This window comes from Micromonospora humi, assembly GCF_900090105.1.
Taxonomy (GTDB): Bacteria; Actinomycetota; Actinomycetes; order Mycobacteriales; family Micromonosporaceae; genus Micromonospora; species Micromonospora humi.
The window spans coordinates 115,344-173,014 of record NZ_FMDM01000004.1 but is presented as its reverse complement, the minus strand read 5'-3'; the positions used below and the strand labels follow the sequence as shown (position 1 = coordinate 173,014).

49 protein-coding genes (1 of these 49 only partly in view) are annotated in these 57,671 nt (G+C 73.9%); 24 read left to right on the top strand and 25 right to left on the bottom strand.

Going from position 1 to position 57,671, the window contains the following annotated elements:
* Together GA0070213_RS09080 and GA0070213_RS09075 are read left to right on the top strand one after the other, a co-directional pair.
* On the top strand, positions 1-54 hold the 3' portion of the coding sequence (locus GA0070213_RS09080) for a Bax inhibitor-1/YccA family protein (RefSeq protein ID WP_091060625.1). It extends 705 nt beyond the left edge of the window; only the last 54 of its 759 coding nucleotides appear in the window; the start codon falls outside the window, past its left edge; it ends in the stop codon at positions 52-54.
* Between the two features lie 20 nt (positions 55-74).
* The gene (locus tag GA0070213_RS09075; RefSeq protein ID WP_091060622.1) at positions 75-395 is read left to right on the top strand and encodes a hypothetical protein; all 321 of its coding nucleotides are present in this window, start codon (positions 75-77) and stop codon (positions 393-395) included.
* 70 nt (positions 396-465) lie between these two features.
* Here GA0070213_RS09075 and GA0070213_RS09070 read toward each other — a convergent pair whose 3' ends face one another.
* From GA0070213_RS09070 to GA0070213_RS09055, 4 genes are read right to left on the bottom strand one after another with little or no spacing between them, the layout of a single operon-like run.
* Positions 466-1,950, bottom strand: a complete 1,485-nt coding sequence (locus GA0070213_RS09070) for a CYTH and CHAD domain-containing protein (RefSeq protein WP_091060620.1) — start codon at positions 1,948-1,950, stop codon at positions 466-468.
* A gap of 40 nt (positions 1,951-1,990) precedes the next feature.
* Positions 1,991-3,253: an acetyl-CoA C-acetyltransferase gene (locus GA0070213_RS09065; RefSeq protein WP_091060617.1), complete on the bottom strand. Its 1,263-nt coding sequence runs from the start codon at positions 3,251-3,253 to the stop codon at positions 1,991-1,993.
* 58 nt (positions 3,254-3,311) lie between these two features.
* Positions 3,312-4,124 carry an SGNH/GDSL hydrolase family protein gene (locus GA0070213_RS09060; RefSeq protein WP_091060614.1) on the bottom strand — a complete coding sequence of 271 codons (813 nt, stop codon included), beginning with the start codon at positions 4,122-4,124 and terminating at the stop codon, positions 3,312-3,314.
* 34 nt (positions 4,125-4,158) lie between these two features.
* A complete protein-coding gene (locus tag GA0070213_RS09055; protein ID WP_139128648.1) occupies positions 4,159-5,205 on the bottom strand; it encodes an SGNH/GDSL hydrolase family protein in 1,047 nt (348 codons plus the stop codon).
* 131 nt (positions 5,206-5,336) lie between these two features.
* Between GA0070213_RS09055 and GA0070213_RS09050 the strand changes: the two genes are divergently transcribed.
* Positions 5,337-5,693 (top strand): YkvA family protein, encoded by a 357-nt coding sequence (locus GA0070213_RS09050; RefSeq protein WP_091060610.1) that lies wholly within the window; start codon positions 5,337-5,339, stop codon positions 5,691-5,693.
* 74 nt (positions 5,694-5,767) lie between these two features.
* The gene (locus tag GA0070213_RS09045) at positions 5,768-7,138 is read left to right on the top strand and encodes a cystathionine beta-synthase (protein WP_091060606.1); all 1,371 of its coding nucleotides are present in this window, start codon (positions 5,768-5,770) and stop codon (positions 7,136-7,138) included.
* 54 nt (positions 7,139-7,192) lie between these two features.
* Here GA0070213_RS09045 and GA0070213_RS09040 read toward each other — a convergent pair whose 3' ends face one another.
* The 6 genes from GA0070213_RS09040 to GA0070213_RS09015 all read right to left on the bottom strand — a co-directional run bounded on the left by GA0070213_RS09040 (position 7,193) and on the right by GA0070213_RS09015 (position 14,785).
* Positions 7,193-8,143 carry a S1C family serine protease gene (locus GA0070213_RS09040; RefSeq protein ID WP_091060604.1) on the bottom strand — a complete coding sequence of 317 codons (951 nt, stop codon included), beginning with the start codon at positions 8,141-8,143 and terminating at the stop codon, positions 7,193-7,195.
* Positions 8,144-8,258: 115 nt separating this feature from the next.
* Complete coding sequence (locus GA0070213_RS09035; RefSeq protein WP_091060600.1) at positions 8,259-8,768, bottom strand: GNAT family N-acetyltransferase; 510 nt, start codon at positions 8,766-8,768, stop codon at positions 8,259-8,261.
* Complete coding sequence (locus tag GA0070213_RS09030; protein ID WP_091060597.1) at positions 8,765-9,694, bottom strand: ribonuclease Z; 930 nt, start codon at positions 9,692-9,694, stop codon at positions 8,765-8,767. The genes GA0070213_RS09035 and GA0070213_RS09030 overlap by 4 nt, the downstream gene beginning before the upstream one ends.
* Before the next feature lie 278 nt (positions 9,695-9,972).
* Complete coding sequence (locus GA0070213_RS09025; protein ID WP_091060593.1) at positions 9,973-11,157, bottom strand: osmoprotectant NAGGN system M42 family peptidase; 1,185 nt, start codon at positions 11,155-11,157, stop codon at positions 9,973-9,975.
* On the bottom strand, positions 11,154-12,992 hold the full coding sequence (gene ngg, locus GA0070213_RS09020; RefSeq protein WP_091060588.1) for an N-acetylglutaminylglutamine synthetase: 1,839 nt from the start codon (positions 12,990-12,992) through the stop codon (positions 11,154-11,156). The genes GA0070213_RS09025 and ngg overlap by 4 nt, the downstream gene beginning before the upstream one ends.
* Positions 12,993-12,994: 2 nt before the next feature.
* Positions 12,995-14,785, bottom strand: a complete 1,791-nt coding sequence (locus GA0070213_RS09015) for an N-acetylglutaminylglutamine amidotransferase (RefSeq protein WP_091060584.1) — start codon at positions 14,783-14,785, stop codon at positions 12,995-12,997.
* 368 nt (positions 14,786-15,153) lie between these two features.
* Here GA0070213_RS09015 and GA0070213_RS09010 point away from each other — a divergent pair, with 368 nt between their 5' ends.
* Complete coding sequence (locus GA0070213_RS09010) at positions 15,154-17,283, top strand: HelD family protein (RefSeq protein WP_091060581.1); 2,130 nt, start codon at positions 15,154-15,156, stop codon at positions 17,281-17,283.
* Positions 17,284-17,346: 63 nt separating this feature from the next.
* Here GA0070213_RS09010 and GA0070213_RS09005 read toward each other — a convergent pair whose 3' ends face one another.
* From GA0070213_RS09005 to GA0070213_RS08985, 5 genes are all read right to left on the bottom strand, one after another.
* Entirely contained in the window at positions 17,347-17,946 is a 600-nt protein-coding gene (locus GA0070213_RS09005) for a hypothetical protein (RefSeq protein WP_091060576.1), read from the bottom strand.
* A 110-nt stretch (positions 17,947-18,056) separates the two neighbouring features.
* Positions 18,057-18,716 (bottom strand): peptide-methionine (S)-S-oxide reductase MsrA, encoded by a 660-nt coding sequence (gene msrA, locus GA0070213_RS09000; protein ID WP_091060572.1) that lies wholly within the window; start codon positions 18,714-18,716, stop codon positions 18,057-18,059.
* 76 nt (positions 18,717-18,792) lie between these two features.
* Entirely contained in the window at positions 18,793-19,206 is a 414-nt protein-coding gene (locus tag GA0070213_RS08995) for an HIT family protein (protein ID WP_091060569.1), read from the bottom strand.
* 70 nt (positions 19,207-19,276) lie between these two features.
* Positions 19,277-19,969 carry a nucleotidyl transferase AbiEii/AbiGii toxin family protein gene (locus GA0070213_RS08990; protein WP_175441272.1) on the bottom strand — a complete coding sequence of 231 codons (693 nt, stop codon included), beginning with the start codon at positions 19,967-19,969 and terminating at the stop codon, positions 19,277-19,279.
* Positions 19,970-19,971: 2 nt separating this feature from the next.
* Positions 19,972-20,298, bottom strand: a complete 327-nt coding sequence (locus tag GA0070213_RS08985; protein WP_091060561.1) for a hypothetical protein — start codon at positions 20,296-20,298, stop codon at positions 19,972-19,974.
* Positions 20,299-20,555: 257 nt separating this feature from the next.
* Here GA0070213_RS08985 and GA0070213_RS08980 point away from each other — a divergent pair, with 257 nt between their 5' ends.
* From GA0070213_RS08980 to ilvA, 5 genes are all read left to right on the top strand, one after another.
* Complete coding sequence (locus GA0070213_RS08980; protein ID WP_091060558.1) at positions 20,556-21,602, top strand: YncE family protein; 1,047 nt, start codon at positions 20,556-20,558, stop codon at positions 21,600-21,602.
* Between the two features lie 96 nt (positions 21,603-21,698).
* The gene (locus GA0070213_RS08975; RefSeq protein ID WP_091060556.1) at positions 21,699-22,841 is read left to right on the top strand and encodes a cystathionine gamma-synthase; all 1,143 of its coding nucleotides are present in this window, start codon (positions 21,699-21,701) and stop codon (positions 22,839-22,841) included.
* 17 nt (positions 22,842-22,858) lie between these two features.
* On the top strand, positions 22,859-24,271 hold the full coding sequence (locus GA0070213_RS08970) for an amidase (RefSeq protein WP_091060552.1): 1,413 nt from the start codon (positions 22,859-22,861) through the stop codon (positions 24,269-24,271).
* Positions 24,272-24,419: 148 nt separating this feature from the next.
* Positions 24,420-25,205 carry a DUF4328 domain-containing protein gene (locus GA0070213_RS08965; protein ID WP_245716320.1) on the top strand — a complete coding sequence of 262 codons (786 nt, stop codon included), beginning with the start codon at positions 24,420-24,422 and terminating at the stop codon, positions 25,203-25,205.
* Positions 25,202-26,422 (top strand): threonine ammonia-lyase, encoded by a 1,221-nt coding sequence (ilvA, locus tag GA0070213_RS08960; RefSeq protein ID WP_091060544.1) that lies wholly within the window; start codon positions 25,202-25,204, stop codon positions 26,420-26,422. Before GA0070213_RS08965 ends, ilvA begins: the two co-directional genes overlap by 4 nt.
* 130 nt (positions 26,423-26,552) lie before the next feature.
* On the opposite strand, the gene greA is transcribed toward ilvA, so the two are convergent.
* Positions 26,553-27,053 carry a transcription elongation factor GreA gene (greA, locus tag GA0070213_RS08955; protein ID WP_091060540.1) on the bottom strand — a complete coding sequence of 167 codons (501 nt, stop codon included), beginning with the start codon at positions 27,051-27,053 and terminating at the stop codon, positions 26,553-26,555.
* Positions 27,054-27,200: 147 nt separating this feature from the next.
* Positions 27,201-27,635: a DUF4307 domain-containing protein gene (locus tag GA0070213_RS08950; RefSeq protein ID WP_091060536.1), complete on the bottom strand. Its 435-nt coding sequence runs from the start codon at positions 27,633-27,635 to the stop codon at positions 27,201-27,203.
* A gap of 222 nt (positions 27,636-27,857) precedes the next feature.
* On the opposite strand from GA0070213_RS08950, the gene mca reads away from it, so the two are divergent.
* From mca to GA0070213_RS08935, 3 genes are all read left to right on the top strand, one after another.
* Positions 27,858-28,739, top strand: coding sequence for a mycothiol conjugate amidase Mca (mca, locus tag GA0070213_RS08945; RefSeq protein ID WP_091060533.1), 882 nt, complete (start codon positions 27,858-27,860; stop codon positions 28,737-28,739).
* 48 nt (positions 28,740-28,787) lie between these two features.
* Entirely contained in the window at positions 28,788-29,072 is a 285-nt protein-coding gene (locus GA0070213_RS08940; protein ID WP_091060531.1) for a hypothetical protein, read from the top strand.
* Between the two features lie 180 nt (positions 29,073-29,252).
* On the top strand, positions 29,253-31,784 hold the full coding sequence (locus GA0070213_RS08935) for a putative bifunctional diguanylate cyclase/phosphodiesterase (RefSeq protein WP_091060528.1): 2,532 nt from the start codon (positions 29,253-29,255) through the stop codon (positions 31,782-31,784).
* Positions 31,785-31,833: 49 nt separating this feature from the next.
* On the opposite strand, the gene GA0070213_RS08930 is transcribed toward GA0070213_RS08935, so the two are convergent.
* Positions 31,834-32,859, bottom strand: a complete 1,026-nt coding sequence (locus GA0070213_RS08930; RefSeq protein ID WP_091060525.1) for a phosphatidylinositol-specific phospholipase C domain-containing protein — start codon at positions 32,857-32,859, stop codon at positions 31,834-31,836.
* Between the two features lie 214 nt (positions 32,860-33,073).
* Between GA0070213_RS08930 and GA0070213_RS08925 the strand changes: the two genes are divergently transcribed.
* From GA0070213_RS08925 to purE, 4 genes are all read left to right on the top strand, one after another.
* Positions 33,074-33,967: a hypothetical protein gene (locus GA0070213_RS08925; RefSeq protein ID WP_091060521.1), complete on the top strand. Its 894-nt coding sequence runs from the start codon at positions 33,074-33,076 to the stop codon at positions 33,965-33,967.
* A 50-nt stretch (positions 33,968-34,017) separates the two neighbouring features.
* Entirely contained in the window at positions 34,018-36,054 is a 2,037-nt protein-coding gene (locus GA0070213_RS08920) for a thioredoxin domain-containing protein (protein ID WP_091061475.1), read from the top strand.
* A gap of 76 nt (positions 36,055-36,130) precedes the next feature.
* Positions 36,131-37,291 (top strand): 5-(carboxyamino)imidazole ribonucleotide synthase, encoded by a 1,161-nt coding sequence (locus GA0070213_RS08915; protein WP_091060518.1) that lies wholly within the window; start codon positions 36,131-36,133, stop codon positions 37,289-37,291.
* Complete coding sequence (gene purE, locus GA0070213_RS08910) at positions 37,288-37,779, top strand: 5-(carboxyamino)imidazole ribonucleotide mutase (RefSeq protein ID WP_091060515.1); 492 nt, start codon at positions 37,288-37,290, stop codon at positions 37,777-37,779. The genes GA0070213_RS08915 and purE overlap by 4 nt, the downstream gene beginning before the upstream one ends.
* A gap of 303 nt (positions 37,780-38,082) precedes the next feature.
* On the opposite strand, the gene GA0070213_RS08905 is transcribed toward purE, so the two are convergent.
* Both GA0070213_RS08905 and GA0070213_RS08900 read right to left on the bottom strand, forming a co-directional pair.
* The gene (locus tag GA0070213_RS08905; protein ID WP_091060511.1) at positions 38,083-42,993 is read right to left on the bottom strand and encodes an SCO7613 C-terminal domain-containing membrane protein; all 4,911 of its coding nucleotides are present in this window, start codon (positions 42,991-42,993) and stop codon (positions 38,083-38,085) included.
* 159 nt (positions 42,994-43,152) lie between these two features.
* Entirely contained in the window at positions 43,153-44,580 is a 1,428-nt protein-coding gene (locus GA0070213_RS08900; protein ID WP_091060509.1) for a UDP-glucose dehydrogenase family protein, read from the bottom strand.
* A gap of 242 nt (positions 44,581-44,822) precedes the next feature.
* Here GA0070213_RS08900 and GA0070213_RS08895 point away from each other — a divergent pair, with 242 nt between their 5' ends.
* Positions 44,823-45,986: an acyl-CoA dehydrogenase family protein gene (locus tag GA0070213_RS08895; protein ID WP_091060506.1), complete on the top strand. Its 1,164-nt coding sequence runs from the start codon at positions 44,823-44,825 to the stop codon at positions 45,984-45,986.
* Between the two features lie 58 nt (positions 45,987-46,044).
* Here the strand turns inward: GA0070213_RS08895 and GA0070213_RS08890 are convergent, their stop codons facing one another.
* A complete protein-coding gene (locus GA0070213_RS08890) occupies positions 46,045-46,704 on the bottom strand; it encodes a hypothetical protein (RefSeq protein WP_091060503.1) in 660 nt (219 codons plus the stop codon).
* A gap of 23 nt (positions 46,705-46,727) precedes the next feature.
* On the opposite strand from GA0070213_RS08890, the gene GA0070213_RS08885 reads away from it, so the two are divergent.
* Complete coding sequence (locus tag GA0070213_RS08885; protein ID WP_091060500.1) at positions 46,728-47,243, top strand: acyl-CoA thioesterase; 516 nt, start codon at positions 46,728-46,730, stop codon at positions 47,241-47,243.
* Between the two features lie 202 nt (positions 47,244-47,445).
* On the top strand, positions 47,446-49,416 hold the full coding sequence (locus tag GA0070213_RS08880; RefSeq protein WP_091060496.1) for an acetoacetate--CoA ligase: 1,971 nt from the start codon (positions 47,446-47,448) through the stop codon (positions 49,414-49,416).
* Between the two features lie 106 nt (positions 49,417-49,522).
* On the opposite strand, the gene GA0070213_RS08875 is transcribed toward GA0070213_RS08880, so the two are convergent.
* Complete coding sequence (locus GA0070213_RS08875; protein ID WP_091060493.1) at positions 49,523-50,212, bottom strand: TIGR03089 family protein; 690 nt, start codon at positions 50,210-50,212, stop codon at positions 49,523-49,525.
* Positions 50,213-50,362: 150 nt separating this feature from the next.
* Between GA0070213_RS08875 and GA0070213_RS08870 the strand changes: the two genes are divergently transcribed.
* Both GA0070213_RS08870 and GA0070213_RS08865 read left to right on the top strand, forming a co-directional pair.
* Positions 50,363-51,508, top strand: a complete 1,146-nt coding sequence (locus GA0070213_RS08870; RefSeq protein ID WP_091060489.1) for a glycosyltransferase family 4 protein — start codon at positions 50,363-50,365, stop codon at positions 51,506-51,508.
* Positions 51,509-51,572: 64 nt separating this feature from the next.
* Positions 51,573-52,664, top strand: a complete 1,092-nt coding sequence (locus tag GA0070213_RS08865; RefSeq protein WP_091061473.1) for a mannose-1-phosphate guanylyltransferase — start codon at positions 51,573-51,575, stop codon at positions 52,662-52,664.
* A gap of 30 nt (positions 52,665-52,694) precedes the next feature.
* Here GA0070213_RS08865 and GA0070213_RS08860 read toward each other — a convergent pair whose 3' ends face one another.
* On the bottom strand, positions 52,695-53,273 hold the full coding sequence (locus GA0070213_RS08860; protein ID WP_091060486.1) for an NUDIX hydrolase: 579 nt from the start codon (positions 53,271-53,273) through the stop codon (positions 52,695-52,697).
* Between the two features lie 39 nt (positions 53,274-53,312).
* Here GA0070213_RS08860 and GA0070213_RS08855 point away from each other — a divergent pair, with 39 nt between their 5' ends.
* Both GA0070213_RS08855 and GA0070213_RS08850 read left to right on the top strand, forming a co-directional pair.
* The gene (locus GA0070213_RS08855) at positions 53,313-54,356 is read left to right on the top strand and encodes a hypothetical protein (protein WP_091060481.1); all 1,044 of its coding nucleotides are present in this window, start codon (positions 53,313-53,315) and stop codon (positions 54,354-54,356) included.
* 242 nt (positions 54,357-54,598) lie between these two features.
* The gene (locus tag GA0070213_RS08850) at positions 54,599-55,597 is read left to right on the top strand and encodes an ArsR/SmtB family transcription factor (RefSeq protein ID WP_091060477.1); all 999 of its coding nucleotides are present in this window, start codon (positions 54,599-54,601) and stop codon (positions 55,595-55,597) included.
* Between the two features lie 28 nt (positions 55,598-55,625).
* On the opposite strand, the gene GA0070213_RS08845 is transcribed toward GA0070213_RS08850, so the two are convergent.
* Positions 55,626-56,711 carry a coenzyme F420-0:L-glutamate ligase gene (locus GA0070213_RS08845; RefSeq protein ID WP_091060474.1) on the bottom strand — a complete coding sequence of 362 codons (1,086 nt, stop codon included), beginning with the start codon at positions 56,709-56,711 and terminating at the stop codon, positions 55,626-55,628.
* On the bottom strand, positions 56,708-57,655 hold the full coding sequence (gene cofD, locus GA0070213_RS08840) for a 2-phospho-L-lactate transferase (RefSeq protein ID WP_091061471.1): 948 nt from the start codon (positions 57,653-57,655) through the stop codon (positions 56,708-56,710). Before cofD ends, GA0070213_RS08845 begins: the two co-directional genes overlap by 4 nt.
* Positions 57,656-57,671 lie beyond the last annotated feature (16 nt).

Genomic DNA, 57,671 nt, shown 5'->3' with positions numbered 1-57,671 from the left:
CTGATCTTCCTGTACTGGCAGATCCTGCGCCTGCTCAGCTATGTGCGGCGCTGACCGTCGTACACTCGGCGGCGATGAGCGCAGCGGAGCTGGACCGGGCGGTGACCCTGCTGGTCCGACAGGTCGGGCACTGGCAACAGCCGCGCTGGTCGGCGCCGGCCGGAAGCGGCAACGTGTCCCGGGCGGACCTGGTGCACAAGCTCGTCCAGGAACTCGCCAACCTGGCCGCCGACGCGGCCGGCGAGCCGCGTCGGGAGGTGCCCCGACTTCCCACTGACCTGGCCCTGCCCGACCAGCTCCGGGTGGTCGCCGCCGACCTGGCCCTGGCCACCCCGCCGGAGCCGGTGCTGGCCGGCGCCGTCGACGCGGTGACCCGCACCCGCTCCGCCCTCTGACCGCGAGCCCTCGGCCGCTGCCCCCGCCGTCCCCGTCCCGGGCGCCCCGGCCGGCAGGCTTCGAGGCGGGTCAGCGCCGCAGCCAGCGGCGTACCTTGCGGCGTCGGGCCCGGTCCCGGGCCCGCAGCACCGCCGGCCGGTCGTGCCCGGCGGCCTCGGCCTGCCGGGCGTGCAGCACGCCGTAGGTGAAGGTGTTCTCGCCCTCGGTGAACGCCCGCAGAGCGTGGCGACGCAGCACCTCCCGGGTCACGACCGAGTCCTGGTGGGTGCCGAGCAGGTCCTGGAGCGCCTTGAACCGCTTGACCAGCCGGGCGGCCGGCCCGCCCACTGCGGGTTCGCGGACCTCGACCGCGTAGCGGGCTGCCTTGTACTTTTTGCGCGCCTCGTGCAGTGCGACGTCCCCGGCCGCCCCGCCGACGGCGAGCGCCGCGTCCAGCCGGTCGTCGGCCCGGCGCACCACCCGCCGGATGCGCCGGTCCACCCAGCGGCGGTCGACCTCGCCGGTCGGGCCGTCGAGCAGCCGGTCCAGGCGGGTCAGCAGGTCGGGGTAGCGGTCAGCGTCCAGCGCCGCCCGCAGCGCGGTGGTCGACCGGGCCAGGTCGGCCGCGAACCGTTCGCCGATCCGCGCCGGGACCGGGCCGAGCACCAGCTCGCCCGGCAGGTCGTGCACCGCCGTGTCCAGCCGGGCGGCCATCACCTGAACGTCGCGGACCCGGCCCAGCTCACCGCCGAGCCACCGCAGCTCGGCACGGACCGCCTCGCTCTCCCGCCGGTCCCACAGCCCGCGGAACGTCCGCAGGGTCGCCCGCAGCCGGCGGACCGCGACGCGCATGTCGTGCACCGCGTCCTCGTCCCCCTGGTACGCCGCCGCGTGGTTGCCGACGATCGCGTCCCGCTGCGCGCGGGCGTATCCGATGACCGGCCCCGCCGGGCCGGTGGGTGGGCCGTCGTCGAACCGGGCCAGGCGCCCGGCGACCGCGCGGTGCGACTTGCTGACCGGCACCTCCCCGGCGCCGGCCCCGGTGAGCCGGGCGGCCACCGCGTCGAGCAGTTCCTCGTCGCCCTCGACCAGCTCGACCTCGACCTCGTGCCACGTCAGCGCGACGCCGTCGACCAGGTCCTCGGAGCGGACGTCGTCCTCGGCGACCTCGGCCAGTACCCGACCGTCCGCGTCCAGCAGCCGGTGTTCGCGGCGGTGGTTGACGATCCTCGCCGCCGGCGCGACCGGGCGGCCCCGGGACGCGCCGCGGATCAACGCGGCCAGCTCGGGCGGCGGGCCGGCGTCGGCGGCCCCGGCCGGGAACCGGTGCTCGACCCGGGCGCCGCCGACCGCGCCCACCTTCAGGTGCCAGCCCGCGTCGTGCCCACCGGTCCGCCGCCGCAACGCGTGCCCGCTGCGGAGCAGGCGCAGGTCGTCGGTGTCCCAGTAGACGGCGTCCAGATCCGAGGAGGTGGCGTCGGACACCGTCACGACGCCACCGCACCCGGTCAGGTCGGGCAGCCGGAACCCGTCGTCGCCGGAGAACTTGCGCTCGCGTTCCACGACGGTCGCCATGCGGGTTCCGGTACCCGCCGCGAGCCGTGGTGAACCGGCCTCAGCTGAGGCGTTCGAGCACCATGGCCATGCCCTGGCCGCCGCCGACGCACATGGTCTCCAGACCGATGGTCTTGTCGTGCCACTCCAGCGCGTTGAGCAGGGTGCCGGTGATCCGGGCGCCGGTCATGCCGAACGGGTGACCGACCGCGATCGCGCCGCCCATCACGTTCAGCTTCTCCTCCGGGATGCCGAGCTGCCGGTACGACGGGATCACCTGGGCGGCGAACGCCTCGTTGATCTCGACCAGGTCGACGTCGTCGATGGTCATGCCGGCCCGCTTCAGCGCCTGCTTCGACGCCTCGACCGGGCCGAGGCCCATGATCTCCGGGGAGAGCGCGGTGACGCCTGTGGAGACGATCCGGGCCAGCGGGGTGAGCCCCAGCTCGGACGCCCGCTCGGCGCTCATGATCACCACGGCGGCGGCGCCGTCGTTGAGCGGGCAGCAGTTGCCGGCGGTGATCCGGCCGTCCGGTCGGAACACCGGCTTCAGCCCGGACACCGCCTCCAGGGTCACCCCGGGACGCGGGCCGTCGTCGGCGCCGACCACCGTGCCGTCCGGCGTGGTGACCGGGGTGATCTCGCGGGCCCAGAAGCCGTCCGCGATCGCCTTCTCGGCCAGGTTCTGGCTACGAACGCCGAACGCGTCCATGTCCTCGCGGGTGACGTCGTGCACCTGGGCCAGGTTCTCCGCGGTCTGACCCATGGCGAGGTAGACGTCCGGCAGTTCGCCGGCCTCCCGCGGGTCGCTCCACACCTCGGCGCCGGCCTGCGCGCGGGTCTTCGACCGCTCCCGCGCCCCGGCGAAGCGCGGGTTCTCCCAGCCGCCGCCGACCAGCGCCTGCGCCTCCGGCGGCAGGGTGTCCGAGTTGCCCCGGGCGTACCGGGAGACCATCTCCACGCCGGCGGAGACGAACACGTCGCCCTCGCCGGCCCGGATCGCGTGCATCGCCATCCGGGTGGTCTGCAGCGAGGAGGCGCAGTAGCGGGTCAGCGTGGCGCCGGGCAGCCCGTCCAGGCCGAGCAGCGTGGCGACCACCCGGGCCATGTTGAAGCCCTGCTCGCCGCCGGGCAGGCCGCACCCGAGGTAGAGGTCGTCGATGGTGGTCGGATCGAGCGCCGGGACCTTGTCGAGCGCGGCCTGGACGATGGTGGCGGCCAGGTCGTCGGGGCGGACCTCGCGCAGGGAACCCTTGAACGCGCGACCGATGGGGGACCGGGCGGTGGCGACGATGACGGCGTCGCGGGGCGACTCAATCGGCATGAACCAACGTTAACCCGCGGGTAACTTTCCGTGGAAGCCGCGCGCCGGGCGGGAAATGTCACCCCGCGGGCGGGCGGCGGTGGTGCCGGAACGCGACCGCGGCCGCCGCCTCGACCGCCGGGAGCAGGGCGTGCGCCCAGACCCGGTAGCCGTCGGCGGACGGGTGGAAGCCGTCGCGGCAGAGCGTGCCGGCGTCGGCCCGGAACACCGGACCCGTCTCGGTGCCCAGGTCGACCACCGTCCCCCCGGCGTCGAGCACGGCCGTCGTCTGGGCCCGCGCCATCCGCCGCCCGGACCAGCCGAGCACCTGGCGCAGCGGGGCGGCCACCGCGCGCACCGCGCCCAGGTCGGGACAGGTGCCCACGACGACCTCGACGTGGGCCTCGCGCAGCCGGCGGACCGCCGAGCCGAGGTAGGCCGCCGCGTCGGCCGGGCGGCTCAACGCGGTGGCGTCGTTCGCCCCGATCAGCACCACCGCCACGTCCGGCCGCTCGCCGAGCAGCGCCCGGGCCACCTGGGTGGCCAGGTCGGTGGCGCGGGACCCGGACACGCCGACGCTGGACAGGTGCACCCGCCGGCCGGTCGGCCCCTCCGCGAGCAGATGGGCGAGCTGGCCGCCGATGGTCTCCTCGAACCGGTCGACGCCCACACCGAGCGCCGACGAGTCGCCGAGCAGCACCAGCCGCAGCGGTGGCGCGTCGGCCCTTCCGACCGTGGCCCGCAGCACGAGCCCCAGCTCGGGCTGCGCGTACTCCCGGGTGCGGGCGGCGATGGCCTGGCCGGCGAGGACCGCCGCCCCACCCACCGTGCCGGCCAGCAGCGACAGGGCCGCGGCCCGGCCCCACCGGGCCGCCTCACTCGATCCGCTCATGCCGTCACCTCCCGGTGTCCGACGCTGCGCTCGCTCATGCCGTTCCCTCCAGCGTGGCCGAGTCGGCGGCGGTGCCGGTCGGGGGCACCGCGCCGACGCCGAAGAAGGCCCGCCGGCGCAGCTGGGCCCACCGCCCGCCGGGCCCGCGGTCGCGGCCCCGGAGCTGGGCGCCGCTGACCTCCGTGCCGGCGTGCCGGGCCGCCGTGTGGGCGGCCTCCGGGAGCGACCGTACGCCTTCCAGGCCGGCGAGCGAAGGCCTGCGTTCGGGCACCGCCCCCAGCGCGGAGAGCACGGTGGGCAGCAGCGCCGCGGCGGCCATGGCGTAGCCCTCCGCGGAGGGATGGAAGCGGTCCCAGGCGAACATCCGGCCCGGCTCGGCGGCGAACCGGGGCCCCAGCAGGTCGCCCAGGGAGACCGTCCGGCCGCCGGCCTCCACCACGGCCACCGTCTGGGCGGCGGCCAACTGGCGGCTCCAGCGCCGGGCCAGCCACCGCAGCGGCGGCTGGATCGGCCGGATCGTGCCCAGGTCGGGGCAGGTGCCCACGACCACCTCGCAGCCGGCGGCGCGCAGCGTGCGGACCGCGTCGACCAGGTAGCGCACGGCCACCGCGGGCGGGGTGCGGTTGGTGACGTCGTTCCCGCCGACCAGCACCACGGCGACGTCCGGCGCGACCTCCAGCGCGGACTCGACCTGCGGCTTCAGGCCGGCCGACAGGGCGCCCACCACCGCGAACCGGTGCAGCCGCACCGGCCGGTGCAGGCGGCGGGACAGCCCGGTGGCCAGCAGCGACCCGGGCGTCTCACGGCGCCGGTGCACGCCGTAGCCGGCGGCGGAGGAGTCACCCAGGACGACCACGGTGACCGGCGCTCCGGGGAGGCGCGCGCCGTAGACGCCGTCGCAGCGCGGCGGCGGGGCCTCGGCCATCGGGATGGTGCGGCGGGCCTGCCGGGCCTGGCCGAGCAGCACCCCACCGGTGGCGGCCGTGGCCGCCACCGTGGCGCCCGTGCCGATCGCCGCGAGGCGGGCGATCCGCCAGGCGCGCTGCCGGTGGACCGGCGCGACGGAACCAGCGTCCCCCATGAGCCGACAGTATCGCGCCGGCACGACCGTTGCTGTCCTTGATCGGGTGGCTGGCGGACGGTCGTTCTGGGTACCTGAGGGGTGGGCTTGCCCCCGGGGCGCACCCTGGTCGGGCGGAGAAGGGCGGAATCATGGGGAAGACGTTGAAGCGCAGCGCCGCGTTCGCCGCGCTGGCCCGGGCGTTGGCGGCCGGAGCGCGCGGCGGGCCGTCGCTCGGCGTCCGGTTGGCGGCGCTGCCCCGGATGATCCGGGCCACCGGCCGCGGGGAGTACGACGGCGGGCTGCGGCTGGCGCTGATGGCCGGGGCGGCGGCGTACGTCGTCTCCCCGATCGACCTGCTGCCGGAGATCCCGCTGGCGATCTTCGGGCTGGCCGACGACGCGGTCATGGTCACCTGGCTGGCCGGCAGCGTGCTCGCCGAGACCGAACGGTTCCTGGAGTGGGAGGCACGTCGCAGCTCCGTCATCCCGGGGCATGTCACGCCCTGACGGCACGTACGCTGGGCGGCGAAACCGGCTGACCGGCCGCCCCACGACGGCGGCGCGACGAAGGGCACAACGAGGTGCAGTACTACGACAACGTCGTCGAGCTGATCGGCAACACCCCGCTGGTCCGCCTGCGCAACGTCACCGAGGGCATCCAGGCGACCGTGCTGGCGAAGGTGGAATACGTCAACCCCGGCGGCTCGGTCAAGGACCGGATCGCGCTGCGCATGGTGGAGGACGCCGAGAAGGCCGGCATCCTCGGCCCCGGCGGCACGATCGTGGAGCCGACCAGCGGCAACACCGGCGTCGGGCTGGCCCTGGTGGCCCAGCTCAAGGGCTACCGCTGCGTCTTCGTCTGCCCCGACAAGGTCAGCCAGGACAAGCAGGACGTGCTGCGGGCGTACGGCGCCGAGGTGGTGGTCTGCCCGACCGCCGTCGCGCCGGAGGACCCGCGCTCCTACTACAACGTCTCCGACCGGCTGGCCCGGGAGATCCCCGGCGCGTGGAAGCCCGACCAGTACAGCAACCCGGCCAACCCGCGCTCGCACTACGAGACCACCGGCCCGGAGCTGTGGCGGCAGACCGAGGGGAAGATCACCCACTTCGTCACCGGCGTCGGCACCGGCGGCACCATCTCCGGCATCGGCCGCTACCTGAAGGAGGCGTCCGAGGGCCGGGTCAAGGTCGTCGGCGCGGACCCGGAGGGCTCGGTCTACTCCGGCGGCACCGGCCGGCCCTACCTGGTCGAGGGCGTCGGTGAGGACTTCTGGCCGACGACGTACGACCGCTCGGTCGCCGACGAGATCGTCGAGGTGTCCGACAAGCAGTCCTTCGAGATGACCCGCCGGCTGGCCCGCGAGGAGGGGCTGCTGGTCGGCGGTTCCTGCGGCATGGCCGTGGTGGGCGCGCTGGAGGTGGCCCGCAAGGCCGGCCCGGACGACGTGGTCGTGGTGCTGCTGCCGGACGGCGGCCGGGGCTACCTGTCGAAGATCTTCAACGACAAGTGGATGGCCCGGTACGGCTTCCTGGACGACTCGGGCACCGAGCCGACCGTCGCCGACGCGCTCGCCGGCAAGCCGGGCGGCCTGCCCGAGCTGGTGCACGTGCACCCGACCGAGACGGTCCGCGACGCCATCGACTACATGCGCGAGTACGGCGTCTCCCAGCTCCCGGTGCTCAAGGCCGAGCCGCCGGTGGTGACCGGCGAGGTGGCCGGCTCGATCGCCGAGCGTGACCTGCTCGACGCGCTCTTCACCGGCCAGGCCCACCTGCACGACACGATCGAGCGGCACATGGGCGAACCGCTGCCGATGATCGGCGGTGGGCAGCCGGTCAGCGAGGCGGTCGGGCTGCTGGAGAAGGCCGACGCGGCTCTGGTGCTCGTCGACGGCAAGCCGAAGGGTGTGCTGACCCGCCAGGACCTGCTCGCCCACCTCGGCGCCCACTGAGCGGGATAAGGAAGGGCCCCTTCTTAACGCCTGGCGTAGAGAAGGGGCCCCCTCTCACCGACCCAGCTCGGTGGGGACCGCCACCACGTCGACGTACGCCCCCTTGCGCAGCAGGGTGACCGGCAGCCGGACGCCGATGGCCGGTCCGAGCATGAGCCGTTGCAGGCTCTGCCCGTCCCGCACCGGCCGACCGCCGGCCGAGACGATCACGTCGCCGAGGTAGATCCCGGCCACCCCGGCCGGGCTGCCCGGCACCACCTCCACCACCCGCAGCCCACGCCGCTGGCCGGTCCGCGCGGTCACCTCCGGCGGCAGCGGCACCGGCGCGCCCGCCACCCCGAGCCACGCCCGCCGCACCCGCCCCTGCCCGGTCAGGTCGGCGACGATCTGCCGGGTGGTCGGGTTGATCGGCACGGCGAGCCCCAGCCCGTACCCGGCGACCGCGGTGTTCACCCCCACGACGCGGCCGGCGGAGTCGGCGAGCGCCCCGCCCGAGTTGCCCGGGTTGAGCGCGGCGTCGGTCTGGATGACGTCCTCGATCAGCCGGACCAGCCGCCCGTCCCGCGCGGGCAGCGACCGGCCCAGCCCGGAGACCACGCCGGCGGTGACCGACCCGGCGAGCCCCATCGGGTTGCCGACCGCGACCACCAGTTGCCCGATTCGCAGCCGGTCGGCGTCGCCCAGCTCGACCGGCGGCACGCCGGCCTCGTCGGCGCGCAGCACGGCCAGGTCCGACAGCGGGTCCGCGCCGACCACCCGGAAGCCGGTCTCGGTGCCGTCGCCGAAGGCGGCCACGCCGCCGCTCGCGCCCTGCACGACGTGCGCGCTGGTCAGCAGCAGCCCGTCCGGGTCGATCACCACGGCCGACCCGGCGCCCGCGCCGCGCGGCGTCCGCACCGACAGGGCCGCGACCGCGGGCAGCACCTTCGCCGCCACGCCGGTCACCACCCGGGAGTACGCGTCGAGCGCGGCGTCGTCGGCCCGCCCGGTGTCCTCGGTGTCCATGTCGCCAGCAACGCGGCTCCCGTCCGCGCCCATGCCCACATCCGCTGAGAGCGAACGGCGGAGGTGTTAAGCGGGGGCCCCTCCTCTACCGGATGCGTTAAGAAGGGGCCCCTCCTTACACCGCACGGGCGTAGCGGAGTTGGGGGACGAGGGCGGTGCCGATGCGGTCGGTGCGCCGCTCGCCGGTGGCACGCCAGCCGCCGCGCTCGTAGAAGCGCCGCGCGGAGGTGTTGTCGTGCAGCACCCAGAGCACGGCCCGGGTCCAGCCACGGGCCCGCATCGCGTCCAGCGCGTCCACCATGAGCGCCCGCCCGGTGCCCCGGCCCCGCTCGTCCGGCTCCAGGTGGATGGCGTTGAGCAGGCCGGTCGCCGGGTCGCCCTCGTCGTCGGGGCCCAGGTAGCTGAAGCCCACCAGTCGCCCATCCCGCTCGACCACTGTCATCCGGTGGTCGGCGGCCTCCCAGGTGAGCCGCTCCACCCAGTAGCGGCCCATCGCCTCCTCGGTGGGGTCGGCCAGCGCCTCCGGCGGCAGGAACGACGAGTACGCCGCCACCCGGGATCGCTGGTGCAGGGCGCCGACCGCCATCAGGTCGGCCTCGGTCGCGGGGCGTAGGGAGACGGTCACTCCGGCGACGGTACCCGGCGGGGCGGCACCGGCACCGTCTCGAGGTCCTCGGCGATCACCAGTTCCCCGGCGAAGTGTTCCCGCGCCTCGTCGTGGAACCGGCGCGGGTCGGCGTACCGCTGGGAGAAGTGGGTGAGCACGAGCGTGCGTACCCCCGACTCGGCCGCGACCCGCGCGGCCTGGCCGGCGGTGAGGTGGCCGACCTCGGCGGCGAGTGCGGCCTCAGACGCCAGGAACGTCGATTCGATGACGAGCAGGTCGGCGTGCTCGGCCAGCGCGTACACCCCGTCGCAGAGCCCGGTGTCCATCACGAACGCGAACCGCTGCCCCGGTCGGGTGACGCTCACCTCGTCCCGGTCGACGCGACGCCCGCCGAGGTCCAGGTGACCCTCGCGCAGCAACTGCCCCACCGCCGGACCGGCGATGCCGTACGCGGACAGCCGCTCCGGCAGCAGCCGGCAGCCGTCCGGCTCGACCAGGCGGTAGCCGTACGTCTCGACGGGGTGCCGTAGCCGGCGGGCCTCCAGCGTGCCGATGCCCAGCGCGATGCGCTGCCCGTCGGCGTCGATCGGCTCGACGGCCAGCTCGGCGGTCTCGTGGAAGCTGGAGGCGTGGCGCAGCCGGGCGAAGTAGTCGGCGCCGCCGGCCGGGAAGTGCACCGCCACCGGGTGCGGCACCCGGTCCAGGGAGAGCCGCTGGATCATGCCGGGCAGGCCGAGGCAGTGGTCGCCGTGGAAGTGGGTGACGCAGATCCGGGTCAGGTCGGTGGCGGTGACGCCGGTGTGCAGCATCTGGCGCTGGCTGCCCTCACCCGGGTCGAAGAGGATCACCTCGTCGTCCCACCGCAGCAGGTAGCCGTTGTGGTTGCGCCGGCGGGTCGGGGCCTGGCTGGCCGTCCCGAGCACCACCAGCTCACGCATGGACAAGGTTTTCTCCCGGGCATGAAGCGACCCCCGGGGCTTCCGCGCTCGCGCGCGGGCCGGCTGGACTGGGCCGGCACCCCGGGGGTCGGGTGGCTGTCGTGGTTTCGCCGCACCGCTGCCACACGGTCTCGACGATCGTTCTTCACTGTCGAGGACAGCGGCTAGCGGACAGCCACCTCACGAGTCCGATTGCTATACAAGTCTGGACCACCTCCTTTCCCGTGTACCGCCACGCTATCCACTTCCCGGCGGCATCGGCAACGAATTTCGATCACAGACGTTCAGTCCAGCCCGATCGGGCCCTCGCGGGGACCGTCCTCGTGTGCGGGCTGCACCGCCAGCGACGGGAAGTCGGCCAGGTCGCCCTCCGGCTCGGCGTCCCACTCGGGGAACACCAGTGGGCTCTGCAGATAGAGGCAGAGCAGTTGGGTGAGCTGGTGCAGGCCGTCCAGGTGGGTGCGTTCGTGGCCGTGGGTGGCGTCCACGCCGAAGCCGAGCAGCGCCACCCGGGCGTGCGCGCCGGCCTCGACCGCCGACGCCGCGTCCGAGCGGTAGTAGTCGAAGACGTCGCGGACCAGGTCGACGCCGTGCTCCTTGGCGATCGAGGCCAGGTTGCGGGTGAGGTGGTAGTCGAACGGCCCGACGCCGTCGCCCATCGCCAGGGTGGCGGCGTTCTCCCGGGACTGCTGGCCGGGCGCGACCACCGCCGCGTCCACCGAGACGATCTCCGCCACGTCCGGGTCCAGCCCGTGGCTGGCGCCGTGGCCGATCTCCTCGGTGACGGTGACCAGCAGGTGCGCGGTGACCGCCGGGGTGACGCCGGCGTCGACCATCGCCTTGAACGCGGTCAGCACGGCGGCGACGCCGGCCTTGTCGTCCAGGTGCCGGGACTTGACATATCCGCTGGGGGTGATCGACGGGTTGGGCAGCAGCGCGACGAAGTCGCCGGCGTCGATGCCGAGCGCCCGCAGGCCCGCCTCGTCGGTCACCGGCTCGTCGACCCGGACCTCCACCAGCTCCCAGCCGACGCCCTGGAGGTCGACCGCCTCGTTGTAGCGGTGCCCGCTCGCCTTCAGCGGAAGGATCTGGCCGGTGACCACTCGGTCCAGGTCGTCGGTGAAGATCCGCACGTGGGCACCCTCGGCGAAGCGGGCGCTGTGCGTGCCGATCGGGTTGATCTCCAGCCGGCCGTTCTCCTTGAGCCGCTTCACCATGCCGCCGATGGTGTCGGTGTGCACCACGACCGCCCGGTCCGCGCCGGTGGCCCGGGGGCCGGGCAGGCTGGCGCTCAGCGCCCCGCGCCGGGTCAGCGTGGAGCTGATCCCGAGCGCGGAGAGCCGTTCGCCCACGTACTGCTGGATGTGGTCGGTACGCCCGGACGGGCTGGGGATCTCCAGCAGTTCCACCAGCACCTGGCGCAGGTATTCGAGGTCGAGCTTGAGCGGTTCGGGTTTCCGTGCGGTCATGCCCCAGAGCCTGCCGCACCGGCCGGCGACCAGAGTCGCTGCGGTGCCCGCGTGCCCGGGAAGAGCAGGTCGACGAACCGTTCGGCGGTCGGCTGCGGCTCGTGGTTGGCCAGGCCCGGCCGTTCGTTGGCCTCGATGAAGACGTGTTCCGGCGCGTCCGGGGCGGGGACCAGCAGGTCCAGCCCGGTGACCGGGATGTCCAGCGCCCGGCTGGCGGTCACGCACGCCTCGGCGATCGCCGGGTGCAGCTCGGCGGTCACGTCGTGGATGGTGCCGCCGGTGTGCAGGTTGGCCGTCCGGCGGACCGCCAGCACCTGCCCCTCCGGCAGCACGTCGTGCATCTGGTAGCCGGCCTCGGCCACCACCTCGCGGGTCATGTCGTCGACCGGGATCCGGGACTCGCCGCCGGTGGCGGCGGCCCGGCGGCGGCTCTGCCGGTCGATCAGCTCGGTGACGTCGTGCACCCCGTCGCCGGTGATCTGCGCCGGCCGGCGGACCGCGGCGGCCACCACCTCGTGGTCGATCACCACCACCCGCAGGTCCTCGCCCGCGCGCAGCTCCTCGATCAACACGTCCGGGCAGAACCGGCGGGCCAGCTCCACGGCGGCGGTCAGCGCCTCCGGCGTCCGCACCCCGACGGTGATCCCGTTGCCCTGCTCGCCGCGCGCCGGCTTGACCACCACCGGGCCCACGTCGGTCAGGAACGCCAGGTCGTCGGGCTCGCCGGTGGCGGTGCGCCCGCGCGGCACGGACAGCCCGGCCTCGGTGAGGATGCGCCGGGTGACCCGCTTGTCGTCGCAGCGGCTCATCGCCACCGCCGAGGTCAGCTCGGACAGCGACTCGCGGGTGTGGATGGTCCGGCCGCCGCTGGTCAGCTTCAGCTCACCCCAGTGCGGGTCGGTCACCTCCACCCGGATGCCGCGCCGCATCGCCTCGTCCGCGACGATCTTCGCGTACGGGTTCAGCTCGTCGTACCCGGCCGGCATGGCGGGCAGGAAGAGCCGCTCGTTGATCGGGTTCTTCCGCTTCACGCAGAGCGTGCCGGTGCGGTGGAAGCCGAGCCGCTCGTAGAGCCGGATCGCACCCGAGTTCTCGGCCAGCACGGACAGGTCCACGTACGCCCGGCCGCGCGCGTCGAGCCGGTCGGCGAGCGCGGTGAGCAGCGCCTGGCCGGTGCCGGGCGGCGCGGTGTTGAAGTCCACCGTGAGGCACCAGAGGCTGGCGCCGCGCTCCGGGTCGTCGAAGACCGCGACGTGGTCGACGCCGGTGATGGTGCCGACCACCTCGCCCGTCACGTCCTCGGCGACCAGGTGCAGGAACCGGTCGGTGCCGGCGTTGTCGACCAGCACGTCGACCGGGGCGGTGACCATGCCGTTGCGGGCGTAGATCCGGTTCACCGCGTCCGCGTCGTCGGCGTCGCGCAGCGCCCGGATGGTCAGCCCGGGGATCTCGCCGCCCTCGGTGGCGGCCGGCCGGTGCTCGCCCAGCGGCAACCGGTAGGTCAGCGACGGGTCGATGAACAGCTCGTCCGGCAGCCGGGAGACCAGCACGTGCGGGTCGCGCAGGTAGATGCAGATGTCCCGGGCGCCGTTCGCCTCGGAGCGCAGCACGTCGGCCACGTGCACCTGGTCGGCGAAGGTCTGGCCGAAGACCAGCCGGCCCCAACCGCAGTCCAGCACGACGCCGGAGGCGTCGGCCGGCTCGGCGTCCGGGCGGCGCGGCTCCGGCGTGCCCGGGGCGACCGGGTCGCCGCCCGGGCCGACGCGTTCCCGGCGCCGGCCCAGCACCCGTTCCCGGTCGGTGCGTGCCGTGCCGGTGGCGAGGGTGTCGGTCATGGTCAGTCGATTCCGTGGCTCTGGAGCCACATTTCCAGGAGTCCCAGTTGCCACAGCTTGTTTCCGTTCAACGGGGTCAGTTCGGCGTTCGGGTCGGCGAGCAGCGCGTCGACGTAGTCGGCGCGGAACAGGTCACGGCGGCGCGCCTCCGGGGCGCTGAGCGCGTCGCGTACCCGGTCGAGGAGCTTGCCCTCCAGGTGGGTGAGGCCGGGCACCGGGAAGTAGCCCTTGGGCCGGTCGATGACCTCGTGCGGCAGCACCCGCCGGCCGATCTCCTTGAGCACGCCCTTGCCGCCCTGGGCCAGCTTCAGCTCCGGCGGGCAGCTCGCGGCCAGCTCGACGAACTCGTGGTCGAGGAACGGCACCCGGGCCTCCAGCCCGTGCGCCATGGTCATGTTGTCGACCCGCTTCACCGGGTCGTCGGTCAGCATCACCTGGGTGTCGATCCGCAGGCCCGCGTCGACGGCGGTCTGCGCGCCGGCCCGGCCCAGGTGGGCGGCGACGAACTCGCGTGCCGGGTCGCCGTCGGCCAGCCAGTCGGGGTTGAGCACGCGGGCCAGTCCGGCCGCGTCGCGGTCGAAGAACGCCTTGGCGTACGTTTCGAGCGCCTGCTCGCGGTCCACCCCGGCCAGCGGCGGGTACCAGTGGTAGCCGCCCAGGATCTCGTCCGCGCCCTGGCCCGACTGGACCACCTTCACGTGCCGGGCGACCTCCTGGCTGAGCAGCCAGAACGCCACGCAGTCGTGGCTGACCATGGGTTCGCTCATGGCCGAGACGGCGGCCTCCAACGGCGGCAGCAGGTCGCCGGTGGGCACCCGGATCTGGTGGTGGTCGGTGCCGAACGTCTTCGCCACCAGGTCGGAGTAGACGAACTCGTCGCCCTCCCGGCCGCCCACCGCGTCGAAGCCGATGGAGAACGTGGCCAGGCCGGACCGGGCCTGCCCCTCGCCGGCCAGCAGCGCGACCACCAGGCTGGAGTCGAGGCCGCCGGAGAGCAGCACGCCCACCGGCACGTCGGCCACCATCCGGCGACGCACGGCGGTGGTGAGCGAGTCGAGCAGCGCGTCCTGCCAGTCGCGCTCGGACCAGCCGGCCCGCTCGTCGGCCCGGCCGAACGTCGGGTCCCAGTAGACCCGGTCGCGGGTGGTGCCGTCCGCCTCGTACACCCGGACCGTGGCCGGCGGCAGCTTGGTGACGCCGGCGAGGATGGTCCGCGGCGGCGGCACGATGCTGTGGAAGCTCAGGTAGTGGGCGAGCGCCACCCGGTCGATGGTGGTGTCGACGCCGCCGCCGGCGAGCAGCGCCGGCAGGGTCGAGGCGAAGCGCACCACGCCGGGGCTCTCGGCCAGGTAGAGCGGCTTGATGCCGAGGCGGTCGCGGGCCAGCACCAGGCGGCCGGTGTCGCGCTCGCTGATCGCCACCGCGAACATGCCGATCAGGTGGTCGACGAAGTCGAGCCCCCACTCGGCGTACGCCTTGACCACGACCTCGCTGTCCCCGGAGGAGAAGAAGCGGTGGCCCTTGGCCTGCAGTTCGGCGCGCAGTTCCCGGTAGTTGTAGATGCAGCCGTTGAAGACCCCGGTGAGGCCCGCGGCGGCATCGACGATCGGTTGGCCGCTCGCCGCGGACAAGTCGATGATCTTGAGGCGCCGGTGTCCCAGCGCGGTCGGGCCCTGCGACCAGACGCCGCTGTCGTCGGGCCCTCGGTCACTCATCGTGGCCGCCATCCGCTCCACGGCCGAGACGTCGGCGCGTGAACCGTCACGGCGGAACTCTCCCGCAAGTCCGCACATGCGAGACAATGCTGCCAGAGCTTGTTGCAGTTCGCCTGTTGAGACGATGACGAACGTGTGACAGCTTGCTACAGTGCGCCGTCACCGAGGGTGGTCGCCTGTCACGGTTTCGGTTCCTGCCCGGCTGCGGCGAATGCCGGAAACCCACCGCCCCTGGGGTGTGACGAACCCCGCAGACCCGGTTCGGGTCGCCGCGGGAGCGGCCGGCCGCCGAAGGCCACAAATGGCCCCGGGCGGCAAGACATTGAGACTCCTGTCTCCGCGGATTGGTTTCCTGGCCGATGCGGAGAAGCCGACTCTATGCTTGCCGCCGGAATGCGCTGCGGCTCGTCGGGGCCGACGGAAAGCGCCGATACGGGGATTCGCGAATGCGTCAGAAATCTTCTTCGACCGGCGGCGCCGCCGGTTCCGCCGACGGTGTCGCGCGTCGATCCGCGATCGCCGAGGAACAGGCGTTTCTCGACCTGGCCACGGCCCGGCGCGACACGCTCGCCGACCACCTGCGGACCGAGCTGTCGTCAGACCCCTCGGATGCGGTGGAACGGGCGCGGCAGCGCATGCTCCGCCGGCAGCACGAGGAACTGCGGCGAGCACGGGAAGGGCTGGTCTTCGGCCGTCTCGACGCCCGTGACGGCACCGTACGACACGTCGGCCGCGTCGGTCTCCGCGACGACGGCGAGGGCGGTGAGCCGCTGCTGCTGGATTGGCGGGCTCCCGCGGCTCGACCGTTCTACACCGCGACGGCCGTCGACCCCCAGGGTCAGACGCGGCGTCGGCACATCCGCACGACGGAATCGACCGTCGTCGGCGTGGACGACGAGCCACTGGACGGGACGACAACCGCGGAACTCGTCGGTGAGGGCGCGCTGCTGGCCGCCCTGGACGAGCGCCGTACGGGCCGCATGTCGACAGCGGTCTCCACGCTGCAGCGCGAACAGGACGACATCATCCGGGCCGAGGCGACCGGCCCGTTGATCGTTCAAGGGGGTCCCGGCACCGGCAAGACCGTGGTGGCCCTGCACCGCGTCGCCTATCTGCTGTTCGCCCACCCCACGATGGCCGAGCAGGCGGTCCTGGTTCTCGGCCCCTCGCCGCGGTTCCTCCGCTACATCGCCCAGGTGCTGCCGGCGCTCGGTGAGACCGCCGTCGTCTCGGCGACCTGCGACACCCTGCTGCCCGGGATCCGCGTGCAGCGCGACGAGAGCCGGCTCCTGGCCGAGATCAAGGGCCGCGTCCTCTGGCAGACCGCTCTGGAGACCTACGTCACGTCGCTGCTTCCCCCGCCCCGTGACCTGAAGCTGCGCTGGGAGGGGGAGTTCTACTTGATCCCCGCCGCGACCGTGGCACAGACGCTCGCCTCGGCGGTGCAGGGCCGCCCGTACCACCGCGCCCGTGCGGCGTTCGCCGAGCAGCTGCATCACATCCTCGCCGACGCCGTCGTCGAGCAGCGCGAGGCGCTGATGAACGAGATGGAGGAGGGCTTCGAGGACATCCTCGCCCGCGTCGACCGGAGCATGCGGTACGACCCCGTCGGCCGGAGACCCGCCGGCAGCGACGTGGACGGACTGCTCTCCGAGGAGGAAGTCGAAAGCCTGCCCGGTCGGATCGCCGCCAATGCCGCCATCGCCCGGTTCGTCGAGGCATGGTGGCCCAGCCTGGACGCGGAAACCCTCCTACGTGATCTCCTGGCCGACCGCACCCTGTTGGCCCGGTTCGCCCCCCGGCTGACCACGGAGGAGATCATCGCCGTCTCGACCGAGCCCGCACCGTGGGCATCGAGCGACGTCCCCCTGCTCGACGCGCTCGCCGACCTGCTGGGCGAGGTCGAGGCCCCGCGACCACAGGGCGAGTTCGTCGCCGACCAGGCCCGTCGGCGACGCGACTGGGTGTACGGCCACGTCGTCGTCGACGAGGCGCAGGAACTGTCCGAGATGCAGTGGCAGATGGTCCTGCGGCGCTGTCCCGGTCGTTCCATCACCGCGGTCGGCGACATCGACCAGGCGGAGGCCGCGCACCGGCACACCAGCTGGGCCCAGGCGGTGCGGGCGGCCTTCCGGGACCGCTGGACCGCCGCGGAACTGACCATCTGCTACCGGACCCCGCGTGAGGTCATGAGCCTCACCGAGCCCGTTCTGCGAGAAGCCGGCAGCCGCAACGCGCCGCCAAGGGCGGTGCGCTCCTCCGGCATCGACCCCTGGGTGCGCACGGTCACGCCCACCGAGCTGGCCGGCGTCGCCACCGAAGCGGTGCGGGAGCTGCGGCAACGGTGGCGGGGTGGGACGGTCGGCGTCATCGCCCCCGCCGCCCGCGTGGCCGAACTCCTGGCCGCGCTGAGCGGTGTGCCGGTGCTCACCGCGACCCAGTCCAAGGGACTGGAATGGGACGCGACGCTCCTCATCGACCCCCGGGGGATCGCCGCCGAGCCGCGCGGCTGGAACGGCCTCTACGTCGCGCTCACCCGGTGCACCCAGGAACTCGGACAGGTGGTGCTCGCGTAGCAGTCGCCCGTCGAGCCGTTCGGATTCTTCGATCCTGGCGAACGGTGTAGTGCTTCTACCGGCTCACCCGATGAATTCCGGGTCCGTGTAGCCCATCTGGCACATTCTCGAGGCCGTGAACACGACCACGATCTCGTCCCCCGGAATGAACACCCTTTCCGGGTTCGGGAACTGCGGCATACCGGCGACGAACCACACCGGGCCGCCGTCGAAGTCCAACCGCAGAGCCGTCGGGACGTCTACGTCATGCGGTCGGCCGAGGCCGATCACTTGACCGTCCGACCGCATGGCAGGTCCGACGGTGAACCGGTCCCACGACACCCGTGCATCGCGTACCGGCTGACCCAGCGCCGCTGTCCAGCGCGAATCGGCACTTGGCCCAACCCGTTGCGTCCCGGCCCGGTCGACGTGGTGGTCAATCGGTTGCAGGAAAACCTCGACGCCGTACGGGTAGAAGGTCGCAGTCCACGTCACCGTCACCGGACCCGCATCGGTTGCCAACTGGACGCCCATCACGGCGTGGTGCCAGTCGTCGAAGTCCCACTCGGCGTCCGGCCCCACGCTGCTCAGATCCCAATATCCGATGGAAAGCACGCGGCGGCCCCGCAGCGAGCCGACCCGACGGTCGAAGTCGGCGCGTACTTCGGATTCTTGGATGGTCATGGCTGCAGGATCTCCCCGCAGTGCCGGGCGCGACAACACCGTTTACGACCGGCGACGCGAGGGCCGCCGGTCGGGAATCCGGCGGCCCTGCGGCGGTGGGACCAAAGGGATCAGGCGGTCTTGGCTACACCAACCGGACAAGTCAAGCCATTGGGGCCATGGTTACAATAACCGCCCGGATTCTTCGTCGGGGCGAGGTACTGCTGGTGGTAGTCCTCGGCGAAGTAGTAGTCGCCCAGCGGGGCGATCTCGGTGGTGATCTCACCCTTGCCGGCGCGCGCCACGATCGGCGCGAACGCGTCCCGCGAGGCCACCGCCGCGGCGCGCTGCTCGTCGGTGGTGGTGTAGATCGCCGAGCGGTACTGGGTGCCCACGTCGTTGCCCTGGCGCATGCCCTGGGTCGGGTCGTGGTTCTCCCAGAAGACCTTGAGCAGGTCCTCGTAGGCGATCGTCGACGGGTCGTAGACCACCTGGACCACCTCGGCGTGCCCGGTCATGCCGGAGCACACCTCCTCGTACGTCGGGTTGGTGGTGAAACCGCCCGCGTAGCCGGCGGACGTGGTGAGCACGCCGGGCAGGGTCCAGAACAGCCGCTCGGCACCCCAGAAGCAGCCCATGCCGAACACGGCGACCTGCGCGCCCTCGGGGAACGGGCCCTTCAGCGACGACGGCAGCACCTCGTGCCGGTCGGCGATCGGCATGGCGAGCGGGCGGCCCGGCAGGGCCTGGTCAGGAGAGATCATCTCGGCCTTCATGCGGCGGAGGAACACGGTGGGACTCCTCTCGTGGCTTTCCCAGCGTGTGCAACAGCGCCGGTCCCCGGTTCCTTACCCGCCCACCCTGACCTCAGGCCAGCGCGGCCGAGATCCGCTCGGCGAAGCCGGCCGCCTCGGCGTCGTCGGCGTAGCGGGTGCGCGGCCAGAAGAAGCCACGCAGCCCGTCGCCCTTCGTCCGGGGCACCACGTGGGTGTGCAGGTGCGGAACGGACTGGGACACCTTGTTGTTCATCGCCACGAACGTCCCACCGGACCCCAGACCGGTCTCCACCGCCGCCGTGATCCGCTGCACCAGCCGGAAGTAGCCGGGCAGCGCGTCGGCCGGCAGGTCGGTCAGCGCCACCAGGTGGGTGCGGGGCACCACCAGCACGTGTCCCTTGAACACCGGTCGGGTGTCCAGGAACGCCACCCCGTCCGGCTCGTCGGTCACGGTGAAGGCGGGCACTTCGCCGGCCACGATGCCGCAGAACACGCACCCGCTCATCCGCCCAGGCTAGGCCCCACCCCACCGTTGCGCCCGGCGCGCACTGCTCGCCTCCCCCGGAGGGGATCGGTCAGAACTGGTCCAGGTAGGTGTCCCATTCGTCGTCCCGGATGCCGGGCGCCCCGCTTTCGCCATTGGCGAGTCGCGTCCGGATGTCCACCTCCCACCGTCGCGCCCAGCGGCGCAGTTCTACTATGTCGTTCTCACCCAGGCCGTAGGCCGCGAACGTCCCGACGTCGAGTTCGTCGATCCCGCCGAGTCGGTCCGCGAGGTCATGAAGCGAGAATCCAGCCGTGTGTCGGGCTGCCAAGGCCTCCATCTCGGTGCATTCCATCAACTTGTTGGCAGCCTGGACGTCGATGTAGTCGCGATGAGCAGCGCGGTCGTGCGGCGCCCGGACCTTGAGTCCTACAGCGTCCTGAAGCGCCAACACCGGACCCACGTGCAGTTCGGCGGGCGGACCGATCGCTTCCTTCAACAGATCGACCTCGCAGGCACCGGCTGAGCCGCTGACGACCAGCCGGGCCATGCGAGGCGTTGCTTCGACCACGTGGCAGCCAAAGCCTGCGGCCTGGTATGCCGCCGTCAACCGATCGGCTACGGAAGGCAGCGGTAAGGCGGTGGCGGTGGCGAAGTCGATGTCGCGGGACGGGCGACGGATAAGCTCGTGCGCGGCGAGGGCGTAGCCGCCGGCGAGTACCAGACCGAGATCGTCGCCGGCCCCGAATCCGATGCGCAGCAACTGCAGATGCAACTCGTCCACGACTATGCGGCGAGGCCGGACATTCGGCTCTCCCAGAGCGCGATGACCCGTCGCGCGGTCAACCTGCGGATGCGGGGCCAGTCAGTGCGGAGCAGCGCGGGATTGACGTACCGGACGATGTCCTCACGTTGGCCGCAGTCCATCAACGTGCGGTACAGCGTGAGCCGCTGCCCGGAGTCGTTGACGTCAAAGTCCGTGAGCCCGGACCAGGCGAGGCGCACCGGCAGGCTCACCCGACCGCGATCCGGCCCTCGGAGCTCGTCGACCGACGTGGGTATCCGGTGTGCCACGCCGAGCAGGCGGGACGGCAGCGCTTCGGTCGTACTCACCGACCCAGTATGGCCGACCCGCCGACAACCTGGCCGTGGTGACGCGCACGCGGGTGCCCCCACCGCGAACGGTGGATGTGGTACCTATTCAAGAGTCTGGATCGGCGCATTCGGGGGCGACGGTGCCGCGAGCGACGGTGACCGCAGGTCGGTCGCCGGCACGTCGCGTCGTGCGGGTCCATCCCCGGGCGCGGCGGCCCGGCACCCACCCGGCCGTGGCCCGCCGCCACGGTCGCCCGTCGTGAAGGGAACACCCCTTGCGCCTCAACAGACGCTCCGCGCTGGCCCTGGCCGCGCTCACCGGCGCTCTGCTCGCCACCACCCCCGCCGGGTCCGCCGCCGCGGCGGCCGCGCCTCGCGCGGTCCCGCTGCCGATCGCCGACGCCGCCGACGTCGTGTCGGCCGGTGACCGGGTCTTCGTCAGCGGCGGCCGGAACTCGACCGACGTGGTGGTGACCGCCGCGAACGGTGACGTGGTCGGCACCGTGTCCAACCTGCCCGGCCCGACCGACCTGCTGCTCAGCGCCGACCGGCAGACGCTCTACGTGGCGTTGCCCGCGGCGAACGCGATCGCGGCGGTCAACACCGGCACGCTCACCGAGTTCGCCCGCTTCGACACCGGTGCGGGCGCCTGCCCCTCCTCGCTCGCGCTGACCGGCCGCTACCTCTGGTTCGGCTACGGCTGCTCCGGCTGGGACGGCAACATCGGCCGGCTCGACCTGGGCCGCCAGCCCGCCGCGCTCACCACCGGCCTGGCGAGGGACGGCTACTACGGCGCCCCGCTGCTGGCCGCCGCCGCGCAGAACCGGGGCGTGCTGCTGGTCGGTCAGCCGGGGCTCAGCCCGGCCTCGGTCGAGGCCTACGGGATCGGCGCGGGAGGCGCACTCACCTACCTGCGCAACAACGCGTTCATGGCGATCGGCAGCAACCTGCGGGACATCGCCCTGAACCCGGCCGGCGACACGCTCTACACCGCCTCCGGCGCCCCCTACACGGTCCAGGCGTTCCCGTTCGCCGACATCACCACCCCGTCGGCCCAGTGCCCCACCGGCGCGTACCCCGCCGCGGTGGAGCTGTCCCGGGACGGCGGCCGGGTCGCGGGCGGCGCCCGCGCCTCCTACGACCCCGACGTGTTCGTGTTCGGGCTCGACGGGGTCGAGCAGGCCCGGTTCGAGCTGGGGTCGGACCTCGCGCCCGGCGGCCTCGCCTGGTCGCCCAACGGCGCGCGGCTCTACGCGATCACCACGGACTGGACCGGCGCCCGGCCGACCACCCTGCACGTGCTGCCCGTGCCGGCGGCGTGACCGCACCGCCCCGCTCCCGCCCGGCGGGAGCGGGGCGCGTCACGCGGTGCGGGACAATTCCCGCCGGGCGCAAGAGCAGCGACTAGCCTTCCGGTCATGAACCACGGCTTCGAGACGCTCGCCATCCACGCCGGCCAGGACCCGGAGGCCCGCACCGGCGCGGTGATCCCCCCGATCTACCAGACCAGCACCTACGCCCAGGACGCCGTCGGCGCGCCCCGCGAGGGCTACGAGTACAGCCGCTCCGGCAACCCCACCCGGGACGCGTTGCAGGAGTGCCTGGCCGCGCTGGAGGGTGGTCCGGTGGCGCTCGCCTTCGCCAGCGGCCTGGCCGCCGAGGACACGCTGCTGCGTACCGTCTGCAAGCCGGGCGACCACGTGGTGATCCCGGACGACGCGTACGGCGGCACCTACCGGCTGTTCGCGAAGGTGGCCGAGCGCTGGGGCCTCGACTACACCCCGGCGAAGGTCTCCGACCCGGACGCCGTCCGCGCCGCGATCCGGCCCGGCGCCACCCGGATCGTCTGGGTGGAGACGCCGACCAACCCGCTGCTCGGCATCGCCGACATCGCCGCGCTGGCCGCCGTGGCGCACGACGCCGGCGCGCTGCTGGTGGTCGACAACACGTTCGCCTCGCCGTACCTCCAGCAGCCGATCGCGTTCGGCGCGGACGTGGTGGTGCACTCCACCACCAAGTACGTCGGCGGGCACTCCGACGTGGTCGGCGGCGCGCTGGTCGCCGCGGACCGGGCGCTCGGCGAGGAACTGCGCTACCACCAGAACGCGATGGGCGCGGTCAACGGCCCGTTCGACGCCTGGCTCACCCTGCGCGGCATCAAGACCCTCGGGGTACGGATGGACCGGCACTGCGACAACGCCGAGCGGATCGCCGCCTACCTGGACGGCAACGCGAAGGTCGCCCAGGTCATCTACCCCGGCCTGCCGTCGCACCCGGGGCACGAGGTGGCCGCCAAGCAGATGCGCCGGTTCGGCGGCATGATCTCGTTCCGGGCGGCCGGCGGCGAGGAGCACGCCGTCGAGATCTGCAACCGGGCCCGGCTGTTCGTGCTCGCCGAGTCGCTCGGCGGCGTCGAGTCGCTGATCGAGCACCCGGGCCGGATGACACACGCGAGCGCTGCCGGCTCGCCGCTTGAAGTTCCCGGTGATCTCGTGCGACTGTCTGTCGGCATCGAGACGGTCGACGACCTGCTCGCGGATCTGGAGCAGGCACTGGGCTGACCGCTGGACGACGGAGGGTGGCAGTGCCGGACATCTTGCCGACGACCTGGGTCGGGGCGACCGCGAAACAGATCGCCCGCGCGGTACGCCGCGGCGACGTCTCCGCCACCCAGGTGGTGGCCGACCATCTCGACCACGTGTCCCGGGTCGACGCCGAGCTGGCCGCGTTCCGCACGGTACGCGGCGGCGAGGCGATCACCGAGGCGGAGAAGGTCGACGAGCAGGAGGAGTTGGCCGACCTGCCGCTGGCCGGGGTGCCGGTGGCGGTCAAGGAGAACACTCCGGTGGCCGGCCTGCCCACCTGGAACGGGTCGGCCGCGATGCGTACCGGTGTGGCGGAGGCCGACCACGAGGTGGTCCGGCGGCTGCGCGGCGCGGGCGCGGTGATCCTCGGCGTGACCCGGATGCCGGAGCTGGGCCTGTGGGCCCTCACCGACGACGACACCGCGGTGACCCGCAACCCGTGGGACCCGGCGCGTACCCCCGGCGGCTCCTCCGGTGGCGCGGCCGCCGCGGTGGCCGCCGGCATGGTGCCGATGGCCCACGGCAACGACGGCCTCGGCTCGATCCGCATCCCGGCGGCCTGCTGCGGCCTGGTCGGGCTCAAGCCCGGCCGGGGCGTGGTGCCCTGCCAGCTCGGCGCGGACGACTGGTTCGGCCTGACCGAGCACGGCGTGCTGACCGGCACGGTGGCCGACGCGGTGGTCGGCTTCTCGGTGCTGGCCGGGCGCCGGCCGGACAAGCTGGTCCCGCCGCCGCGGCTGCGGGTGGGCGTGTCGCTGCGCTCCCCGGTGACGGGCGTCTCCCCGGACGCGCCGAACCGCGACGCGGTCGCCACCGCCGGCCGGCTGCTCGCCGCCGCCGGGCACGACACCGTCGGCGCCGACCCGGTCTATCCGACCCGGCTCGGCCTCCAGGGCATCGCCACCTGGTTCGCGGCGGCCGCCGCCGACGTGCGCGCCGCCGGGGTGGCGCCGCGCCAGCTCCAGCGACGCAGCCGTCGACACGTCGCGCTCGGCGAGTGGGCGCAGCGCCGGGGGTACGTCCGGGAGGCCGACCGGACGGCCTGGCGGGAGCGGTCGGTGCACTTCTTCGACGAGCACTCGGTCGACCTGCTGCTCACCCCGGCACTGGCCGGGCCGCCGCCGGAGGCGGCCGGCTGGTCCGGCCGGTCCTGGCTGGCGAACATGCGGACGAACATCAGGTACGCCCCGTACGCCGCGCCGTGGAACATCGCCGGCCTGCCGTCGATCGTGGTGCCGGTGGGGCGCCGCCCGGACGGGCTGCCGGTCGGGGTGCAGTTCGTCGGGCCGCCCGGCTCCGAGCTGCTGCTGCTCGGGGTGGCCGGCCAGTTCGAGATGCAGGCGCCGTGGACGCGGCACGCCCCCGGCTATCCCCGGGTCGGCACGGGGTCACCCGCCGCCGCGTGATCGTCTAGGTTGTGCGCACCCCCTTCGCGCGCACCCCTCGGACGGTCCTGAGATGCACTGCCTGACCTGTGGGGACGCCACGTCCCCGGCCTTCGACGACTGCCAGCGCTGCGGTACCCGCCACGGCCAGCCCGCGGTTCTGCCCGGCGTGCCCACGTACGCCGTCCGGGGCCTGGGCCTGGCCGCCTGCGTCGCGGTCGGCGCGACCGCCGTGCTGTTCACGCTCTCCGCGCTGTTCCCGCTGGTGGGCGTCCGCCTGGCCCGGTCCGCCGCCGAGCGGCTGGACCGGGACGTCCTGCTCGGCGCGGTGTTGGCGGAGGTCCTGGTCACCCTGCCGTTCATCCTGGCCCTGCTGGTGGCCGCGACCCTGGTGGTGATCTGGACGTGGCGGGTGCGCAAGAACCTGGACGCGTTCGGCGGTGCCGCGCCGACCCAGAGCCCCGCCTGGGCGATCGCCGGCTGGCTGGTGCCGTTCGCCAACGTCGTCGTGCCGGCCCGGGTGGTGTCCGAGGTGGCCCGGCTCAGCCTGTGGCGCCGGCGTACGCCGGGGCTCGTCGTGCTCTGGTGGTCGGCCTGGCTGGTCTTCTCGATCGGCGAGCGGGTGGTCGCGCGGCTGGAGGAGGCCCGCTACGAACGGTTGACCGAGTTTCCGCGCAACGACGAGGAGTTCGCCACCTACGTCGACTTCTACCAGGGCGCGCTCCTGCCGCGCCTGGCGCCGGCGGTGGCCTGCCTCGTCGCCGCGGCGGCGTTCGTCGTGCTGGTCCGCCGGATCTCCGCCGCCCAGCAGGACCGCCTCGCCCGGGCCGTGCCCGCGTGGCCCGGCGGCTACCCCGGTTGGCCCGGCGGGTATCCCGGCTGGCCCGCGTCCGGGGGGCCGTCGGCGACGTCGGCGCAGCTTCCGCCGGGGGTGGGTGGCACGATCGGGGCATGACGGAGATGGTCGGCCTCGCCGACGTTCAGGCCGCGCGGGAGCTGCTCGCCGGCGTCACCCGCACCACCCCGCTGGAGCCCTCCCGGCCGCTCAGCGCCGCGCTCGGCGGGCCGGTCTGGCTCAAGTGCGAGAACGTACAGCGCGCCGGGTCGTACAAGGTGCGCGGCGCGTACGTGCGGATCTCCCGGCTCTCCGCCGACGAACGGGCGCGCGGCGTGGTGGCGGCGAGCGCCGGCAACCACGCCCAGGGCGTGGCGCTCGCCGCCGGCCTGGTCGGCGCGCACGCCACCGTCTTCATGCCGGTGAACGCGCCGCTGCCGAAGGTCGCCGCGACCAAGGGGTACGGCGCCCGGATCGAGCTGGTCGGCAACACGGTGGACGAGTCGCTGGTCGCGGCGCAGACCTTCGCGGAGCGGACCGGCGCGGTCTTCATCCACCCGTTCGACCACCCGGACGTCATCGCCGGTCAGGGCACGGTGGCGCTGGAGATCCTCGAACAGTGCCCGGAGGTGCGGACCATCGTGACCGGGGTCGGCGGCGGCGGGCTGGTCTCGGGGATGGCGGTGGCGGCCAAGGCGCTGCGGCCCGACGTGCGCGTCATCGGGGTGCAGGCGGCCAGCGCCGCCGCTTTCCCGCCCTCGCTGCGGGCCGGCGAGCCGGTCCGGCTGCCGTCCTTCGCCACGATCGCCGACGGCATCGCCGTCGGACGTCCCGGCGAGCTGACGTTCACCCACGTCCGCAAGCTGGTCGACGACGTCGTCACGGTCTCCGAGGAGGACATCTCCCGGGCGTTGCTGATGCTGCTGGAGCGCGGCAAGCAGGTGGTGGAGCCGGCCGGCGCGGTCGGCGTGGCGGCGCTGATGGCCGGCGCCGTGGAGGTGACCACGCCGACGGTCGCGGTGCTCTCCGGCGGCAACATCGACCCGCTGCTGATGCTCCGGGTGATCGAGCACGGCCTGGCGGCGGCCGGGCGCTTCCTGCGGGTCACGGTGCGCTGCACCGACCGCCCCGGTCAGCTCGCCTCGCTGCTCAGCGAGATCGCCGAGCACCGGGCCAACGTGGTGGACGTGGTGCACCAGCGCGCCAACCCGCACCTGCGGCTCGGCGAGGTGGAGGTGGCGCTCTCCGTGGAGACCCGCGGGGTGGAGCATTCGGACACGTTGATCAGCGCGTTGCGCGCCAGCGGCTACCAGGTGGTCTTCGCGGGCGAGGGGTGAGCGCGCCCGGAACCGCGAACGCCCCGGCCGGATGATCCGGTCGGGGCGGACGGGTGTGGCTCGGGCCCGAGGAGCCTGTCAGCCTCGGTCGGGTCGGACCCGAGCCGGCCGGCGCGGGTCCGCCGGCGGGTCAGCCCGAGTAGGGCTCGAAGGAGACCACCGTCACCTTGATGTCGGCGCCGCTCGGCGCGGTGTAGGTGCAGGTCTGACCCGACTTGCCGCCGAGGATCGCCTTGCCGAGCGCGGACTCGGGGCTGTAGACGGTGAGGTCGGTGGTGGAGGCGATCTCACGGGAGCCGAGCAGGAACGTCTCGGTGTCGTCTGCGTCGTCGTCGAAGTAGATCGTCACGACCATGCCGGGCGACACCGCGTCGGCGTCCGGCGCCTCACCGACCTTGGCGGTGCGCAGCAGCTCCTTGAGGTAGAGGATGCGCCCCTCGGCCTTGCCCTGCTCCTCGCGGGCGGCGTGGTAACCACCGTTCTCCCGCAGGTCGCCCTCCTCGCGCCGGGCGTTGATCTCGGCGGCGATGACCGGCCGGTTGGCGATCAGCTCGTCGAGCTCGGCCTGCAGGCGGTCGTGAGCGTCCTGGGACAGCCAGGTGGCGGGCGCCTCGTTTCCGTTTGTGGACACAGGCGATCTCCTCGGTTGGTGCGGACTGGCTGACAGGTGAAACCACCAAGTTACCAGTGCCGCACCCGTCGGAGTGTGGTCGATCACCCCGGGTGCCGGCGGCGGGACCTGGGGTGGCGTGTCCCGGCAGCTCGCCGGGCGTCCGGCTCAGCCGGCCGGTCGGCAGCGCAGCACCTCGCCGATGAACGGCCGGGCGCTGGTCGGCACCTCCTGCCGGGACCGGACGTGCCGCTGGCCGGGTTCGGCGGAAACCGTGGCCTCGACGTGGCCCACCTCGGCGCCGTCGTGCGAGCGGGCCCGCAGCAGGCAGGTCGCGGAGCCGCCCGGCGGCACGGTGACCCGGAAGTCGACCACCACCCGGGAGTCGGTGATCCCGGTGTAGCTGATCATCTCGCCCTGGTAGGTGGGATCGCCGTACTGGGTGTAGAGCTTCGCGGCACCCAACCCGAGGAGGGCCAGCACGACCGCCACCACCAGGGCGAGCAGGAGCGGCCGGCGGCGCCCCGGCTCCCGGCGGCGGCCGTACCGGCCGGGCGGGAAGACCGGCGTGTCCGGTGCGACTGTGGCGTGCGTCTCGCTCACCGGCGGGTATCTCCTGGCGTTGTTGTCGGCGGCATCGGCAAGAATGGCAAGGTCCATCTTCCCAGCCCGGCGCTGAGTCAAGGATGGCAGGTCGGCTTCGGCCGGCCGGGGTGGTTCCGACCACTCCGGCAACGGTCCCGACCGGTCGTCACGGGGGCTTTCGCGGGCGCGGGGGGAGATTCCGGCAGGTCAGCCGGTCGGCACAGACGAGGAGCGCCGAAGGTGGCAGAACAGCTGCGTCTCATGGCGGTGCACGCCCATCCCGACGACGAGTCGAGCAAGGGCGCCGCCACCATGGCGAAATACGTCGCCGAGGGGGTGGATGTCCTGGTCGTCACCTGCACCGGTGGTGAGCGGGGCAGCGTGTTGAACCCCAAGATGGATCGGCCCGACGTGTGGGCCAACATCGGCGACATCCGCCGGGCCGAGATGGACGCCGCCCGCGCCGTTCTCGGTGTCGAGCAGGCCTGGCTCGGTTTCGTCGACTCCGGGCTGCCCGAGGGCGACCCGCTGCCGCCGCTGCCGGAGGGCTGTTTCGCGCTGCAGGAGGTGGAGGTCGCCGCCGCGCCGCTGGTGCGGTTGATGCGGCAGTTCCGTCCGCACGTGGTCACCACCTACGACGAGGAGGGCGGCTACCCGCACCCGGACCACATCATGACCCACAAGGTCACGGTGGCGGCGTTCGAGGCGGCCGGCGACCCCGAGCGGCATCCGGAGCTGGGCGAGCCGTGGCAGCCGCTGAAGCTCTACTACGACGTGGGCTTCTCCCGTGCCAAGATCATGAGCCTGCACGAGGCGATGCTCGCCGCCGGCCACGAGTCGCCCTACGGCGACTGGATGAAGCGGTGGGAGGAGCGACCCGACAAGGGGGAGCGGATCACCACCCGGGTCGACTGCTCCGCCTACTTCCCGGTCCGCGACGACGCCCTGCGCGCCCACGCCACCCAGATCGACCCGGACGGGTTCTGGTTCCAGGTGCCGATGGACCTGCAACAGCGCGCCTGGCCGACGGAGGATTTCCAGCTCGCCCGCTCGCTGGTGGACAGCCCGCTGCCCGAGTCCGACCTCTTCGCCGGGGTGCGCGAGACGTGCCGTGCCCGCTGACGTCCGCGGGGGCTACCCTGGTCGTCAGCCGCACATCGGAGGAACACCATGCTGACCACCGCCCAGGTGCTCGCGGAGAACAACTTCGGTGACACCCGCACGGGTGGTCTGGCCGGCCCGATGGGCCTCTTCCTCATCATCGCGCTGGCCACCGTCACCGTCCTGCTCATCCGCAACATGAACGCCCGGCTGCGCCGGCTGCCGGACCGGTTCCCGCACCCGACCGAGCCGGGCCGGGCCGACGCGGCAGTCGTCGATCCGACAGACGGGGCCGTCGAGCAGGATTCACCGACGAATGCCCCCACCGGCCCCCAGCAGCGCCGCAACGGCTGAACACCGCGTGAATCACGCCCGAGCCGGTCGTTCACCCCTGTTGCGACCACCGGCTTTGGCTTAGCCTTCCGCCGGGGGGACCGTGAGGCCCCGGACCCTGCGCGGAAGGGGGGCGTCGATGTCGAAGGCAGCAGCGGGTCCCCACCGTGCCCCGAATCCGCCTCCCGCCGGGGCGGGGCCGTGACCTCCGAACCGGCCGACCGTCCCCCGGACCGGCTCGGCCTACGCGGCACGCCGACCAGCGTCGTGCTGCTGACCGCCGCGGTCGCGGTCACCGCGCTCCTGGCCGTCGTGCTCGGGCTCGGCATACCCGCGGACCTGCCGGCGGACGACCCGCTGCCCGGCCCGGCCCGTTTCGGTCTCGCCGCGCTCGCCTTCGCCGTCGCCCAGCTCGCCCGGCTGCGCTTCCGCACCGCGGCCGGCATGGTCAGCATCACCTGGGGCGAGGCCGCGCTCGTGGTCTGCCTCTGGCTGGTGCCGGCCGGCTGGCTTCCCGCCGCGGCGCTGCTCGGCGCCGGCGTCGCCTGGACCGCGATGTCGTTGGTGTCCGACCGGCGTCCGGTGCTGGAACTGGTCCGCATCACCGCCTCGCTCACCGCCGCCACGGCACTGGCCGGGGCGGTCGCCGGCGCGCTCGGCAAGCCGCTGCTGGCCGCTCCCACCCCGGAACTGGCCCTCGCGCTGAGCGCGGGCGCGGTGACCTACCTGGTCACCACCGGCTGGCTCGGCGCCGCCACGATCGCCCTGCGGCACGGCATCCCGATCGGTCCGCCGCTGCTCGCCGCGCTGCGCGGCAAGCTGCTCATGTTCGTCGGCAACGTCGCGGTCGGCCTGGTGGTGGTCGCGCTGCTGGAGCTGGACCCCCGCTGGCTGCTGCTCCTGCCCCCGCCGCTGTGGCTGCTCCAGCAGACCTACCGGCACCGGCTCCGGGCGGACGCGGAACGGCGGACCTGGCGGGCCTTCGCCGAGGCCACCGCCGCGCTCAACCAGCTCGACGAACGCGGCGTGGCGACCGCCGCGGTGACCGGTGCGCTCACCCTCTTCGGGGCCGAACTGGTCGAGGTGGACGTGGCGCGGGGGGACGGGCGCTGGCGCCGCTACCGGGCCGACCGTGGCGGGCAGGTGCGCGATCGTGAGGTGGAGCCCGCGGCGTGCACCGGCACGGTCGAGCACGAACTGGTCCGGCGGCTGGCCGTCGGCGCCGTCGAGGTGGGTCGACTGCGCGTGCGGTTCGCCCCGTCCGCCCCGCCCAGCCACCGGGAACGCGACGGCGTGGCCGCCTTCGGGGACGCGTTGGCCGCCGCCCTGCACGACGCCGCGACCCACCGCGAGTTGCGGCTGGTCACCGCCCGGTCGTCGTACGACGCGGTGCACGACCAGCTCACCGGGCTGCTCAACCGGGCGGCCCTGCTGACCCGCGGTGACCAGGCGCTGCGGCAGCGCCCGCACGACCACCCGGTGGCGCTGCTGCTGCTGGACGTGAACCAGTTCAAGGAGGTCAACGACACTCTCGGGCATGCGGCCGGCGACCAGCTGCTGCGGCTGACCGCCAACCGGCTGGCCGTGCTGACCCGGCCCGGCGACCTGCTCGGCCGGCTCGGCGGCGACGAGTTCGCGCTGCTGCTCACCTCGGTCCCGGTGGTCGAGGACCGGACGGCCCCGCTGGCGTACGCGCTGCGCCAGGCCCGGGAGGTCGCCGAGCGGCTCGCCGCCCCGACCGAGGTGGCCGGGGTGCGGATGTCCGTCGAGGTGGCGGTCGGCGTGGTGGTGGCCGACGCGGGCACCGCCGACCTGACCGAGCTGCTGCGCCGCGCCGACATCGCGATGTACCAGGCGAAGGAGGGCGGCGGCAGCGTCGCCGCGTACGACAGCTCGCGGGACGCGGCGAGCACCGACCACCTGGCGTTGCTCGCGGAGCTGCGGGAGGCGCTGGCCGCCGACGACCAGCTGGTGCTGGCGTTGCAGCCGGCGGTGGACCTGGCCACCGGCGCGCCGACCGGGGTGGAGGCGTTGATCCGGTGGCGGCACCCACGCCGGGGCTGGCTCGGCCCGTCCGACTTCATCCGCCCGGTGGAGAACAGCGAGCAGCTCGGCAGCTTCACCCGCTACGTGTTGAACAAGGCGCTGGAGGTGGCCGCCGGGTGGGCGCGGGAGGGGCTGGACGTGCCCATCTCGGTGAACCTGTCGGCGCGCAGCCTGCTCGACCCGCGGCTGCCCGCCGAGATCGAGGAGGCGTTGCGCCGGCACCAGGTCCCGCCGCGCCGGCTGGTCCTGGAGATCACCGAGACGGTGGTGATGAGCGAGCTGGAGGTGATCGACGAGGTGCTGGCCACGCTGCGGGCGATGGGCGTGCAGCTCGCCGTCGACGACTTCGGCACCGGCTTCTCCTCGCTGACGTTCCTCACCCGGATCGCTGTCGACGAGCTGAAGGTGGACCGCTCCTTCGTGATCCGGATGGCCGACTCGCCGGAGGCGGCGGCGATCGTCCGGACCACCGTCGGGCTCGCCCACGAGCTGGGCCTGCGGGTGGTGGCGGAGGGCGTGGAGACGGCCGAGCAGCGCACCGCCCTGGCCGAGCTGGGCTGCACCGCCGCCCAGGGCTACCACTTCTTCAAGCCGATGCCGGCGGACAAGATCGGCGCGGTGCTCGGGTCGCTGCGCGACACCGCCCGCGACAACGTCTTCCCGCTGCGCGCCGACGGCGCCTCCTGAGCCGGTCCCGCGCCGCCGGAGGTGCCCCCGGCGGCGCGGAGCGGTGTGCTCAGCCGCGCGGCAGCACGTCGTCGAGGACGGTCGGCAGCGTGGCCCAGTCGGCCGAGGCGATGCTGGCGTGCGCGCGGGCGAGCTGGGCGACCCGGGCCGCCGCCGCGTCGGCGTCACCGCCGGGGACCGCGGGCGGCACGTTCTGCGCGTCGGTCATCACCAGCAGGTAGTGGTTGGCGTCGTACCAGGCGGTGTCGATGCCGCCGCCGACGTACGCCGAGGCGTCGCCGTCGAAGAGCACGAACCACTGCCGCAGCGCGGTGTCCGCGTACCGGGTGCGCGGGTCGCCGGCCTGGGCCCGGTGCACGGCCGGGAACGCTTGGGCGCTGCCGAGCGTGCCGGCCGCGGCCAGGCCGGCCAGGTGACGGGCGTACTCCACGTCGGTCCAGAGCGTGTCGGTCGGGTTGCCCTCCTCGACGGTGCCGGGAATCAGCTCCACGACGACCTTTCCGGCGAGCTGCGCCCGGGTCGGCCAGGCGTCGGCGCGGGCCGCGGCGTCCAGGGTGGGGTGGCCGCCGAGCAGGTCAGCCGGGCGGAACACCCGGTCGCCGAGGCGCGCGGCGAGGACCGCGTCGAGCTGGGCCGGCCCCTGCCCGGTGCGGCTGCTGAAGCCGGTCTTGAGTTCCAGCTTGAGGACCACCGGACCGGCGTCGGGGTGTGCGCCGAGCCAGAGCCGGATGTCGTCCAGGCAGCTCTCCAGGTTCTTGTTCCGGGTGCCGGTGTAGAGCTGCGCCGCGCTGGTGGCGGCCACGCAGTTGTTGTCGTTGCCGAGCGGGTTGCTGTGACTGACCCGCCACTGCCGGGTGAGCACGTCCGGCCAGACGTCCAGCTCGATCAGCCCGGGCCGGGCGTCGAGCGCCTGGGCCAGGTAGGGGTAGGTGCCGCGCTCGTACGTGTTGTGGATCCCGACGGCGGTGCTGGCGGACCACCGGGTCTCCGGCGGCACCGCGGCGGACGCGGCGCCCGGCGCCAGTGTCGAGCCGGCCAGGGCGGCGAGGGTGAGCAGGGCGGGGAGTCTGCGCATGGACCGTCTCCTTCGGACGTACCGGCGGTGGGCACGCCGGGCATGCGTCGATCTAAATAGACGAAGGTGAATAGTGGAAGGATGATCCGTGGCGAGTCGTCGGGCTGCCGACATCCCACCGGTGCGGGGCAGCGGGCGTGACCCGATTGGACCTAGTCTTCGGGCACGGTGGGCGCGACGGCGTTCCGCGCACGTCCACACGGGGAGGACGACGATGACGAGACGTTCCTGGCGACGGGTTCTGTTCGCCGCGACCATGGCGCTGACCGCCGGCGCAGCCGGCCTGGTCGGCTCCGCGCCGGCGCAGGCCCGCCCGGTGCAGGCATGGTCGTTCAGCGTCACCGGTGAGCCCGGCGATCCGATCACCGCCGGCAACTCCTACTCCTACAGCTCGGCGGCGCCGACCCCGGGCGACGAGATGAGCGCGGTGGGCTGGAGCGGGCAGCAGTTCCAGATGGATTTCTGGAGCGACCTCGACAACACCTGGGACCTCGACCTCACCGCGCCGGCCACGCTGAAGGCGGGTGACGCCTACCAGAACGTCGGGCAGCCGGACTACGAGAACCACGCGGCCGGCATCCGGTTCGCCAACGGGGGTTGGGGGCGCTCCTGCGCGCAGAGCACCGGCTCGTTCACCGTCCTCGACGCCGCCTGGGGCCCCTTCGACTACGTCGAGCGTTTCGACGCCACCTTCGAGATCCGCTGCGCGGGCGCGACCGGCGGCCTGCGCGGTGAGATCCACATCTCGAACCTGCCGCCGGTGCCGGCGCTCGACGTCACCCTGACCGTCGACCCGGTGGCCACCGTGAGCAACAAGGGCCTCGCCACCGTCCGGGGCTCGATCACGTGCACCCGGGCGGAGACGATCTACGTGGGCGGCGAGTTGGTCCAGCAGCAGAAGAAGGCCGGCCTGGTGCGCGGTTACTACAGCGTCCAGGTCCCGTGCACCCCCGGCCGGGACGTGCCCTGGTCGGCCACCACCCATCCGGGCGACGTCACGTTGCAGCGCGGCACCGCGCAGGCGGTCACCGAGGTGCCGGTCCGCGACGTCGAATACTGGAACGAATACACCGTGACGGACACCTCGACGCTCACCCTCACCCGCTGACCCGGTCCGCTCGTGGCGCGCGGGCACCGAGCGCTCGCTATGGTCGGATGGTGAATCGACTCGCCGAGGCCACCTCGCCCTACCTGCTCCAGCACGCCGACAACCCGGTGGACTGGTGGCCCTGGTGCGACGAGGCGTTCGCCGAGGCGAAACGGCGCGACGTGCCGGTGCTCATCTCGGTCGGCTACGCGGCGTGTCACTGGTGCCACGTGATGGCCCACGAGTCGTTCGAGAACGACGCGGTGGCCCGGTTGATGAACGACGACTTCGTCTGCGTCAAGGTCGACCGCGAGGAGCGCCCCGACGTCGACGCGGTCTACATGACCGCCACCCAGGCGATGACCGGCCAGGGTGGCTGGCCGATGACGGTCTTCGCCACCCCGGACGGCACCCCGTTCTTCTGCGGCACCTACTTCCCCCGGACCAACTTCATCCGCCTGCTCGGCTCCGTCGCCACCGCCTGGCGGGAACAGCGCGACGCGGTGCTGCGTCAGGGCGCCGCCGTGGTCGAGGCGATCGGCGGCGCCCAGGCCGTCGGCGGCGTGACCGCCCCGCTCACCGCCGAGCTGCTCGACGGCGCCGCCGCCCAGCTCGCGAAGGAGTACGACGAGACGAACGGCGGCTTCGGCGGCGCGCCGAAGTTCCCGCCGCACATGAACCTGCTCTTCCTGCTGCGGCACCACCGGCGCACCGGTTCGGCGCGCAGCCTGGAGATCGTCCGGCACACCGCCGAGGCGATGGCTCGCGGCGGCCTGAACGACCAGCTCGCCGGCGGCTTCGCCCGCTATTCGGTGGACGGCCACTGGACCGTGCCGCACTTCGAGAAGATGCTCTACGACAACGCGCTGCTGCTGCGGGTCTACACCCAGCTCTGGCGGCTCACCGGTGACCGGCTGGCCCGCCGGGTGGCCCGCGACACCGCACGCTTCCTCGCCGACGAGTTGCACCGGGCCGGCGAGGGGTTCGCCTCGGCGCTGGACGCGGACACCCAGGGCGTCGAGGGGCTGACCTACGTCTGGACGCCCGCCCAGCTCGTCGAGGTGTTGGGGGAGGAGGACGGCCGCTTCGCCGCCGACCTGTTCACCGTCACCGAAGCGGGCACGTTCGAGGAGGGCGCGAGCGTGCTGCGGCTCGCCCGGGACGTCGACGACGCCGACCCGGCGGTTCGGGCCCGCTGGCGGGACGTGGTGGGCCGGCTGCTCGCCGCCCGGGACACCCGTCCCCAACCGGCCCGCGACGACAAGGTGGTGGCCGCCTGGAACGGCCTGGCGATCACCGCGCTCGCGGAGTTCCAGCAGGTCGCCGCGCTCCACGCGGCCCCGGACGACGAGGACGCGAACCTGATGGAGGGTGTGGTCATCGTCGCCGACGGCGCGATGCGCGACGCCGCCGAGCACCTGGCCGCCGTGCACCTGGTGGACGGCCGGCTGCGCCGGGTCTCCCGGGACAAGGTGGTCGGCGAGCCGGCCGGCGTGCTGGAGGACTACGGCTGCGTCGCGGAGGCGTTCTGCGCGCTGCACCAGCTCACCGGCGAGGGGCGCTGGCTGACCCTGGCGGGTGAGCTGCTCGACGTGGCGCTGGCCCGGTTCGCGGCACCGGACGGCGGCTTCTACGACACCGCCGACGACGCCGAGCGTCTGGTCACCCGCCCCGCCGACCCGACCGACAACGCGACGCCGTCCGGCCGCTCGGCGATCGTCGCGGCGCTCGTCGCGTACGCGGCGCTGACCGGGGAGACCCGCTACCGGGAGGCGGCCGAGCAGACGCTGTCGACGGTCGCGCCGATCGTCGACCGGCACGCCCGGTTCACCGGCTACGCCGCCACGGTCGGCGAGGCGCTGCTCTCCGGGCCGTACGAGATCGCGGTGGTGACCGACGACCCGGCCGGTGACCCGCTGGTGGCCGCCGCGCACCGGCACGCCCCGCCCGGCGCGGTGGTGGTGGCCGGCGCCCCGGACCAGCCCGGTGTGCCGCTGCTGGCCGACCGGCCGCTGGTCGACGGGCGGCCCACCGCGTACGTCTGCCGGGGGTTCGTCTGCCAGCGGCCGGTGACCTCGGTCGACGAGTTGGTCGCCCAGCTCGGCTGAGCCGCCCCGCGGCGCCGGTGGGACGGGCCGACCTCGCGGTCCGGCCGACCGCCGGCCCGGCTAGGCTGGCGGCGCTATGGACTCCCGTACCGGACTCCCCGTCGTGGGCATGGTGGGCGGCGGCCAGCTCGCCCGGATGACCCACCAGGCCGCCATCGCCCTCGGCCAGTCGCTTCGTGTGCTGGCGCTCGCCCCGGACGACGGCGCGGCGCTGGTCGCCGCCGACGTCCAGTACGGCGATCACACCGACCTGACCGCGCTGCGCACGTTCGCGAAGGGCTGCGACGTGGTCACCTTCGACCACGAGCACGTGCCGAACGCGCACATCCAGGCGCTGACCGACGAGGGCGTGAAGCTGTTCCCGCCGGCCGAGGCGCTGGTGCACGCGCAGGACAAGCGGGTGATGCGGGAGCGGCTCGGCGAGCTGGGCGCGCCGAACCCGGCCTGGCGTCCGGTGGAGTCGCCGGCCGACCTGGTCGCGTTCGGCGCGGAGACCGGCTGGCCGGTGGTGCTCAAGGCCGCCCGGGGCGGCTACGACGGCCGGGGCGTCTGGATGGTGGACGACGCCGACCAGGCGGCCGAGCTGGCCGCGACGCTGCTCGACGGCGGCACTCCGCTGCTGGTGGAGGAGCGGGTGGCGCTGCGCCGGGAACTGGCAGTGCAGGTGGCCCGCTCGCCGTTCGGGCAGGTCGCCGCGTATCCGGTGGTGGAGACGGTGCAGCGCGACGGCATCTGCGTCGAGGTGCTGGCACCGGCGCCCGACCTGCCGGAGGAGCAGGCGGTCGCGGCGCAGCAGCTCGCCATCGACCTGGCCACCGCGCTCGGCGTGGTCGGGCTGCTCGCGGTGGAGCTGTTCGACACGTCCGGTGGGCTGGTCGTCAACGAGCTGGCCATGCGCCCGCACAACTCCGGGCACTGGACCATCGAGGGTGCCCGCACGTCGCAGTTCGAGCAGCACCTGCGGGCGGTGCTCGACTATCCGATGGGGGACACCTCGCTCACCGCGCCGGTCGTGGTGATGGCGAACGTGCTCGGCGGGGAGCCGGGTGGCATCTCGATCGACGAGCGGCTGCACCACCTCTTCGCCGCCGAACCCGGCGCCAAGGTCCACCTGTACGGCAAACAGGTGCGTCCGGGCCGCAAGATCGGGCACGTCACGGTGCTCGGGACCGACCTGGCAGAGGTACGCGCCCGGGCCGCGCGCGCGGCCCGCTGGCTTCAGGAGGGACGCTCATGAGCACGGTCGGGCTGATCATGGGCAGTGACTCGGACTGGCCGACCATGCGGGCCGCCGCCGACGCGTTGGACGAGTTCGGCGTGCCGCACGAGGTCGGCGTGGTCTCCGCGCACCGCACCCCGCTCAAGATGATCGAGTACGGCCGGGAGGCCGCCGCCCGGGGCATCCGGGTGATCATCGCCGGTGCGGGCGGGGCGGCCCACCTGCCCGGCATGGTCGCCTCGGTCACCCCGCTGCCGGTGATCGGCGTGCCGGTGCCGCTGAAGTACCTGGACGGGATGGACTCGCTGCTGTCCATCGTGCAGATGCCGGCAGGTGTGCCGGTCGCCACCGTGTCGATCGGCAACGCCCGTAACGCCGGGCTGCTCGCCGTCCGCATCCTGGGGGCTGCCGACCCGGTGCTGCGCGAGAAGATGGCCGGCTACCAGGCGAGCCTGGAGGACCTGGTCGCCGAGAAGGAAGCCGCGCTCCGCGCCGCGCTGCGCTGAGCCGGGAAACTTACCCTCCGTGTTCGCGGCGTCGGGTCGCGCAGAGTAACTGCCGCCGGTGCGCCGGGTGGTGACCCGTCGCCGCCTTTGCTCTGCAGCCACCGACGCAGCACGGCTCCGAACTGGTCTTTGGTACCGATGCCCGTATCCCGTCCCGGCCTCGCCGGTCGCTTTCCGTTACCGATGCGTCCGTGGCTGCAGAGCAAAGGCAGCGGGACGGGTGCGGGCCGCGCCGACCGGCCGCTACGGACAGCGACCGGTTGACGCGCCGGCAGGGCCACGGGTTGACGCGCCGCCGGCGCCTCAGCGCATCCCGCGCAGCGCGGTCTGCAGGCGCTCCTGGGCGCGGCGGCGACGCTCGTTGCTCGCGCCCAGCACCAGCAACACGAGGCCGACCGGGATCAGGACCAGCCACGGGCCGAGGCTGAACAGCGCGTGTACCGCGGCGATCGCGGTCACCGTGGCACCGACGATCACCGGCGCCTGTTGCCGGCTCGTCGAGCCGAAGATCAGCACCGCCACGGCGCCGAGCAGCAGCAGCACCTGACGCAGCATGCTGGAGTCGGTCGCCACCACGATCGCCAGCGACGGCAGGAACGCGGTCACCAGCGCCGGCCCGTACGCCACCCAGCTCGACATGTCCGGCCGGTGGCGCAGTTGCAGCACCCCGACCAGCAGGGCCAGCGCCGCGAACGGCAGGGTGTACGCCTCGGGCAGGGCCACGTCGGACACCCGCATCAGGATCCACCAGGCGCTGATCTCGCAGGCCACCACCGCCCAGAACAGCAGGTTCCGCTCCGTCGGGCGCCGCCCCGGGCGGCTGGCCGCGATCCCGAGCACCGCGCCCCAGGCGGCCAGCAGCGCGGCGATGTGCCGGGGCGAATCGTACGCCAGGGCCAGCGCGATCAGCGCCGCGCCGTAACCGCTCCACTCGACCGTGGCCGCCTCCCGGTAGGCCTCGGGCCGGCGCAGCCGGGGCAGGGTGGCGGCGAAGACCTGCAACGCGGCGCCGACCGCGAGTACCCCGAACGCGGACCAGACCGCGGCGAGCCCGGCCACCAGACCCAGCGTGAGCACGAAGAGCTGGGCCATCAGCGAGGCGAACAGCCAGCCGAGGATGCGGGCCCGCTGGGTGGTCCCGTAGAACGCGGCGACCAGGCCCACGGCGACGGCACTCCCCAGCGTGATCAGGGTCAGGTCACGGGTGGCGAGGGCGCCGGCGAGCCCGGCGCCGCCGGCGGCCAACCCGATGACGAAGACCAGCACCCGGGCGACCCGGATCGAGCGGCCCGGCTCGGCCAGTGCCGGCGGCGGGGTCAGCGCCAGCCCCAGCATCGAGATGGTGAACACCACCAGCCCGGCCTGCGCGGTGATCGGCCAGCCCTGACCGAGCGCCACCGGCGTGATCAGCAGCGTGAGGGCGGCCCCGGGCAGGATCACCGGCACCGCCCGGGACCGGCGCCCGCCGCTGAACCCGGTCGCGGCCAGCGCCGCGGTCGCGGTCAGCAGCAGCGCGGTGAGCACGTGGGTGGGATCCACCGCGTCCGGCGGCGGGGTGAGCAGCTCCGGCGGCGGCCCCTGCCAGACCCGTCCCAGCACGACGAACGTGGAGAAGAGCGCCACCACCAGCGGCGGCGCCAGGGTGACCAGCGCCAGCGCGGTGGGCAGCGCCGCCGCGGCCAGCGCCCCCGCCGCCGGGCTGACCCGCCACCGCAGCTCGGTGGGCTCGTTCCGGTCCCGGCGCAGCGCCCCGTTCAGCAGCACCGACCAGCGGCGTACCGGCCGGGCCGAGCCGGCCGGCGGGACGGTGGCCGCGCGGATGAGTTCGGCGAGCACGCCGAGCAGCGCCGCGGCGGCGGCGTACACGCCGGCGGGCAGATGGACGAGGAGCGCGGCGGCGGCGGTGACGGTGGCCGCGCCGACGACGGCCACGCTGGCGTACGGAAGGTACTGCGGCACCTGCCGGCGGACCGCCGCGACCACGGCCAGGCCGATGCTGGCGGCGGCCAGCGCGGCGGTGAGCACCACCTGTGCGGGACGGTCGAACTCGGCGGACAGCGCGGCCACCGCGCCGGGCAGGGCGAGCAGGGCCGCGCCGGCGGCCGCGCCGCCCACCTGGACCAGGTGCGGCGGCATGCCCTCGGCGCGGACGTCCTCCACCAGGGTCGGCGCGAACGACCGGGCCAGGGCCGCCACCGTCACCCCGATCAACGCGATGCTGCCCAACGCCAGCGCGGTGGTCCAGGGCCGGACCAGTCCGGCGCCGGTGGCGTGCAGCGCCACCACCCCGGCGACGGTGGCCCGGGACAACGCGGCCCGCGGGTCCGCCGCGGCCACCGCCGCCATCCCGTAGACCGTGGCCGCCATGGCGCCGACCAGCACCGGCGACCACCAGGGCAGGTCGAACGCGGCCGGCGCGCCCACGGTGGCGAGGACCGCGGCCACGCCCGAGACGTCGTACTTCCACGGTGGCGGCAGCAGGATGGCGGCGGTCACCGCCAGCAGCGCCAACGCCACGGGCGCCTGCCAGGTGGCACCGCCGGTGGGCGCGGCCGGCCAGCCGCTCAGGTCACCGGCCCAGATCGGGCCGGGGGTGGCCAGCACGCCGACGCCGCCGCGCAGCGCGCTCCAGGCGGCGATGAGACCGATCAGCGTGCCGCCGGCCGCGATGCCGAGGATCGGCCCACGCCGCCACTCCTCCGGCAGCGCCCGGGCGGCGACCGCCACCACCAGCACCAGCGCGGCCGCCACCACGAGTTGGCCGCCCGGCGCGAGCACCGCGGCGATCCGGGCCAGGGTGGCGACCAGCGCCACCGTGGTGGCGGCGAGGGCCAGGTCCGACCCGTCGAGCGACATGTCGGCGCGGCGTCCGGCGTCGATCCGCGGGGCGAGCGCCAGCAACGCGGCGCTGATCAGCAGCAGGCCACCCACCCAGGCGTCCGCCGAGGTGGCACCGGGCGCACCGAAGCCGGCGGCGGCGACCGCCACCGCGCCGAGCACCGTGCCGAGCGCGTGCGGCATGCTCAGCTGCCGCTGCGCCACCTGGACCAGGGCGGCGTACGCCAGCGTCACGCAGACGGCCAGGAAACTCGCGGCGAGGATCGGGACGGTGATCTCACGCAGGTTGGCCGGGGTGGGCGTCGGTGGCGTCGGCACCGTGGCGGCGACGAACGCGGCCACCGCGCCGGGCAGGGCGAACGCCGCGCCGCCGGCGGCCCAGGCGCAGACCGGGTCCGTCGCGGCGGCGGCGATCCGGACCCGGGGCGCGAGCGAGACCAGCGCCCCGGCGAGGAAGAGCAGGGTCAGTGCCGCGGCGGTGAGCGCCGGCCGGGCGAGCGCCGCCCCGGCCCCGGTCAACCCCAGCACGGCGGCGGTCACCGCGTGCACCACGGCGGCGCGTTCGGTGCCGGCGGTGAGCCCGAGCACCCCGACGGCGACCGCGGTCAGCAGCATCGGCCAGCAGGCCACCGCCCAGCCCAGGCCGAGCGAGGCCGGCACGGCGAGCGCGGTGAGCGCCGCGCCGACCACGGCGAACTCCCGCCGGATCTCGATCGGCAGCGCGACCACGGCGGCGACGGTGAGCAGCAGCGCGCTGGCGGCGAGCTGCCAACCGGTCGGACCGACCGCCCGGGCCAGCTCTGCGTGCCATCCGCTCAGGTCGGCCGACCAGGCCGGCAGCGCCGCCCGGACCGGGGCCAGCCCGGCCCGCAGCGCCCCGCCGGCGACCACCAGGCCGCTGACCGTGAGCGCCACCGCGGAGGCGAGCTGCGGGCCCCGGCGGGCCGCCTCCGGCATCGCCCGGACGGCCAACCCGGTGAGCGCGATGACCGCGGAGATCAGCAGCAGGGACCGGCCGGGCAGGGCCACCGAGGCGACCCGACCGAGCGCGCCGATCACCGCGAGCGTGACGATGCCGGCGCCCACGTCGGGCAGTGGCGGGCGGCGCAGCACCAGCGTGCCGGCGAGCGCGGTCAGCGCCGCCAGCAGCAGCACCGTGCCGGCGGCCGCGGCGGCCGGCACGGTGGCGGACCGCAGCAGGGCGGTGACCGCGTACGCCAGGGCGAGCGCGACCGCCACGCCGTGCAGCAACCAGGTCAGCTCGCGCAGCCACGGCACCGGTCGGGTCGCGGCGGTGTCCGGGCCGGCGGGCGGCTCACCGCCGAGCACCTCGGCGGCCTCCTCCGGCGCGGACTCGGGTCGGTCGTCGTCGACGCGCTGCCGCGGCGGCGCCGGAGCCGGTGGCGCGGTGGGGGGCAGGTCCGACCGGACCGGCCGCTCCCGCACCACCGCGGAGCGGGCCAGCGCCAGGTCCAGCACGGCCACCACGGTGAGCACCAGGGCCCAGCCGGCCGGCCCGGTGATCCGCTCGTACGCCAGCAGCGGCAGCACCGGCTGGGCGGCCAGCACGGTGGCGAAGCGGGGGGCGCGCAACCCGGTGCCGTACGCGTAGCCGACCGCGACCACTGTGGTGACCAGGAAGATCGACCCGGCGAACGCGGCCCCCGAGGTGCCGCCGCCGATCCGGTCGACGGCCCAGACCGCGTACCCGGCCAGCGGCACCAGCAGCAGCCCGACCGCGGCGATGGTCTCGGCGGTCGAGGTGAGGCCGCGGCGGGCCAGCACCGGCGGGGCGAGCAGCATCACCACGGTGGCGACCAGCAGCACGCCGAGCCGGGCCAGCGCGTCCATCGAGCTGGTGGCGACGGCGGCGAAGACCACCGCCGCGACGCCGAGCAGCAGCGCGCCGAGCCCGAGGGGGATGTTCTGCACCTCGCGCGAGGACGCCTCCGGCGGGTGCTCCGGGTCGTCCGCGTCGAGCCACTGCGGGCGGCCGCGGGGCGGCGACGGAGGCAGGTCGTCCGGTGCGGGCGGCGGGGTGCCCTGCCGGGGCACCCGGGGCGGGGCGCCGGTGGTGGCGGTGGGCGGGCGGCGCCCCGGACGCCGGCGCAGCACCTTGCGGGGCCGGGTGGCCTGCTTGATCCGCTCCTCACCGGCGTGCGCCAGGATGTCGCGCTGGAAGAGGGCGGCCTGCATCTTGGCGGCGATCTGCCGCTGCTCGCGGGCGATCTCGGCGTCGCGGGCCTTCATCTCGGCGATCGAGCGCTCGATGTCGGCCAGGTGCTCGGCCCACTGTGGCTGGGCCGCGCCGCAGTGTGGGCAGACGGCGGCGGGCTTGATCTCCCGCCCGCACCCGGCGCACCTGAAGCTCTCCACGACAGTCTCCCGTCCGCCCGCGCCCGTCGCACTGTGGACCACTCAGAAGCATGCCTTGACCGGGCCGGGATTTCGACAGTTGCCGGCGCGTTCCGGACAACAAAAAGGGCCGGCCGGCCGGGGACCTGGTCCCCGACCGGCCGGCCCGGTGTCGATCGGTCAGGGGCGGCCGAGGCCGCGGTACTCCCAGCCGGCCTGCGTCCACAGTGTGGAGTCCAGGCAGTTGCGGCCGTCGACGACCTTGCGGCCGTTGACCAGCTCGCCCATGGCCACCGGGTCGGCGTTGCGGAACTCGGCCCACTCGGTGAGCACGCAGACCAGGTCGGCGCCCTGGACCGCGTCGTTCATGGAGTCCTCGTAGGCGAGGCCGGGCACCGCGCGACGCGCGTTCTCGATCCCCTGCGGGTCGAAGACGTGCACGTCGGCGCCGGCCTTGCCGAGCAGCGCGGCCACCGCGAGCGCGGGCGCGTCGCGTACGTCGTCGGTGTTGGGTTTGAAGGTGGCGCCCAGCACCGCGACCCGGGTGCCGGAGAGGTCCGGCCCGGCCGGGCCGGAGCGGCGGCCGAGCAACTCGGCGGCGAGCTGCACCACCCGGGTCCGCCGGCGCATGTTGATCAGGTCGACCTCGTGCAGGAAACGCAGCGCCTCGCCGGCGCCGAGCTCCTGGGCGCGGGCCTGGAAGGCGCGGATGTCCTTCGGCAGGCAGGCGCCGCCGAAGCCGAGCCCGGCCTGCAGGAACCGGTTGCCGATCCGCGGGTCGTAGCCGATGGAGCGGGCGAGCTGGGTGACGTCGCCGCCGGCGGCCTCGCAGACCTCGGCCATCGCGTTGATGAACGAGATCTTGGTGGCCAGGAACGCGTTCGCGGCGACCTTGACCAACTCGGCGGTCGCGAAGTCGGTGACCACCAGGGGCACCTCGCGGTCCTCGGTGGCGGCCAGGTCGAAGACGCCCTTGTGGGCGGCGAAGAGCATGCCGTTGGCCCACTCGCTCTTGACGCCGACCACGATCCGGTTGGGGCGCAGCACGTCGTCGACGGCGAAGCCCTCCTGGAGGAACTCGGGGCTCCACGCCACCTCGACGCCGAGGTCCGTCGGGGTGTGCTTGCCGACCAGCTGCTCCACCCACTCGGCGGTGCCCACCGGCACGGTGGACTTGCCGACGATCAGCGCCTTGCGGGTCAGGTGCTGGGCCAGGCTGGTCACCGACGCCTCGACGTATGACAGGTCGGCGCCCATGCCGTCGGCCCGCTGCGGGGTCCCGACGCAGATGAAGTGCACGTCGCCGAAGTCGGCGGTCTCCTGGATGTCGGTGCTGAACCGCAGCCGGCCGGCGGCCAGGTTGCGTCGCAGCAGCTCGTCGAGGCCGGGCTCGTGGATCGGCACCTCACCGGCGTTCAACTTGGCGATCTTGTCCGCGTCGACGTCGAAGCCGAGCACCTCGTAACCCAGCTCGGCGTAGCAGATGGCGTACGTCGCGCCGAGGTAGCCGGTGCCGAGGAAGGTCACCCGGGGCCGGGCCGAGCCCGACGGCGGGGTGACCGCGGCGATGGCGGGCATCGGCTGGGAGTTCGGGTACGGGATCGTCACGCCTGTCTTCTCCGCTCGCGCTGGCGGCGCATCCTCGCGTCGCATCTGCTGGGGCGCCTAGGCCGGGCACCGAGGGGACTGATTCTGTCTGAGGGTAGTTGGTCGGACGGGCGACGCCCGGCCGCGGGCCTACCCGCCGGTAGGGTTCGGTCGGGCCTGGTGGCTATTCTTCAGTCTGCGGCAGTCGGCGGCCCCCGGGCGGCACAGACTGCGCATGATAGCGGTGGAAGGGGAGGGCCGACATGGCCGCAGAGCAGTCGTTCGACGTCTACCGGTTGCCGGAGGAGCACGAGGCGATCCGGGAGGCGGTCCGTGAGGTCTGTGCGGCCAAGGTGGCTCCGCATGCCACCGAGGCGGACGAGACAGGTGAGTTCCCGAAGGCGTCCTACGACGCGCTGCGGGCGGCCGACTTCCACGCCCCGCACGTCCCGGTGGAGTACGGCGGCGCCGGCGCGGACGCGCTCGCCACGGCCATCGTGATCGAGGAGGTGGCCCGGGCCTGCGCCTCGTCCTCGCTGATCCCGGCCGTGAACAAGCTGGGCACCATGCCGCTGCTGCTGGCCGGCTCCGAGGAGCTGAAGCGGAAATACCTGACCCCGGTCGCCTCCGGCGACGCGATGTTCTCCTACTGCCTCTCCGAGCCGGAGGCGGGCAGCGACGCGGCGTCGATGACCACCAGGGCGGTACGTGACGGGGACCACTGGGTGCTCAACGGCGTGAAGCGGTGGATCACCAACGCGGGGGTCTCCGAGTTCTACACCGTCTTCGCGGTGACCGACCCCACAGCCCGCTCGAAGGGCATCTCCGCCTTCGTGGTGGAGAAGTCCGACCCGGGCGTGAGCTTCGGCGCGCCGGAGAAGAAGCTCGGCATCAAGGGCTCGCCGACCCGCGAGGTCTACCTCGACAACGTCCGGATCCCGGCCGACCGGATGATCGGCGCGGAGGGCACCGGCTTCGCCACCGCCATGCAGACGCTCGACCACACCCGGGTCACCATCGCGGCGCAGGCGATCGGCATCGCGCAGGGCGCGCTGGACTACGCCAAGGGTTACGTGCAGGAGCGCAAGCAGTTCGGCAAGGCGGTCGCCGAGTTCCAGGGTATCCAGTTCATGCTCGCCGACATGGGGATGAAGCTGGAGGCGGCCCGGCAGCTCACGTACGCCGCCGCCGGCAAGTCCGAGCGGGGCGACGCGGACCTGACCTACTTCGGCGCGGCCGCGAAGTGCTTCGCCTCGGACGCCGCCATGGAGATCACCACCGACGCGGTCCAGCTGCTCGGCGGCTACGGCTACACCCGCGACTACCCGGTCGAGCGGATGATGCGGGACGCCAAGATCACCCAGATCTACGAGGGCACCAACCAGGTGCAGCGCATCGTCATGGCCCGCCAGCTGCTCAAGGGCTGACCGGGGTCCGAGGCGTTCGGGCGGGCGGGCCGGGGTCGACCCCGGCCCGCCCGCGCTGTCAACGCCGGTCGGTCAGGTCGTCCGGCCGGTTGCCGCCGCGCGGCGGGGCGGACCACGGCGACTCGCCGCCGGTGCGGCGGGGCAGGGGTTCGGTGGGGTTCTCGGGGTAGGCCAGCGTGAGCGGGGCGGTGTCCGGATCCTTCGGCGGGCCGGGCGGCGGCCAGTCGGTGGACGCGGGCCGCTGCTCGGCCGGCGTGACGTCCGGGGTCAGCTCCGCCCCGTCCGTCGCCGGCACGGGTCGGCGCCGCCACCGCCCCGCGCTGAACACGGCCATCAGCAGCAGCATGCCGATGAGGAACAGCGTGCCATTGTCCAGCGGCTGGCGCAGCGGCAGCGGGTCACCGAGCAGCTTCAGGTCGCCGGGCACCCGGTCCCGCACGGTGAACGGCGCGACGAACAGCCCGAGGTAGGGGACCACGAGCAGCAGTCCCGCCACGAGCGGGCCGAGCGGCGAGAAGCGCAGTGTGCCGAGCAGGCCGAGCAGGACGCCGGCGACGCCCAGATAGACGGCCGGCTCGATCAGGTTCGGGGTGCTGTACGTACCGATCTCCACCCAGCGGTTGACGGTCCGCCCAGATCCGTCCTGACCGAGGGTGACGAGCACCCAGGTGACGGGCGCCACCACCAACCCGGCGAGGAAGCTCCAGAGATGTCGCATCCGCGCACCGTACCGTTTCCGGCATGACAGATCATCCCGCGGTCCCGCCGGGTAAGCCGACCTCGTACTCCCGCGTCACGCTGAGTCGCATCATGACCGCCGTCGATGTCAATCTGTACGGGACCGTGCACGGTGGGGTACTGATGAAGTTCGTCGACGACGTGGCCGGCGCCGCGGCGGCCCGGCACAGCGGCGGCACCGCGGTCACCGCCTCCATCGACGAGATCGTTTTCTCCGAGCCGGTCCGGGTGGGGGATCTGGTGCACGCGCACGCCCAGGTCAACTGGACCGGCAACACCTCGATGGAGGTCGGGGTGCGGGTGGTCGGCGAGCGCTGGGACTCGGCCGAGGACGAGCCGGTGCGGGTCGCCACCGCGTACCTGGTCTTCGTGGGGGTGGACGTCGGCGGCGCGCCCCGCGCGGTGCGCCCGGTGCTGCCCGAGACACCCGAGGACGAGCGCCGCTTCCGGGAGGCGGAGATCCGACGGGCGCACCGCCTGGCCCGTCGCCGCGCCATCCAGGCCCACCGCGCCGCCTGAGGTGTTAAGCGGGGCCCCTTCCTCTGCAGAATGCGTTAACAAGGGGCCCCTCCTTACATCCCACATGGGGAGGGGGCGGGGGGTGTGGGGTGGGCACGCCCCGTGGGCGGGTGCCGGTGCGGAGAATGGCGGCACGAGGTAGGGCAAGATGGCGCCACGGCCCATGCACAGTGTCGTGCCGGGCCCCAGGGAGGGTGGAACTGTGGGTGACGTGCTCTGGACGCCGCCGGCCGACGTGCGTGAACGGTCCCGGATCGGTGACTACCTGCGCTGGCTGACCGAGCACCGGGGGCTGGAGTTCGCCGACTACGACGCGTTGTGGCAGTGGTCGGTGACCGACCTGGACGCGTTCTGGCGCTCGATCTGGGACTACTTCCAGGTGGTGGCGCACACCCCGCCGACCGCCACGCTCGCCGAGCGCTCCATGCCCGGCGCCCGCTGGTTCCCCGGCGCGACGCTCAACTACGCGGAGAACGTGTTGCGCATGCCGGGGCTCGGCGACGACGCCCCGGTGGTGATCGCGCACGGCCAGACCCGCGCGCCGGAGACGCTCACCGCCGCGGAGCTGCGCGACCGGGTCCGTCGGGTGTCCGCCGGCCTGCGCCGGCTCGGCGTGGGACCCGGCGACCGGGTGGCCGCGTACGCGCCGAACATCCCGGAGACGTACGTCCTGCTGCTCGCCACCGCGAGCCTGGGCGCGATCTTCTCGTCCTGCGCGCCCGAGTTCGGCACCCGCAGCGTCACCGACCGCTGGCAGCAGATCGAGCCCACCGTGCTGGTCGCGGTGGACGGCTACCGCTACGGCGACAAGCCGGTGGACCGGCGCGCCGAGGTGGCCGCGATCCGGGCCGCGCTGCCGTCGCTGCGGCACACCGTCGCGATCGGGTACCTCGACCCCGCCGGTGACGTGCCGGAGGGCGCGCTCGCCTGGGCGGAGCTGGCGGCGGAGACCGACGAGCCGCTGTCCTTCACCCCGGTGCCGTTCGACCACCCGCTCTACGTGCTCTATTCCTCCGGCACCACCGGGCTGCCGAAGCCGATCGTGCACGGGCACGGCGGCATCCTGCTGGAGCACCTGAAGATGCTGGCGCTGCACCACGACCTGGGCCCGTTCGACCGGTTCCTGTGGTTCACCACCACCGGCTGGATGATGTGGAACTTCCTGGTCTCCGGGCCGGCGGTGGGCGCGGCGATCGTGCTGTTCGACGGCAACCCGGGCCACCCGGACCTGGGCGCGTTGTGGCGGCTGGCGGCGGATACCGGCACCACCTACTTCGGCACCTCGGCCCCGTTCCTGCTGGCCTGCCGCAAGGCCGGGCTGGTGCCGCGGGACGTCGCCGACCTGTCCGCGCTGCGCGGCCTCGGCTCGACCGGCGCGCCGCTGCCCGCCGAGGGCTTCACCTGGGTGTACGAGAACGTCGGTGACCGCCTCCAGCTCCAGTCGCTCTCCGGCGGCACGGACGTCTGCACCGGCTTCGTCGGCGGGGTGCCGCTGCTCCCGGTGTACGCCGGTGAGATCGCCTGCCGGGCGCTGGGCGCGAAGGTGGAGGCCCGCTCCGCCGACGGTTCCCCGGTGATCGGCCAGCTCGGTGAGCTGGTGATCACCGAGCCGATGCCGAGCATGCCGGTCGGGTTCTGGAACGACCCGGACGGCGACCGCTACCGGGAGGCGTACTTCGAGGTCTATCCGGGGGTGTGGCGGCACGGCGACTGGATCACCGTGAACGAGCGTGGCGGCTGCGTCATCACCGGCCGGTCCGACGCCACGCTCAACCGGGGCGGCGTGCGCCTCGGCACGGCCGAGTTCTACTCCGTGGTGGAGGGGCTCGACGAGGTGGTCGACTCGGTGGTGGTGCACCTGGAGGACGACGAGGGCGGCGCGGGGGAGCTGCTGCTGTTCGTGGTGCTCGCCGAGGGCCTGGAGCTGGACGACGACATGCGGAAGAAGATCTGCCGCGAGCTGCGGACCGCGCTGTCGCCCCGGCACGTGCCGGACGAGATCCACCAGGTCCGCGCCGTGCCCCGCACGTTGAGCGCGAAGAAGCTGGAGGTGCCGGTCAAGAAGATCCTGACCGGCACCCCGGTCGACCGCGCCGCCGCCAAGGGCGCCCTGGCCAACCCCGAGTCCCTCACGGCCTTCGCCACCCTGGCCCGACAGCGCCAACCCTCCTGACCCCACCCTCTCCTCGCCGATCGTGCGGTTTCTGCCCCGACCAAAGGGGTGAACGCCCCCGATCCGGGGCCGAAAGTGCAAGATCGCGGGGAGGGAGGGGCGGGGGTCAGGGGAGGGTGTGGGTGGCCTTCTCGGTTTCGGCGCGGGAGGGGTGGCGGGTCGGGTCGGGGTGGGCGCAGGCCACCACGCTGGCGCCGGCGGTGAGCGGGGCCAGCAGCCAGTCGACCGGGTCGGGGTGCCGGGTCACGTCGACCAGCAGGCGGTCGCCGGGGGTGAGGCCCAGCTCCGCGGCGCGGGCCTCCGCGCGGGCCAGCAACGCCGCGTCGCCCTCGCCGGCCTCGGGGTACGGGGTGAAGTGGTCGCCGTGGGCGCGTACCGCGCCGACGAAGTCGGCGCACCCGGCCGGCACCTGACGCATCGGCAGCGCGAACGGGTCCAGCGCCAGCGCGTACCGCTCGCCGGCCGGCCACCGGGCCGCCTCGTCGACCCGGTCGACGGCGGTGAACAGCATCTCCACCGGCCCCGGGGCGTCCACCACGGTGAGCTTCGCCGACCAGCAGCCGAGCAGCACCGCGGCGGTCTGCCAGTGCGGCGGCAGCAGTACGCCGACCGGATCGCCGGGCGCGCAGCCGGCCTCGTCCACGAGCAGGTTGGCGGTCTTGGCGACCCAGTTCGCCAGCGTCGCGCCGGAGAGCTCGGTGCGTTCGCCGGTGGCGTCGTCGTACCAGGTCAGCAGCGGTCGGGTGGGGTCGGTCGCGATCGCGTCGGCGAACACCCGGGCAATGTTGTCGGCCATCGGCGCGAACGATACGCGCCCCGGGCGCGTACTCGATGACAACGACAAGTCGGCGTACCGTCGGGTCGCAGTCAGCGTCGGACACCCCGCCCGGCGTAGGCTTGCCGACAGTGTTCTTCCCCACAACCGCGCCACCTGAGGAGTCGCCCCGTGACCGCCGGTCGCCCGCCCCGCGTTCTCATCGACGCCACGAGTGTCCCCGCCGATCGCGGCGGCGTCGGTAGATACGTCGACGGCCTGCTCGGCGCGCTCGGCCGGGTCTGCGGCGACGGCGTCGACCTGGCCGTGGTGAGCCTCCGCACCGACCTGGAGCGCTACACCCGGATGCTGCCCGGGGCCGAGATCATCCCCGCGCCGGCGGCGGTGGCGCACCGCCCGGCGCGTCTCGCCTGGGAGCAGACCGGCCTTCCGCTGCTGGCCCAGCAGGTCGGCGCGGAGGTGCTGCACTCGCCGTTCTACACCTGCCCGTTGCGAGCCGGATGCCCGGTGACGGTGACCGTGCACGACGCGACGTTCTTCACCGAGCCGGAGCACTACGACAAGTCGCGCCGGACGTTCTTCCGCAGCGCCATCAAGACCTCGCTGCGCCGCGCCGCCCGGGTGATCGTGCCGAGCAAGGCCACCCGCGACGAGCTGATCCGGCTGCTGGACGCCGACCCGACCCGGATCGACGTGGCCTACCACGGCGTCGACCAGGCCGCCTTCCACGCGCCGGGCGACGAGGAGAAGGCCCGGGTCCGGGCCCGCCTGGGGCTGGGCGACAACAGCTACGTCGCGTTCCTGGGCGCCAAGGAGCCGCGCAAGAACGTACCCAACCTGATCCGGGGCTGGGCCCGGGCGGTGGCCGACCGGCCCAACCCGCCGGTGCTGGTGGTGGCCGGCGGCCAGGGCCACGACGACGACATCGACCGCGCGGTGGCCGAGGTCCCGTCGCACCTGCGGCTGCTCCGCCCCGGCTACCTGCGCTACGCCGACCTGCCCGGGTTCCTCGGCGGCGCGCTGGTCGCCGCCTACCCGTCCTACGGGGAGGGTTTCGGGCTGCCGATCCTGGAGGCCATGGCGTGCGCGGCCCCGGTGCTCACCACGCCTCGGCTCTCCCTGCCCGAGGTGGGCGGCGACGCCGTGGCCTACACCAGTGAGGACCCGGACCAGATCGCCACCGACCTGGCCGCCCTGCTCGACGACGAGCAGCGGCGGCTCTCCCTGGCCAAGGCCGGCTTCGACCGGGCCAAGGAGTTCACCTGGGAGTCCAGCGCGGAGGTGCACATCGCCGCCTGGCGGCGGGCACGTTCCTGAGCGTCCGCCACGGCGCGCCGCACACGCGCCGTGGCAACTCGCCCGCTTCGGGCATGATGTGCTGATGTTCTACGCCGTCATCCCGGCGGGCGGCAGCGGCACAAGGTTGTGGCCGTTGTCCCGCGCCGGCCACCCCAAGTTCCTCCACCCGCTGACCGGTACCCCCGCCTCGCTGCTGCAGGCCACGGTCGACCGGTTGGCGCCGCTGACCACGCCGGAGCGCACGCTGGTGGTCACCGGGGCCGCGCACGCCGCGGCGGTGGCCCGGCAACTGGCTGGCCTGCCGGAGGAGAACGTCCTGGTGGAGCCCTCACCGCGAGACTCCTGCGCGGCCATCGCGCTGGCCGCCGCGGTGATCGCCGAGCGTGCCCCGGACGCGGTGATGGGCTCGTTCGCGGCCGACCACCTGATCGCCGACCCGGACCGCCTGGCCGCCGTGGTGCGGCAGGCGATCCGCGGCGCCGAGCAGGGGCTGCTGGTGACGGTGGGCATCACCCCGACCCGGCCGGAGACCGGCTACGGCTACCTGGAGACCGGCGAACCGGTGGACGGCGGGCCGTTGCGACCGGTGCGCGAGTTCAAGGAGAAGCCGGCGGTCGAGGTGGCCGAGGGTTACCTCCGCTCCGGCCGGCACCTCTGGAACGCCAGCATGTTCGTCTGGCGGGTGGACGTCTTCCTGGCGGAGTTGGCCCGCCAGCAGCCGGCGCTGCACGCCGGGATCACCGCCATCGCGGCGGCCTGGGGCACCCCGGAGCAGGACGACGTGCTCGGCACCGTGTGGCCGACGCTGCCGAAGATCTCGGTCGACTACGCGGTGATGGAGGGCGCGGCGACCGCCGGCCGGGTGGCGACCGTGCCGGGCGACTTCGGCTGGAACGACGTCGGCGACTTCCACACCCTCGGCGAGGTGCTTCCGGCCGACGCCGCCGGCAACGTGGTGCTCGGCGGCGACGGGAAGCCGGACGTGCTGCTGCACGACACCACCGGCACCGTGGTGGTGCCGCACTCCGGCCGGTTCGTCGCCACGGTCGGCGTGCACGACCTGATCGTGGTGGACACCCCGGACGCGGTGCTGGTCTGTCCGCGCGACCGGGCGCAGGACGTGAAGCGGGTCGTCGACCAGCTCAAGGAGCGTGGCGACGAGGGTCTGGTCTGACCGGGCACCCGTCGCGCGGGCGGGGTGTCCTCAGCCGGCGGCGCGACGGGCCAGCACGGCCAGCGCCGGCGCCACCAGGTGGGCGGTCCCGTCGGCGAGCGGCTCCGGCAGCCGGTCCGGCGGGAACCAGCCCAGCGCCGCGGACTCGTCGCTGATCCGTTCGATCGCGCCGGCCGGGGCGAACACCGCGTACCGGACGTCGTAGTGCAGTGAGCCGCCCTGGCAGGCGACCGGGTGCACGTCGACGTCGATCGGCACCGGGTCGAGGGTCAGGCCGGCGATGCCGGACTCCTCGGTGGCCTCCCGCAGGGCGGCGGCGGCCAGGGTGCGGTCCTCGGGTTCGCAGTGCCCGCCGAGCTGCACCCACCGGTGGAACTTGCGGTGCAGGCAGAGCAGCACCCGGCTGCCCGTGGGGTCGAGGATCAGCGCGCTGGCGGTGACGTGCCCGGGCCGGTGCGCGCGGCTCATCGTCACCGGCCCGGCGGCCAGCAGAGCCAGGGTGCGGTCGCGGTCGGCGGCGGCCGCCGGGCTGGTCGCCGTCCAGCGGTTCAGCTGCGCGACGGCGTCGGCGTGCAGGTCGGCGTACGTGGTGCGGGAGGTGTCGGGCACCCGGACACTGTACGAGCGTCGCCTCCGTACCCTGGCCCGGTGACCCCGCGACTCGTCGAGTTCCTGGTGGCCGGCAACGAGGCCAGCGACCTGCTGCCGGTCCGCTCACCCGCGCTGCTGCGGGCCCACGGCGCGCGGCGCGGGTTCTGGACCGTGCTGGACGAGGGGCCGGTGGAGCGGTGCCTGGCGCTGCTGCTGGAGCGGGACGACGGCGACTGGGTGGCGCACCACGTGCCGGCCGACGCGGGTCCGGAGAACGGGCGCACCGAGGACGGCGAGGCCCTCGCCCACCACGACGGCTGGGTGTACGTCTTCGGCTCGCACTTCGGGTCGAAGGGCGGGCCGCTGCGCCCCCGGCGGGCGTTCGTGGCCCGGTTCCGGGAGGACGACGCGGTGACCGGGCCGCTCGCGGTGCGGGTGGTCCGCAACCGGTTCCGGCTGCACCGGGCGGTCAACGACGCGCTCGTCGCCGCCCCGCTGTCCCTGCTGCCGCCGGGCGAGCGGGTCCGGCGACGGTTCATCGTGGAGACCCGGGCCCGGGGCACCGTCCGGGCCAAGGGCTGGGTGACCCGGTTGGCCGACGACGACCTGCCGCTCAACGTCGAGGCGGCGGCGTTCACCCCGGCGGGCACGGTGCTGCTCGGGTTGCGTTTCCCGGTGACCGCCGCGGGCGAGCCGATCTACGTGGAGTTGGCCGGGGTGGCGGAGATGTTCGACGACAGCGCTCCGGCGCGCTGGCCGCGGGCGCTCGGGGCGTACGCGATCACCGGGGTGACGCCGGCCGGCGTGCTGGCCGGCTTCCGCGCGATGACGCCGACCGGCGACGGCGGTTACGCGGCGGTGATCGGCTCGATCGACGCGCTGGGCAAGGGCTCGGTGCTGCTCGACGACCACCCGCACGGCGGCGAGGTGACGTCGCGGCACGTGCGGTTCCGGCACGTCGCCGGCGGGGACGCCCGGGTCGACGCCGACCTGGTGGCGGAGCTGGCGCCGTTTCACCACGTGGAGGGGCTGGCCGAGCTGGCGGGAGGCTGGTGCTACGTCACCGACGAGGACCACCGGGTGGCGCTCTGGATCGGATGAGCGAGGGCCGGACGGCACCCCTGCGGAACGAATCCGCAGACCCTCGTGGTGCCGTCCGGCCACGCCCGTCGGCCGGCGACCGGGTCGACACTGCGCCCCGGCGTCGGCGGGCAACTCAGAGTCTGCCGAACCCGACTTCCGGCGTCGAGGTCTTTCACGTCACGCTTAAAGATGGAGATTAGTGCCGCCGGGTAAAGTGCCAGGGGTGGCCGGCACCTCCGGCGTCCACCCGGGAGCGCTCCATGTTGAAGATCATTTTTTCGAGCGAGGACATTCTGCGGACCCGGGTCGCCCCGGCCGCGGACCCGCTCTGGGAACTGGTCCTCAGCCTGCACCTGCTCCAGGGGCGCGGCCGTGACCCGCTCTCGACCACCTGGCGACGGGGCGTGGCACGCGGCCTGCGCACCGACACCGGGGCCGAGCGCTACCGCCTGCTGCTCGCGCTCAACCCGCCACGCGGCTACTTCCCCGACTTCCTCACCCCCTCCGCCAGCCGGGACGGGTTCGAGGCCGGGCTGGAAGCGGTCCGGGGGACCCCCCTCGGCAGGCTGCGTCGTGACCTCACCGTGCTCGCCGGGGAGACCCCGCTGCCTCCGTCGGCAGGTGCGCTCGCCCGGGGCGAACCCGAGGTGCTGCAGGACCTCACCGACACCATGGCGCGCTACCAGGAGTTGGCGGTCACGCCGTACTGGGCGCGGGTCCAGGCGGCCGTCGAGGCGGACCGGTCCCGCCGCGCCCGGGCCATGCTCGACGGCGGCGCCGAAGGTCTGCTGGCCAGCCTGAAGCCGGCCATGCGCTGGGCCGACGGGGTGCTCGAGGTGCTCGACTACCCGGACACCCGGGAGCTGCACCTGGACGGCCGGGGTCTGCTGCTCGTCCCGTCGTTCTTCTGCTCCCGCACCCCGGTCGCACTGCTCGACCCGAGCCTGCCCCCGGTGCTGGTCTATCCGGTCGACCGGCTCGGCGGCCTCACCCCCGAGGCCGGCGGCGGCCGGGAGAGCGACGCCGCCCAGCGGGAGGCGCTCGCCGCGCTGCTCGGGCGCACCCGCGCCGCCGTGCTCCAGGTCGCCGACGAGGGCTGCACCACCGGCGAGATGGCCCGACGGCTGCACATCTCCGCCGCCGCGGCCAGCCAGCACACCACCGTGCTGCGCAACGCCGGGCTGCTGGTCAGCCAGCGCGATCGCAACACGGTGCTGCACACGTTGACGCCGCTGGGCCGGGCGGTCCTCGACGCCTGACCCGCCCGTCGGGCGTCTCGGAGCGCGGTCAGAGCGCCAGCATGGCGCTGGCGGTGGTGCCCGCCGGCGGCGGCAGCAGGGCCGAGGGGACCCCTTCGGCGGCCAGCGCGATGCGCAGGCGTTGCAGGTCCGCGCCGAACCGGACCAGATCCGCCCGGTCGACCGGGGCCGGCGCCGCGCCGAGCACCAGGCCGGTGGCCGTGGCCGGCCAGTCGGGCGCGTTGGCGGCGAGCCCCTCGCGTACCTCCCGGTCGGTCACGTGGGTGAAGACCGTGCCGGGGGCGACCACCTCGGCGACCGCGGCGATCGCCCGGTCCACCGCGGCCGGATCGGCCGGCGCCGGGCCGGTGCCGTCGGCGAGGAGGGCCGCCGCGCGCAGGCCCTCGGCGCGCGCCTCGGCGGTGCCCAGCGAGAAGAGGTCCAGCGAGGCGTCCCGCACCAGCGTGCGGGCGCCCTCGTCGTCGTCGCGGGCCGCGTCGAGGTAGCCGCGGACCACCGCGACCGGCACCTGGTCGCACTTGCCCTTGATCAGCTCACCGGCCCCGGCCAGCTCGTCGACCACTGCCATCTGGGTGAGGTGGAGCTCGTTGCCGTAGGGATCGACCTCGCCGCGGTGGTCGCGGATCGCCGGCATGCCGGCCACCCCGAGCGCCACGTCGGTGAGACCGTTGCGCCACGGGCGGCCCATGGTGTCGCTGACGATGACCGCGACGTCCAGGTCGAACCGGTCGCGCAGCGCGGCCCGCAGCGCCCGCGCGGAAGCGTCCGGGTCCACCGGCAGCAGCACCAGCCGGGTCTTGTCCACGTTGGACGCGTCGATGCCGGCCGAGGCCATCACGAACCCGTGGTGGGTCTGCACGATCCGGGTCGCGCCGCGGGTGGCGACCACCCGGGCGGTCTCGCCGGCCAGCACCCGGTCCCGCTCGGCGAGGCGTTCCGGTCCGTCCGCCGGCACGTCGACCAGCCGGCCCTCCGCCTTCGACACGATCTTGCTGGTGACCACCAGCACGTCGCCGTCGCGCAGCCAGGGGGCCGCGCCGGCGATCAGCGCCGCCAGGTCGTCGCCCTCGGTCACGTGGCCGATGCCCGGCACCGGCAGGATCTCCAGCCTCACATCAACTCCAGCGCGGCGCGCACCATCGCGGCGGTCGCCGCCTCGTCCGTCATCCGCAACGGCGCCGAGGCGACCGTCACGTCCGGCACCACGGCCCCCGCGTCCTCCGGGGCGACCAGCCAGCCGTCGAGCAGCCCGCCGGTCGAACGGCCGCCGTAGAGGCCGCCCACGCCGGCCGCGCTGCACTCGACGCCGAGCACGGCCAGGCACCGGTCGGCCATGCCGCGTACCGGCGCACCGCCGATGATCGGCGACACCCCGACGACCGGGGCCGGGCCGCCGACCACCGCGTCGCGCAGGCCGGGCACGGCCAGGATCGGCGCGATGCTGACCACCGGGTTGCTCGGCGCGATCAGCACCACGTCCGCGGCGGCGATCGCCTCGACCACGCCGGGGGCGGGCTTCGCCGCGTCCGCGCCGACGAAGACGAACTGGCGCGTCGGTACGTCGGCCCGGTGCCGTACCCACCACTCCTGGAAGTGGATCGCCCGCCGCCCCTGCTCGTCCTCGACGACCGCGTGGGTCTCCAGACGGTCGTCGGTGGCCGGCAGCAGGCGTACGCCGGGTTGCCAGCGGGCGGCCAGCGCCTCGGTGACCTGCGACAGCGGATAGCCCGCGTTGAGCATCGTGGTGCGCACCAGATGGGTGGCCAGGTCCTTGTCGCCCAGCCCGAACCAGCTCGGTTCCGCCCCGTAGGCGGCCAGCTCGGACCTGACGGTCCACGTCTCACCGACCCGGCCCCAGCCACGCTCCGGGTCGGCGCCGCCGCCGAGCGTGTAGAGCACGCTGTCCAGGTCGGGGCAGACCTGCAGGCCGTGCAACAGCAGGTCGTCGCCGACGTTGACCACGGCGGTCACCTCGGCGCCCACCTCCCGGGCGTACGCCCGGACGCCGAGCAGGAAGCGGGCGCCCCCGATGCCGCCGGTCAGTACCACGATGCGCATGCCGTCCATCCTTCCG

Bases quoted from the DNA above. Each gene is read 5' to 3' on its own strand.
- GA0070213_RS08885 (WP_091060500.1), top strand. From the start codon at position 46,728: ATGACAGATCATCCCGCGGTCCCGCCGGGTAAGCCGACCTCGTACTCC.
- GA0070213_RS09005 (WP_091060576.1), bottom strand. From the start codon at position 17,946: ATGACCATCCAAGAATCCGAAGTACGCGCCGACTTCGACCGTCGGGTC.
- GA0070213_RS09015 (WP_091060584.1), bottom strand. From the start codon at position 14,785: ATGTGCGGACTTGCGGGAGAGTTCCGCCGTGACGGTTCACGCGCCGAC.
- GA0070213_RS09055 (WP_139128648.1), bottom strand. From the start codon at position 5,205: ATGGGGGACGCTGGTTCCGTCGCGCCGGTCCACCGGCAGCGCGCCTGG.
- GA0070213_RS08995 (WP_091060569.1), bottom strand. From the start codon at position 19,206: ATGAGCGGGTGCGTGTTCTGCGGCATCGTGGCCGGCGAAGTGCCCGCC.
- GA0070213_RS09075 (WP_091060622.1), top strand. From the start codon at position 75: ATGAGCGCAGCGGAGCTGGACCGGGCGGTGACCCTGCTGGTCCGACAG.
- GA0070213_RS09010 (WP_091060581.1), top strand. From the start codon at position 15,154: ATGCGTCAGAAATCTTCTTCGACCGGCGGCGCCGCCGGTTCCGCCGAC.
- GA0070213_RS09060 (WP_091060614.1), bottom strand. From the start codon at position 4,124: ATGAGCGGATCGAGTGAGGCGGCCCGGTGGGGCCGGGCCGCGGCCCTG.
- ngg (WP_091060588.1), bottom strand. From the start codon at position 12,992: ATGACCGACACCCTCGCCACCGGCACGGCACGCACCGACCGGGAACGG.
- GA0070213_RS09025 (WP_091060593.1), bottom strand. From the start codon at position 11,157: ATGACCGCACGGAAACCCGAACCGCTCAAGCTCGACCTCGAATACCTG.
- GA0070213_RS08895 (WP_091060506.1), top strand. From the start codon at position 44,823: ATGGCCGCAGAGCAGTCGTTCGACGTCTACCGGTTGCCGGAGGAGCAC.
- GA0070213_RS08975 (WP_091060556.1), top strand. From the start codon at position 21,699: ATGAACCACGGCTTCGAGACGCTCGCCATCCACGCCGGCCAGGACCCG.
- GA0070213_RS09050 (WP_091060610.1), top strand. From the start codon at position 5,337: ATGGGGAAGACGTTGAAGCGCAGCGCCGCGTTCGCCGCGCTGGCCCGG.
- GA0070213_RS08930 (WP_091060525.1), bottom strand. From the start codon at position 32,859: ATGCGCAGACTCCCCGCCCTGCTCACCCTCGCCGCCCTGGCCGGCTCG.
- GA0070213_RS08915 (WP_091060518.1), top strand. From the start codon at position 36,131: ATGGACTCCCGTACCGGACTCCCCGTCGTGGGCATGGTGGGCGGCGGC.
- GA0070213_RS08850 (WP_091060477.1), top strand. From the start codon at position 54,599: ATGTTGAAGATCATTTTTTCGAGCGAGGACATTCTGCGGACCCGGGTC.
- cofD (WP_091061471.1), bottom strand. From the start codon at position 57,655: ATGCGCATCGTGGTACTGACCGGCGGCATCGGGGGCGCCCGCTTCCTG.
- purE (WP_091060515.1), top strand. From the start codon at position 37,288: ATGAGCACGGTCGGGCTGATCATGGGCAGTGACTCGGACTGGCCGACC.
- ilvA (WP_091060544.1), top strand. From the start codon at position 25,202: ATGACGGAGATGGTCGGCCTCGCCGACGTTCAGGCCGCGCGGGAGCTG.
- GA0070213_RS09065 (WP_091060617.1), bottom strand. From the start codon at position 3,253: ATGCCGATTGAGTCGCCCCGCGACGCCGTCATCGTCGCCACCGCCCGG.
- GA0070213_RS08890 (WP_091060503.1), bottom strand. From the start codon at position 46,704: ATGCGACATCTCTGGAGCTTCCTCGCCGGGTTGGTGGTGGCGCCCGTC.
- GA0070213_RS09040 (WP_091060604.1), bottom strand. From the start codon at position 8,143: ATGGACACCGAGGACACCGGGCGGGCCGACGACGCCGCGCTCGACGCG.
- GA0070213_RS08865 (WP_091061473.1), top strand. From the start codon at position 51,573: ATGTTCTACGCCGTCATCCCGGCGGGCGGCAGCGGCACAAGGTTGTGG.
- GA0070213_RS08875 (WP_091060493.1), bottom strand. From the start codon at position 50,212: ATGGCCGACAACATTGCCCGGGTGTTCGCCGACGCGATCGCGACCGAC.
- GA0070213_RS08925 (WP_091060521.1), top strand. From the start codon at position 33,074: ATGACGAGACGTTCCTGGCGACGGGTTCTGTTCGCCGCGACCATGGCG.
- GA0070213_RS09070 (WP_091060620.1), bottom strand. From the start codon at position 1,950: ATGGCGACCGTCGTGGAACGCGAGCGCAAGTTCTCCGGCGACGACGGG.
- GA0070213_RS08940 (WP_091060531.1), top strand. From the start codon at position 28,788: ATGCTGACCACCGCCCAGGTGCTCGCGGAGAACAACTTCGGTGACACC.